Source organism: Chitinophaga sp. YR627 (assembly GCF_900114995.1).
Lineage (GTDB): Bacteria > Bacteroidota > Bacteroidia > Chitinophagales > Chitinophagaceae > Chitinophaga.
In genome coordinates this window covers 288,358-346,028 of the sequence record NZ_FOUX01000005.1, presented here as the reverse complement: position 1 = coordinate 346,028, position 57,671 = coordinate 288,358, and the positions used below count along the sequence as shown (strand labels likewise).

44 protein-coding genes (1 of these 44 running past the window's edge) are annotated in these 57,671 nt (G+C 46.4%); 22 read left to right on the top strand and 22 right to left on the bottom strand.

Annotated elements, in window-relative coordinates; translation table 11 throughout:
• The 3 genes from BMZ72_RS26410 to BMZ72_RS26400 all read left to right on the top strand — a co-directional run.
• A protein-coding gene (locus tag BMZ72_RS26410) for an ABC transporter permease (RefSeq protein WP_089812717.1) crosses the window boundary here: on the top strand, positions 1 to 947 show its 3' portion. It extends 157 nt beyond the left edge of the window; the window shows 947 of its 1,104 coding nt (coding positions 158–1,104); the start codon falls outside the window, past its left edge; its stop codon occupies positions 945 to 947.
• Positions 948 to 1,000: 53 nt separating this feature from the next.
• A complete protein-coding gene (locus BMZ72_RS26405; RefSeq protein ID WP_089812715.1) occupies positions 1,001 to 1,543 on the top strand; it encodes an SRPBCC family protein in 543 nt (180 codons plus the stop codon).
• 105 nt (positions 1,544 to 1,648) lie between these two features.
• Positions 1,649 to 2,149, top strand: coding sequence for a DUF2911 domain-containing protein (locus BMZ72_RS26400; RefSeq protein WP_089812713.1), 501 nt, complete (start codon positions 1,649 to 1,651; stop codon positions 2,147 to 2,149).
• Positions 2,150 to 2,233: 84 nt separating this feature from the next.
• Here BMZ72_RS26400 and BMZ72_RS26395 read toward each other — a convergent pair whose 3' ends face one another.
• The 11 genes from BMZ72_RS26395 to BMZ72_RS26345 form a co-directional block, all read right to left on the bottom strand.
• Positions 2,234 to 3,175, bottom strand: a complete 942-nt coding sequence (locus BMZ72_RS26395) for a hypothetical protein (RefSeq protein ID WP_089812711.1) — start codon at positions 3,173 to 3,175, stop codon at positions 2,234 to 2,236.
• A gap of 9 nt (positions 3,176 to 3,184) precedes the next feature.
• Positions 3,185 to 4,996, bottom strand: a complete 1,812-nt coding sequence (locus tag BMZ72_RS26390; RefSeq protein ID WP_089812709.1) for a RagB/SusD family nutrient uptake outer membrane protein — start codon at positions 4,994 to 4,996, stop codon at positions 3,185 to 3,187.
• Between the two features lie 65 nt (positions 4,997 to 5,061).
• Positions 5,062 to 8,193, bottom strand: coding sequence for a SusC/RagA family TonB-linked outer membrane protein (locus tag BMZ72_RS26385; RefSeq protein WP_255373300.1), 3,132 nt, complete (start codon positions 8,191 to 8,193; stop codon positions 5,062 to 5,064).
• A gap of 86 nt (positions 8,194 to 8,279) precedes the next feature.
• Complete coding sequence (locus BMZ72_RS26380) at positions 8,280 to 8,855, bottom strand: discoidin domain-containing protein (RefSeq protein ID WP_089813813.1); 576 nt, start codon at positions 8,853 to 8,855, stop codon at positions 8,280 to 8,282.
• Positions 8,856 to 9,556: 701 nt separating this feature from the next.
• Positions 9,557 to 10,879, bottom strand: a complete 1,323-nt coding sequence (locus tag BMZ72_RS26375) for an ABC1 kinase family protein (RefSeq protein ID WP_089812705.1) — start codon at positions 10,877 to 10,879, stop codon at positions 9,557 to 9,559.
• A 7-nt stretch (positions 10,880 to 10,886) separates the two neighbouring features.
• On the bottom strand, positions 10,887 to 11,513 hold the full coding sequence (locus BMZ72_RS26370; protein ID WP_089812702.1) for a TetR/AcrR family transcriptional regulator: 627 nt from the start codon (positions 11,511 to 11,513) through the stop codon (positions 10,887 to 10,889).
• 141 nt (positions 11,514 to 11,654) lie between these two features.
• Positions 11,655 to 14,453 carry a hypothetical protein gene (locus BMZ72_RS26365; protein WP_089812701.1) on the bottom strand — a complete coding sequence of 933 codons (2,799 nt, stop codon included), beginning with the start codon at positions 14,451 to 14,453 and terminating at the stop codon, positions 11,655 to 11,657.
• Positions 14,431 to 16,920 carry a hypothetical protein gene (locus tag BMZ72_RS26360; protein WP_089812699.1) on the bottom strand — a complete coding sequence of 830 codons (2,490 nt, stop codon included), beginning with the start codon at positions 16,918 to 16,920 and terminating at the stop codon, positions 14,431 to 14,433. The genes BMZ72_RS26365 and BMZ72_RS26360 overlap by 23 nt, the downstream gene beginning before the upstream one ends.
• The gene (locus BMZ72_RS26355) at positions 16,921 to 17,625 is read right to left on the bottom strand and encodes a hypothetical protein (protein ID WP_089812697.1); all 705 of its coding nucleotides are present in this window, start codon (positions 17,623 to 17,625) and stop codon (positions 16,921 to 16,923) included. It lies immediately after the preceding gene.
• Positions 17,622 to 18,773 carry an AAA family ATPase gene (locus tag BMZ72_RS26350; protein WP_089812694.1) on the bottom strand — a complete coding sequence of 384 codons (1,152 nt, stop codon included), beginning with the start codon at positions 18,771 to 18,773 and terminating at the stop codon, positions 17,622 to 17,624. Before BMZ72_RS26350 ends, BMZ72_RS26355 begins: the two co-directional genes overlap by 4 nt.
• Positions 18,774 to 18,780: 7 nt before the next feature.
• Complete coding sequence (locus BMZ72_RS26345) at positions 18,781 to 19,410, bottom strand: hypothetical protein (protein ID WP_089812692.1); 630 nt, start codon at positions 19,408 to 19,410, stop codon at positions 18,781 to 18,783.
• Positions 19,411 to 19,742: 332 nt separating this feature from the next.
• Here BMZ72_RS26345 and BMZ72_RS26340 point away from each other — a divergent pair, with 332 nt between their 5' ends.
• The 4 genes from BMZ72_RS26340 (at position 19,743) to BMZ72_RS26325 (ending at position 23,583) form a co-directional block, all read left to right on the top strand.
• The gene (locus BMZ72_RS26340) at positions 19,743 to 20,510 is read left to right on the top strand and encodes a 3-keto-disaccharide hydrolase (protein WP_089812690.1); all 768 of its coding nucleotides are present in this window, start codon (positions 19,743 to 19,745) and stop codon (positions 20,508 to 20,510) included.
• Between the two features lie 158 nt (positions 20,511 to 20,668).
• The gene (locus BMZ72_RS26335; protein WP_177222938.1) at positions 20,669 to 21,682 is read left to right on the top strand and encodes a sensor histidine kinase; all 1,014 of its coding nucleotides are present in this window, start codon (positions 20,669 to 20,671) and stop codon (positions 21,680 to 21,682) included.
• 1 nt (position 21,683) lies between these two features.
• A complete protein-coding gene (locus BMZ72_RS26330; RefSeq protein WP_089812686.1) occupies positions 21,684 to 22,460 on the top strand; it encodes a LytR/AlgR family response regulator transcription factor in 777 nt (258 codons plus the stop codon).
• 355 nt (positions 22,461 to 22,815) lie between these two features.
• Positions 22,816 to 23,583, top strand: a complete 768-nt coding sequence (locus BMZ72_RS26325; protein WP_089812684.1) for a hypothetical protein — start codon at positions 22,816 to 22,818, stop codon at positions 23,581 to 23,583.
• Positions 23,584 to 23,666: 83 nt separating this feature from the next.
• Here the strand turns inward: BMZ72_RS26325 and BMZ72_RS26320 are convergent, their stop codons facing one another.
• A complete protein-coding gene (locus BMZ72_RS26320) occupies positions 23,667 to 24,371 on the bottom strand; it encodes a DUF4397 domain-containing protein (RefSeq protein WP_089812682.1) in 705 nt (234 codons plus the stop codon).
• A gap of 238 nt (positions 24,372 to 24,609) precedes the next feature.
• Between BMZ72_RS26320 and BMZ72_RS26315 the strand changes: the two genes are divergently transcribed.
• Both BMZ72_RS26315 and BMZ72_RS26310 read left to right on the top strand, forming a co-directional pair.
• Positions 24,610 to 25,422: an alpha/beta fold hydrolase gene (locus tag BMZ72_RS26315; protein WP_089812680.1), complete on the top strand. Its 813-nt coding sequence runs from the start codon at positions 24,610 to 24,612 to the stop codon at positions 25,420 to 25,422.
• Between the two features lie 22 nt (positions 25,423 to 25,444).
• Entirely contained in the window at positions 25,445 to 26,269 is an 825-nt protein-coding gene (locus tag BMZ72_RS26310; protein WP_089812677.1) for a hypothetical protein, read from the top strand.
• Positions 26,270 to 26,432: 163 nt separating this feature from the next.
• On the opposite strand, the gene BMZ72_RS26305 is transcribed toward BMZ72_RS26310, so the two are convergent.
• A complete protein-coding gene (locus BMZ72_RS26305) occupies positions 26,433 to 28,883 on the bottom strand; it encodes an alpha/beta hydrolase (RefSeq protein WP_089812676.1) in 2,451 nt (816 codons plus the stop codon).
• Between the two features lie 154 nt (positions 28,884 to 29,037).
• Positions 29,038 to 29,964, bottom strand: coding sequence for a diacylglycerol/lipid kinase family protein (locus tag BMZ72_RS26300; protein WP_255373297.1), 927 nt, complete (start codon positions 29,962 to 29,964; stop codon positions 29,038 to 29,040).
• Positions 29,965 to 30,002: 38 nt separating this feature from the next.
• Between BMZ72_RS26300 and BMZ72_RS26295 the strand changes: the two genes are divergently transcribed.
• Both BMZ72_RS26295 and BMZ72_RS26290 read left to right on the top strand, forming a co-directional pair.
• Positions 30,003 to 31,013 carry an App1 family protein gene (locus BMZ72_RS26295; RefSeq protein WP_089812675.1) on the top strand — a complete coding sequence of 337 codons (1,011 nt, stop codon included), beginning with the start codon at positions 30,003 to 30,005 and terminating at the stop codon, positions 31,011 to 31,013.
• 21 nt (positions 31,014 to 31,034) lie between these two features.
• A complete protein-coding gene (locus BMZ72_RS26290; protein ID WP_089812674.1) occupies positions 31,035 to 31,766 on the top strand; it encodes a DUF481 domain-containing protein in 732 nt (243 codons plus the stop codon).
• Positions 31,767 to 31,771: 5 nt separating this feature from the next.
• On the opposite strand, the gene BMZ72_RS26285 is transcribed toward BMZ72_RS26290, so the two are convergent.
• From BMZ72_RS26285 to BMZ72_RS26275, 3 genes are all read right to left on the bottom strand, one after another.
• A complete protein-coding gene (locus tag BMZ72_RS26285) occupies positions 31,772 to 32,335 on the bottom strand; it encodes a cysteine hydrolase family protein (RefSeq protein WP_089812673.1) in 564 nt (187 codons plus the stop codon).
• Positions 32,336 to 32,363: 28 nt separating this feature from the next.
• The gene (locus BMZ72_RS26280) at positions 32,364 to 33,635 is read right to left on the bottom strand and encodes an MFS transporter (protein ID WP_089812672.1); all 1,272 of its coding nucleotides are present in this window, start codon (positions 33,633 to 33,635) and stop codon (positions 32,364 to 32,366) included.
• A gap of 71 nt (positions 33,636 to 33,706) precedes the next feature.
• Entirely contained in the window at positions 33,707 to 34,324 is a 618-nt protein-coding gene (locus BMZ72_RS26275; protein WP_255373296.1) for a TetR/AcrR family transcriptional regulator, read from the bottom strand.
• Between the two features lie 120 nt (positions 34,325 to 34,444).
• Here BMZ72_RS26275 and BMZ72_RS26270 point away from each other — a divergent pair, with 120 nt between their 5' ends.
• Both BMZ72_RS26270 and BMZ72_RS26265 read left to right on the top strand, forming a co-directional pair.
• Positions 34,445 to 35,758 carry an AAA family ATPase gene (locus tag BMZ72_RS26270; RefSeq protein ID WP_089812670.1) on the top strand — a complete coding sequence of 438 codons (1,314 nt, stop codon included), beginning with the start codon at positions 34,445 to 34,447 and terminating at the stop codon, positions 35,756 to 35,758.
• Positions 35,736 to 36,446 (top strand): RloB family protein, encoded by a 711-nt coding sequence (locus BMZ72_RS26265; protein ID WP_089812669.1) that lies wholly within the window; start codon positions 35,736 to 35,738, stop codon positions 36,444 to 36,446. Before BMZ72_RS26270 ends, BMZ72_RS26265 begins: the two co-directional genes overlap by 23 nt.
• Before the next feature lie 169 nt (positions 36,447 to 36,615).
• Here the strand turns inward: BMZ72_RS26265 and BMZ72_RS26260 are convergent, their stop codons facing one another.
• Positions 36,616 to 38,016, bottom strand: coding sequence for a DEAD/DEAH box helicase (locus BMZ72_RS26260; protein WP_255373295.1), 1,401 nt, complete (start codon positions 38,014 to 38,016; stop codon positions 36,616 to 36,618).
• Between the two features lie 223 nt (positions 38,017 to 38,239).
• On the opposite strand from BMZ72_RS26260, the gene BMZ72_RS26255 reads away from it, so the two are divergent.
• From BMZ72_RS26255 to dusB, 3 genes are all read left to right on the top strand, one after another.
• The gene (locus BMZ72_RS26255) at positions 38,240 to 39,349 is read left to right on the top strand and encodes a suppressor of fused domain protein (protein WP_089812667.1); all 1,110 of its coding nucleotides are present in this window, start codon (positions 38,240 to 38,242) and stop codon (positions 39,347 to 39,349) included.
• Positions 39,350 to 39,447: 98 nt separating this feature from the next.
• The gene (locus BMZ72_RS26250; RefSeq protein WP_089812666.1) at positions 39,448 to 40,776 is read left to right on the top strand and encodes a hypothetical protein; all 1,329 of its coding nucleotides are present in this window, start codon (positions 39,448 to 39,450) and stop codon (positions 40,774 to 40,776) included.
• Positions 40,777 to 41,311: 535 nt separating this feature from the next.
• Positions 41,312 to 42,349 (top strand): tRNA dihydrouridine synthase DusB, encoded by a 1,038-nt coding sequence (gene dusB, locus BMZ72_RS26245; RefSeq protein ID WP_089812665.1) that lies wholly within the window; start codon positions 41,312 to 41,314, stop codon positions 42,347 to 42,349.
• Positions 42,350 to 42,424: 75 nt separating this feature from the next.
• Here the strand turns inward: dusB and BMZ72_RS26240 are convergent, their stop codons facing one another.
• Positions 42,425 to 43,018, bottom strand: coding sequence for an RloB family protein (locus BMZ72_RS26240; RefSeq protein WP_089812664.1), 594 nt, complete (start codon positions 43,016 to 43,018; stop codon positions 42,425 to 42,427).
• Positions 43,002 to 44,342, bottom strand: coding sequence for an AAA family ATPase (locus tag BMZ72_RS26235; protein ID WP_089812663.1), 1,341 nt, complete (start codon positions 44,340 to 44,342; stop codon positions 43,002 to 43,004). Before BMZ72_RS26235 ends, BMZ72_RS26240 begins: the two co-directional genes overlap by 17 nt.
• Positions 44,343 to 44,645: 303 nt before the next feature.
• On the opposite strand from BMZ72_RS26235, the gene BMZ72_RS26230 reads away from it, so the two are divergent.
• From BMZ72_RS26230 to BMZ72_RS26215, 4 genes are all read left to right on the top strand, one after another.
• Complete coding sequence (locus BMZ72_RS26230) at positions 44,646 to 45,164, top strand: 3'-5' exoribonuclease domain-containing protein (protein WP_089812662.1); 519 nt, start codon at positions 44,646 to 44,648, stop codon at positions 45,162 to 45,164.
• Positions 45,165 to 45,318: 154 nt separating this feature from the next.
• Positions 45,319 to 46,884 carry a purple acid phosphatase family protein gene (locus BMZ72_RS26225; RefSeq protein ID WP_089812661.1) on the top strand — a complete coding sequence of 522 codons (1,566 nt, stop codon included), beginning with the start codon at positions 45,319 to 45,321 and terminating at the stop codon, positions 46,882 to 46,884.
• Between the two features lie 5 nt (positions 46,885 to 46,889).
• A complete protein-coding gene (locus tag BMZ72_RS26220) occupies positions 46,890 to 48,605 on the top strand; it encodes a cytochrome-c peroxidase (RefSeq protein WP_218155287.1) in 1,716 nt (571 codons plus the stop codon).
• Positions 48,606 to 48,788: 183 nt separating this feature from the next.
• Positions 48,789 to 51,311: a YfhO family protein gene (locus BMZ72_RS26215; RefSeq protein WP_089812660.1), complete on the top strand. Its 2,523-nt coding sequence runs from the start codon at positions 48,789 to 48,791 to the stop codon at positions 51,309 to 51,311.
• 106 nt (positions 51,312 to 51,417) lie between these two features.
• Here BMZ72_RS26215 and BMZ72_RS26210 read toward each other — a convergent pair whose 3' ends face one another.
• Positions 51,418 to 52,089 (bottom strand): hypothetical protein, encoded by a 672-nt coding sequence (locus tag BMZ72_RS26210; RefSeq protein WP_143087792.1) that lies wholly within the window; start codon positions 52,087 to 52,089, stop codon positions 51,418 to 51,420.
• A gap of 107 nt (positions 52,090 to 52,196) precedes the next feature.
• Here BMZ72_RS26210 and BMZ72_RS26205 point away from each other — a divergent pair, with 107 nt between their 5' ends.
• Positions 52,197 to 52,793 (top strand): GNAT family N-acetyltransferase, encoded by a 597-nt coding sequence (locus BMZ72_RS26205; RefSeq protein WP_089812658.1) that lies wholly within the window; start codon positions 52,197 to 52,199, stop codon positions 52,791 to 52,793.
• A 204-nt stretch (positions 52,794 to 52,997) separates the two neighbouring features.
• Here the strand turns inward: BMZ72_RS26205 and BMZ72_RS26200 are convergent, their stop codons facing one another.
• A complete protein-coding gene (locus BMZ72_RS26200) occupies positions 52,998 to 55,544 on the bottom strand; it encodes a GNAT family N-acetyltransferase (protein WP_089812657.1) in 2,547 nt (848 codons plus the stop codon).
• 184 nt (positions 55,545 to 55,728) lie between these two features.
• Here BMZ72_RS26200 and BMZ72_RS26195 point away from each other — a divergent pair, with 184 nt between their 5' ends.
• On the top strand, positions 55,729 to 57,330 hold the full coding sequence (locus BMZ72_RS26195; RefSeq protein WP_089812656.1) for a Na+/H+ antiporter: 1,602 nt from the start codon (positions 55,729 to 55,731) through the stop codon (positions 57,328 to 57,330).
• The last annotated feature ends 341 nt before the right edge of the window (positions 57,331 to 57,671 follow it).

Here is a 57,671-nt window from a genome sequence, read left to right as displayed (position 1 = left end):
TAAAAGTAGGAGTAGACGCAGCGACAGATACGACCAGCTACCTGTATAAGCAACTGGCGAAAGAAAAGAGCCTGAAGCTGCAGACAGGGCAGCCGGCGGAAGAAATGGAAGAAGACCTGAAAAAGGGACATATCACTGCCATTATCCGTATTACGTCTCAGTCGGCCGACAGCACTGCGCCAGCCTGTAATGTAAAGGTGCGTACTTCCAAGGCGGCGGTTGACAAGATCTCCCTGTTCAATTCGATCCTGACCGGCGTCATATATAAAGCGGATGACAACTACTATCCGAGACAGTCCATTGCAAAAGTGGAACCTATGGAAGTACTGCCGGGGCGTCGTTACCGCACCATTGATTTTATCTTGCCAGGTCTGCTGAGTTTCTCATTGTTGAGCGCTGCTGTATTCAGCACGGCATTTTTGTTCTTTAACCTGCGCCAGACCCTGGTGTTAAAACGTTTCTTCGCGACGCCTATCCGTCGTCTTTATATTGTACTGGGTGAGGCATTGGCCCGCCTGGTGTTCCAGGTAGCCGGTGCTATTGTTATCATTGCTATCGGTTATTTTGCTTTCGGATTCACCCTGGTACATGGATGGAGTACCTTTTTCGAAATGTTATTCCTGACAGCCTTTGGGGTGGTCGTATTCATGGGTTTTGGGTTTGTGGTGAGCGGAATAGCCAACAGCGAAAGTACCATTCCGCCGATCGCGAACGTGATCACCCTGCCCCAGTTCCTGCTGGCAGGTACTTTTGTATCGGTAGATTCCTTCCCTTCCTGGTTACAGCCGATCTGCCGTATCATGCCACTGACCTACCTGAATGACGCTTTCCGTAAGGTGGCCTTTGAGGGACTGCATCTCTGGAATGTAGGGCTCGAACTTGGTGTGATCACCGCCTGGGGCGTGGTAGTGTATATTGTAGCAGTAAAAGTATTCCGCTGGGAATAGACCGGTAGAAAGCGATTTTGAAAGCCGGTGCTTTACCGGAGAAACCAATAGATATGCGTTTTATTAAATTATTGCTGTTAAGCGGCATTGTTTTCGGGACATTGATATTCCTGATATCCCTTTTATTTCCTTCAACCGCTATTGTAGAGCGCTCCGGTGTGATCGATGCGCCTATATCAACTGTATACTCCCGGATCAATGATCTTTCCACCTGGCCTTCCTGGAATCCCTGGGCGGCGCCGGATGTGGTACAAAAGATCGAGTTTTCCAGTCCGGCTGCCGGAAAAGGCGCCTATTATACCTGGTCAGGTATGCATAACGAGCATCCTGTTTCCGGTAAGGTGACCATCAGCAAAAGTGACGAAGGAAAGGAGCTGGTATACAAACTTGATTTCAGCAGTATGAAACCAATGACAGGAACTTTTGAGATCAAGCCATCAGCAGATGGAAAAGCGACCGCTATTCAGTGGAGAGTGGAGACGAAACTGGGAATGCTGCCCTGGTGGAAACTGAGAGGATTTCTGGCAGATAAACTGACCGGACCTCAGCTGGAAAGCGGGCTGACCAAACTGAAGAATATCTGCGAGAAAAAATAGAATGGACACTTACTGCCGCGTTCCCTAATTGTTATGGGCGGTAGTGATGTTTGGCCGAAAGGATGTACTTTCATAGAATTCTGAACAGTAAAATAACACATTACTATGAAACACGTTCTCTTATTCTTTGCATTGCTGGCGGGCACCAGCAGCTTTGTATCCGCACAGGAAAAGAAAGCGCCGCAAAGTCCACGCGTGACAGCTGAAGGAAAAAATGTTACAGTTGCCTACGGACAACCAGCTAAAAAAGGCAGAGTTATCTTTGGTGAGCTGGTACCATATGGTAAAGTATGGCGTTTAGGCGCTAACGAAGCGACTGAGATCACTTTTGCAAAAGACGGTAGCTTTGGCGGCAAACCTGTAAAAGCAGGTACTTACACTTTATTCACTATTCCGGAAGCAAACGAATGGACATTCATTCTGAACAGCGAACTGAAACAGTGGGGTGCTTACAAATATGAGGAGATCAAAGGCAAGAATGTACTGGAAGTAAAGGCGAAAGCTACTAAAGCCAGCGCACCTGTTGAGAAACTCACTATCACTGTGCCTGCTAATAAACTGGTAGTAGAATGGGATGAAACTCATGTTGAAGTGCCCGTAAAATAAGGTAGAACAGATTCCATCTTAAAATAGAAAGCGCCTGCCTTACGGCAGACGCTTTTTTTATAAAAAAACGAAACAACAAACTGATTAATAGGTGATGTTCGGGAAGTCTTTGCGTGCCTGTTCAAACTGTACTGTCCAGTCCTGTCCTTTCTCGTCGTTTGTGCCGAAGGCGTCCAGGGCCAGTTGTTTCAGATTCGTGTGAGCGGCTCCGCTCCAGAAGTGTACAAATTCACCCATATTCAGGTCTCTTGTATATTCTTTACCCAGGGAGATCGTCCTGGTTGGAAACTGCTGTGATAACAGGGTAAAGAAGCCATTCAGGACATTTTTACCACCGTGATCGCGGTAGATCGGATAGAACCAGTTTTTGAACCATTGTGTACCCGCTTTCGGATAGTTGTCAACTGCATTCATCTTATCATTGTACCAGCGCGTTGCTTCTTTGTCCCATCCCAGATTCTTGTAAACATCATACTGGTAGATCTCCATCCATTTGCTGTCATGCCAGATGGCCATAGCAGGGGAGTTGTGCGTGTTCTTGGACGCACCTTCCACGATATGACCTACTTCATGCGCTACGATATCGAGGTTCCATCCGGTACTGTCCGTCCATGGATTGTTGGAACCTACATCGATCATATTGCGGTAGTCGTGACTGGCATCAAAGAATGTAGCCGGGTGACCGCCACCATACTTGTTGAAGTGAAGGATTACAGAGAGACGTTTGTCCTTGTCCTGTCCGAAGGCGCCGTAAGTCGCTTTGGTATACGTCCAGATAGCGGTCATGGTGCGTTGTGGCCAGGTAATGTCTTTCGGAACATCGTCATCGTAGTATACGCCTACTTCACTATTGTAGGAGACTAATTTCACCAGCTGGTTATGTTCAAACCAATGCTCCTTCCATGTGGAAGAAGGAGCATTGGGATCAGCCTGATTGCCTGTGAGCTTTATTACTTCCTTTTCGGTTTTGCCGCAGGAGGCAGTAAAAAGTCCCAGGAGAGTTAAACTAAAAAATAGCATTCTCATAGGGTTTGATTATTTCCAGCCTGGGTTCTGTACCAGGTTTGGATTGATCAGGATTTGTGTATTAGGAATAGGGAACAGGTAATCTTTATCGGCGAAGATGCGGTTCTCGATCAGCGTTCTCTGATAGAACTCGTTACCGTTACCAAACATGTTCATACCATACACTGGTCCGTTGTTGGTAGTTTTAGCGATTTTCCAGCGACGTGTATCGAAATAACGTACGCTTTCAAATGCCAGTTCTACTCTTCTTTCTGCACGGATAGCATCGCGCATTGCGTCCTGTGAAGCAGGAGCAGGGAGCATACCTTCACCAGCGCCATATTCTGCAACACCTGCACGTTTACGGATCTGGTTCAGGTATACCAGGATGTCTGCGTTACCCGGATCAGATTCGTTCAGTGCTTCTGCATAGTCCAGGAATACCTGGCCTAATCTCAGCAGCAGTGCACCACGGCCGTTATCATTAGGCATTACGTCTTTTCTTACGATATAACCGGTAGGAGATACGTCGGAAGTACTCTGGCTTCTGCCGGAGTTACCGTTGAATTCCATGTTAGTGATGATCGGAGTAGCACCTTCCTGGTACAGCCAGTAGCTATTATTATAAGTGATACCCACATAGAAACGAGGCTCTCTGTTTGTCCACGGGTTGAAGGTATTTCTTGCCGCGTTGTCAAAAGGCGCTTTAAAGCTGGAGAAACCGCTTGCGGAATAGCCAGAAGCCGGATCAGAGATCGGACGACCGTTCGCCATGAAGTAAGCATCTACCATTGCCTGTGTGGCACCATTTGCGCCTGCACCGTGCTGGTTAGCTGGTAAACCTGCGTGGAAAGGCGTTCTGTCATAGCGCATGTAGCTGCCTGAGTTAGAACGTGCGTAAATCCATTCCTGGTTCCATTCGGTGGTAGTTACCTGACGGCAGGAGTTATAAGCCGCCATGAAGGCATCCGTACCGGTTGCTGTGAACAGGCTATACTGGCTGGGCACATAAGTGTTCAGGAACTCTTTCGCAGCAGTAGCTGCTCTTGTCCATTTAGCTTTATCGAAAGAAGTGTTCACCAGTGCGCCACCGTCTGTATTTTTAAAGTTTGCATAGTCAGTATTACCATTCCACAGCGGGCTTGCAGCCAGCATCAGGGCCTGTACCTTGTATGCTTTCGCTACACCGCTGGTGATCCTTCCGTATTCGTTACCGGCAGGGATATCAGCTCCCAGGTCAGCAGCAGCTTTGTCCAGTTCATTCACGATGTAGTTGATACAGGTATCAACATGAGAACGTTTGAACTGCAGCTGGTCAGCTGGCGTATTGATATCGATCGGCTCTTCACCTAACAGGATCACCGGACCGTAAATTCTTACCATGAAGAAGTAGAACATAGCGCGCAGTGCACGTGCTTCCGCTTTGTATTGCTTTTTCAGGCCATCATTTACCTCTACAGGGTTTGCCTGATCGATGTTCTGTATCAGATAGGATGCGTTACGGATCGCTTTGTAATAGTTAGTCCAGTAGGTACCGATGGTGCCATCTGTACTTGCCCATGCGCCGGTATTCATATTATTGGTATAATTGAATGACCAGGTGTATTTGGATTCATCAGATGCGGCATACCAAGCGCCGGAGTTCTCATTGCCTGTAAAACGCTGTTCCAGTTCGTTAGGTAGAGAGTAGTAGATATTCGCGAGGAAGTAATCTGTATTTGATTTCGACTTAAAGATGTCGTCGATGGTAAGCAAGTCATCAGGAACCTGATCGATATATTTCTTACAGGAGGTGATGCCCAGTGCCAGTACGGCCGATAATATTAAAAAGACTTTTTTCATTTACGAGTTTTTGACGTTGTCACAGATCCCGTTATACATCGATACCGGGTGATTCAAATCCTGTTTTAGAAGTTTGCCTGTACACCGAGGTTCACAGATCTAACGTTCGGATAGTTGGTACCATTACCGGTATTCAGCTCAGGATCCCACAGTTTGAATTTGCTCCAGTAGAACAGGTTCAGACCCTGAACATATACACGGGCATTTTTCATATGCAGTTTCGTCATCAGATTCTTTGGCAGGTTGTATCCGAGATCAGCTGTTTTAAGACGGATGAAGCTGATATCTTTTACCCACCAGCTGGAAGTCTGTGAGTTGTTTTTGTTAGCGGCATTACCGTAAGCGAGTCTTGGATAGAAAGCGTTCTGGTTAGGATTTTCTTCTGTCCATCTGTCTTCTGCAATGGCAAACAGGTTACTTCTTTCAGGACCAGTGCTGTTGTTGAATGGCAGGATACCATCGCCGCCCAGCAGTCTGTCTGCGCCGAGTACACCCTGGAAGAATGCACCGATGTAGAAGCCTTTATAGGTCAGGTTCAGACCGAAACCGTAGATAGTGGTAGGAACGTCGCCGTTACCGATACGCTGTACGTCATTGGCATTGATGATACCATCACCGTTCAGGTCAGCATATTTGATATCGCCTGGGTGAACAGTACCGAAGATGGACTGGTTCGCGTGTTTATCGATATCTGCCTGGTCAACGAACAGACCTTCTGCTTTATAACCGAAAGTTGAGTTGTAGTTAGTACCACGTCTTTCCATGTAAGGGAAAGGCTGTTTTGGCTGGTCGTTCTCTATTACTTTATCTCTGTTGTAAGTGAAGGTTGCACGACCGTCGATAGTCAGGTCTTTAGCGATCTTAACAGGAGACAGTTCGATGGTTGCATCGATACCTTTATTCTGGATGATACCGAGGTTACCCCAAGGAGCGGAGTTCAGACCAACGAAGCTGGACAGGGAAGCTCTCTGCAGGAATACGCCGTTACGTCTTTCTTTAAATACGTCAGCAACGATGGACAGTTTATCATTCAGTGTTCTTACTTCGACACCTAAATCCATTTTGTGGGAAGTAGCCCAGGTTACATTGGAACCGTAGTCAGTGATCACGATACTTCTTTCGCCAACAGCGTTACCACTTTTACCGAAGTCAAGACCAAGGTCCTGTGGGTTGCCGTTTGCATCCAGTGGGTCCATTGCTACCAGTGTCAGGTAACCGAAACGACGGCCACCGTTTCCACCATCACCCACTTTACCATCAGAGTAGCGGATTTTCAGGTATTGTACAGATTTTTTAGCTTCTTCGAAGAACCCTTCATTAGAGATCACCCAACCCACACCAAAGGATGGGAAGAAACCGAATTTCTTGGAAGGAGCGAAGTTCTCAGAACCGTTGTAACCGAAGTTCACCTCAGCGAAGTATCTGTCATCGTAAGAGTAAGTACCTCTACCTGCGAGACCCAGGCTGCGGTAAGGCAGGGATCCTGTTACGTCGCCGGCGAATGATTCAACACGCTCACGCTGGTTGTAGAGGAACATTGCGGTGATGTGACCTTTTTTACCTACGTTTTTGTCGTAGTTCAGGGCGCCTTCCAGGTAGAACTGGCGGTTACCACCATTGTTACGATCGTACTGCAGTTCATCATTACCGTTGGAGATCAGGTTCAGATTGATGCTGCCGTCTGCATTGTAAGGACGGGCTTTATTGATCAGATATCCGCTTCTGCTACGATAACGACGGATCTGGTGACTGTTAAATACGTCAAATGAGAACAAACCGTAAGCAGACAGGCCTGGCGTGATAGCAGACAGGTCCTGGGTGATACGTGCGTTGGAATATACCTGGTTGTTGAAGGTATTTCTGAAACCGGTCTGTGTGATCTGTGCATATGGGTTTGGCTGTGCACCCTGTGAGTTTACACTAGGCACCAGGTTACCCGGATACATGATAGGATACAGGATCGGGTTGGTCTGCATTACGTTTCTGAATGCATCTTCCGGACTTACATCGGGTGTGTTGATGGAACTGATATAACCCTGGAGACCCAGATCAAATTTCGTGGTCTTGGTCCAGTTCATGTTCACATTCGATGTAAAGTTGTAACGTTTGTAACGGGTAGATGCATCATAGTCCTGCGTTTTGTCTGTTTTCAGCAAACTGGTCTCATCATAGTAACCCAGAGAGATATAGTATGCTGCGTTATCAGTACCACCACGTGCGCTGAAGTTAGCACGTCTGTTCTGGCTCACATCTTTGAAGATCGCGTCCATCCAGTCTACGTTTGGATATAAGTTCGGATCTTCTTTCAGGATGGTGGAGTTGATGGTATTATTGGAGTACTCTGGAGTCAGGCCGGTATTACGCTCTGCTTCGTTACGCAACATCATGTACATCACACCGTCAGTCAGTTCAGGAACTTTGGTGAAGGATGTGATACCATGGTTGTAGTTGAACATCAGGTTGGATTTACCTGCTGTACCTTTTTTAGTGGTTACGATGATAACACCGTTCGCACCCGCAACACCATACACTGCTGTCGCAGCAGCGTCTTTCAGGATAGAGAAGGAGGAGATATCTTCCGGATCGAAGGAGTTGATATCACGTCCCTGTACACCATCCACTACGATCAGTGGAGAGGCGCTGTTACCTGATCTGTTAAAGGTAGAGATACCACGGATCCACAGGTCTGCGCTGTTGGAACCTGGCAGACCGGAACGCTGAACACCCACGATACCAGCGATACGGCCGGCGAGTGCAGCACTCAGGTTAGCTACGGGTTGTTTCAGCTCTTCTACTTTTACGGTAGACTGAGCACCTACAACGCTGATCTTTTTCTGTTGACCGAAACCTACTACAACCACCTCATTCAGGGAGCTATTGGTCGCTTTCAGCGTAATATCAAAATCGATCGTTTTGTTGATTACAAAGCTATATGGTTCATATCCCACCAGGCGGGCTACCAGGGTATCACCCCTTTTCGCTGCGATGGAGAAGTGACCTTTATCATCAGTAGGAACACCTGACTTGGAGGTCTGGTTGATGATCATTACACCAGGCATCACGGCTCTCAGTTCATCCTTTACGCTACCGGTGATGGTGATTTTTTCGGCCTGTTGTGCGACAACCGCCGTAGTGACAAATATACCCGACAGGCATAGGCTGCCCATCGCAAGAGACTTTCTTAGATTTCCAAGCATAGTTGCTTTGTTTGGTTGAATTATGGAAATATTATCAGCACAGTACTATCAATGAAGGTTCGCTGACAGCACCGCGTTTCATGTTTTTATTGTTGCGGTCTTCTGATCACACGCCATTCAGCCAGCTGGAAAAGACCACTGGTACCGCCTTTCAGTTCAGAGATAGCGAAACGGTAGTATTTGTACTTTTCGCTGTTGGTGAACTCATAACGTACTGTTTTTCTTCTTGCATCAAACGCCTGGTTGGTCTGACTGTCCAGTTCTGTCCAGCTGCTCAGGTCATTTGAAGCCAGTATTTTCCAGTTCTTAGGGTCCCTGCCATCCGCATCATTTGCGGAAGTCAGTGTGTAAGCGTCCAGTCTTTCTGCTATATCATATTCCAGTTGAATGTAAAAGGTCGGATCAAAAGAGAAGATCAGGAACTTGGAATCAAGGTCATTGTCAACTACTTTCCTGGAACCTTCGTTTGCATTAGGACCACCGGAGTTCTCGATGTTCACTGACAGATTGATCGCCAGCTCAGTGAGATCTTTTTCGGTTTCAGGATCGGGAGGGAGCAATTCATAGACGCGTTCTTTCTTTTTGTCGCATCCCGCGAGAACCGCCATTATCAGCGCAAGGATAGCCAGTGCTTTAATGTTGGTTAGTTTGTAAATCTTCATGTTCATATCGATTTTGGCTTGAAGTGCATTGTTGTATAGCTCGTTCACTATGGTGTATAAAAATCCTGTTCCGTTCCCATCGCTTTGTAAAAACGACAGGGCAGACGATTAGACGATCTCTTTAGTCAGAGATGTTTACAAGAAAAAATAATTAAGCATTACTGCCTGGTTCCCCTTAAAAGTATAAGATGACAACTTACTTCCCCCCATTTAGTGGCTGATTATTATTTTTTATAACGACGAACTAGCTATTCCTTAGGGATAGAATCAGTTACCCGGCATAGGGCTGATAACTGCTATCTGTTTACATACATTGATTTTGGTCTCTCCTTTAACTCCTCTTCACAACTTAGAATTCTCACAGCCATAGTACCCAGGGATCATTTTATGATCTGCATTACTTAGTATCAACGTTTTCGGTAATGTTAATCAGCGTGTTTTTCCCGACCCTATAAAAATAGTAGGATTTGTTTTCCAAACCTGTTAACAGATTTTAACAGAATGTTAACGGAGTTTTAATTGATTCCTAATAACACTGTTTATCAGTTGATTACGTATTAGTCGAGCTCCCTTTTTTGTTAAAAAAAATTTAAAATGGGAATAGAAACACGAATAAATACAATAAAAAAACCGACACTGATATAATCACAATGGTTATATCAGTGTCGGTTTTTTATAATTTTAATCCGGTAGGAGTCCTTTTATACGGGGCGCAACATGCCTTGTATGCGGGCTTCACTGGTAATAATGTTCGCTTTCAGATCACTGAGAATGGAATATAAACCGAAATAGGTCCGGTTGACATATAATGAGTGGCGCGATCCTCTCGCTACTTTGGAATCTCTTACTTCTTTAAGATTATACAGGTAGTCCATGTACGCGTAGATTTCTGCGAAATAGGTTTCGTCCCCGAAATCAAATGTTTCCTGTGTAAAGGGAAGCGTCAGCATATCGATCATCTTCTGGAAGAGCCCAGAGAAGAATACGATCTCTTTCTCTGTGTCATTCGGGTGGATCATCTCCAGGTTCAGGTAGATTTCCCGCCTTCTCGCTTCGTCTTTCAGTATTTCTTTATCAACCAGCAGGAAATAGTTGGTATAGAAGTCTTCCGGAATTTCCTTGATACAACCAAAGTCGAAGACACCTACAGTACCATCTTCCCGCATCAGGAAATTGCCCGGATGAGGATCCGCATGTACTTTCTTAAGCGCATGTACCTGGAACTGGTAGAAGTCCCACAGGGCCTGTCCGATCTGGTTTCTGGATTCCTGTGAAGGATTGCGTTCCAGGAATTCCTTCAGATGGAAGCCTTTCAGCCAGTCCATCGTAATGATCCTGTCGCTGGACAGTTCCGGGTAATATACCGGAAATACCAGGTTGGGAATGTGCGCGCACTGGGCAGATACTTCCACTGATCGACTCAGCTCCAGTTTGTAATCTGTTTCTTCCAGCAGTTTGCCTTCGATCTCTTCAAAGTACTTGTCCATGTCCACTTCATTCATCCCTACAATACGGATAGCGAAGGGCTTCACAAGACGAAGGTCTGACTTTACGCTGTTAGCTACTCCCGGATACTGGATTTTTACGGCCAGGTCTTTTTCCCATTTCACCGCTTTATGTACCTGTCCGATAGAGGCGGCATTGGATGCATGCATCTCGAACTTATCGTATAATTGTCCGGGCGTTTTGCCCAGTGTTTTGACGAATGTGTTGATTACCAGTGGACCGGAAAGGGGCGGCGCACTGTATTGGGACATAGCAAAACGTTCTGTATAGGCTTTGGGAAGCATTCCCTTGTCCATACTGAGCATCTGTGCTACCTTCAACGCACTTCCTTTCAGATTGCTGAGTGTATCGTAAATGTCCTCCGCGTTGTCGGCATGCAGCTCTTCTCTGCTGGTGGAAGGATCTATGAGCTTCTTTGTATAGTGTTTGAGGTAATTGGTACCTACTTTTAATCCAGTTGTAACAAATTTGCTGGCACGTTCAACTTTTCCGGTAGGGATGTTAGTCTGTTCTTTCATCACAATATTATTTCCTTGCAAACATGAATTTTCCGAAGTCCAGGATGCTGTCAAGTGTATTAGAGCTGATCAGCTGGAAGCTGAGATTAACGGCTTTTTCTATGGCGGCATCTGTCATTTCGAAGCGTTCACTGTCATCTTTTGTCCAGTAGCGGAGTACAAACAGCGCCTGTACCCAGAAGCCGTGGACGTACTGATCTGAAATATACTTACGTTCCTTGATCTCACCGGTCTGATAGCCTTCTTTTATCAGTTCGCGGATGTAATCGTAAAACGCGATACGGAAGGATTCCAGTTTTTCCAGGTGCAGACCGGGCACCAGGTATTGTTCTTTTTGCTGGAGAATGTAGCTCCTGTTTTCACGCAGTTGCTGTACCCACAGGAAGTAGAAGGTGAGAAGTTTTTCCCGGGCGGAATAGTTCAGGTAAATTTCATCCTCTTTCAGTTTGTCCCGTGTTTCCTCAAAGAATGACTGCCAGATATCTTTTTCCAGCGAATCGAATGAGGAATAACTGTCGTAAAAGGTAATTTCAGTGATATCCAGCTGTTGGCAGAAGGCATATACAGAAACGGGTCTTTTACCATTTTCCAGCCAGTATGTTTTATAAGCGTCGCGTATGAGTTTTTTATCCATGATCCAGGGTTTGGCGTGTAAGTAAAAACATGACAAAGGGTGACGTGGGTTAAACGTCACCAGCTATAACAAATTTACGCCACAAACGCCGGATTAATATCAATCTCCGGCATCGGACTGTTAATAAAACCCTAAATTGATTTACCCCGGACGATGACCGGTTTCAGCCACAGTGATCCTGCCTCTGTCATCTACCAGTACCACCGTTCCGGCGTTGCCTGTCGGAAGGATAAAACTGACCGGAGAAGCGGTTTTTATTTCTCTGACCACCTGTCCGCCTTTACCGGGGATAAATTCATATACCTGCGCACCGGAACCTGCTGATGCCATAACCAGCAGGTTTTCTGACACCAGTTGCCAGGGGAGCATATGTGATCCGGTAGTAAAATTTTCCGTGATCTTCCTGAATCCCTGGCTGTCCTCCCTGAGGAACAGACATCCCTTTTTCGTTGATACTACGATCGTCGTATTGAGGGAATGCTGGAAAATGGTCATATTGTCAATTTCCGCATCCATTTTCAGTATAGCGGTACCACCCAGACTCTCAACCCTTAATACATATTCGCTGTAATGCAGGTAGAAAGGATCATTACCATAGATCTGATAAGGCATTGCTTTCAGGGGAAGTATAACCGGTAAGTTGGTCTTTTCATTGAAACATTTGGTGAGCACTCTTTCTCCTTCCATATTATCATCCTGGACATGAAGTTCCCGGGTTTGTTTATCTGCAATAAACAGTACCGGCTGGCTATCCAGATCATTTGTCACGCCGACCAGTTGCTCTGTCGCAGAATAATCAGTGGTATCCAGTCTGATATTGCTCTGGAAGGGGGGGATGAGTGGTAATTCAGGCGCCCCGATATCGATAACTCCCCAGTTTGTCTTTAGGAACATGGTCAGCTGACGATGACGCATGTTGCCGGTGATCGGGAAGTAGGGATCAAGGGTGACCTCTCTTTTAAGTCGAATCTGTTCTGCCAGGTGCTGGCTTTCCCAGGAATAGTATTTCTGATGTCCCTGCAGGGTCATGCGTAGTACAAAGACACGGGTAGATAATATCCCTACAAATATGAGCTGTTGCATCGATGCTGTCGCGCCATACCATTCGATATCGTCCCGGAGGCGGAAGCCCTGGTCCGTTTTAACGTTTACTTCCGGATATTTCTGCCGGTTGTTATAGCGGTCAATGTCCTGCGGGATCTGTTTATCATCCGGCAGTACCCTTTTCAGGAGGTTCAGTTTGCTGGTATCGCCGTGTTCTATCTGCGGACTGATCACCTCATAAGTGATCTGTGTGGTCATATTCCTGGCTGGTTCGTCCATATGTTCCCGGAAATCGAGTAAAATGGACAGCAACTGGTTATGTCGCTCCTGTGGTGTTTTCTCGGTATATATACCGGCGATTTTTGTTGCCAGTCCTGCTTTATCCAGCAGGTTATTGATCTCCAGGTACTTTACCAGGCAGTTTTTTGCGCTGGAATCATGTTGCCAGCCTTTCAGGAGTACATCGCTGGCGGCTGTTGTATCGGCAACCTTTTCCTGGAGAATACGTGCGGCACCCAGGTAGTCCGATATATTCAAGGACGCCTGTACTGCCAGTTGATAGTATTCGAGCGCACTGTCCCGTCGGGAAAGCTGCATCAGCAGATCGCCTGTCTTCTCAAATTTTTTCTGTGCTTTGTAGATCTTAATGGCTTCCAGCAAAAGACCGCCCTGTTCATAACACCTTGCTGCTTCCAGGGGCTGGTTAAGATGGCCCTGATAGAGGATGGCTGCTTCATGGAAGAATTTTCCCCTTTCCAGGAGCTTTGCTGCCTGCCAGAGATCGTTCAACAGGTGCGCATAGATATAGGCTGCCTGCCGGAAATCACCCTCCTGAATAGCTTTCTCCGCCTGTTCCCGGTATTTCTTTCGCAGTTGTTCGCTCTGATCCCAGCTGGTCTGCCATCCATCTACTGCACGATTGCTGAACAAGCCTCCCAGGTTGAAATTTGTGTTATTGGCGCTCAAACGGTCAGATGGTGGTGCGGCGCCTCTGCCGGATGCATTGTCCTGCAAAGGAATGGCGTATTTCAGTGCCTCCTGCGGGTTGGTCTCAAATAGTTTCAGGAGGCGTTCCAGCTCCCGATCCCTTTTGGCCTGTATGTCCTGCATCATTTTTTCCAGCCCTTTTTGTACATCAGCACCACCTGCGCCAGCGCCGGTCCTGCTACCGCTGCTTCTGTTGGAGGAACCGGTTCCCCGGCCGAAAGGGAAGAGGCTCAGGAGCCCGGCCAGTATTTTAAACAGCAGGCCTCCACGGAAAAAGGAGGGCTCCTGTGTACGACCTTCCGGATATTCCTCGGGAGGAAGACCAGAAGAGATGGTGCCATCTTCTTCCGGTAACTCATATAATGGTTTAGGGGCTTCTCCGCTTCCCAGTAAGTCACTGATACTAGCCGTTGTGTCCACCTGTGTAATACCGATATTCGTCAGTCTTGCCGTTGGCGGCATGCCAGGATGTGCATGGTTCCAGGAGCGGGTGAGTTGTTTGTCTGTGCTTACCAATACCGACAGACGGATCTCATCCCGCGTTTCAAAACCAACGAAGCCGATGGCAGGGTGTAATATCTGCCTGTGCCAGATCAGCAGGTCTTTCATTTCTCCCGGAGAAATGGCTGGTGTGATCTGTGCATTGACAGGAATAAAGAAGTTTCCGTTAATGACGGTATAAGGATGACGTATTTTTTCGGGTGAGGGAAGCTGGTTGTTGAAAATGACCAGCAGGCCGCCCGCTTCTTCTGTATTTTTATGTTCCGGTAGTAGAAATCCGGAGAGCCCTTTCAGCGGGATCTCCCATTCATTCATTTCACGGAACCATTCCTCCGGCGTATTGCCCCGAAGGAAAGCAGCGCCTGTGTTGTGCAGGGTCTGTGCATCATATTGCAGCTGCAGTACCATATTTCTGGATTGTGTATATAAATGGTCTGAAATATTTCTGATAGAAGGTCATTGTGTCTACCGCGGTAGCGTCTTCCGGTCTTAAATAAGCGTGTCCGCAAACGTCTCCGTTGGAGGCCCAGCAGGTGATACCCATGTTCACCATTACCGGTAAAGCTATTTCAGGGATTGATTTGCTGGAGCTGCGCAGATAGAGCATGTGCCGTACTGCGTCAAACCATACCTCGCTGCCATCTGGCCAGTGATATCGTAACAAAGGTTGCCGCAGGTCTTTTATCTTCAGCTTTTGCATGGTACTAAGGATATTATGCTCCGGTAAAGGAACCTTAAGCGGCACGAACTCTACCTTGTCCCGGGTGAAGATCAGTTCATGTCTGTTGATCACAAGGTTTCCCTTTTCATTGATGGAGATATGTTTCAGCTTACTCAACATGTTATATCTTGCTGCATTGGCATAGGAACTGCCGATTGTCTTCTTTGTTTCCGCATGAATGCTATCGAGCTGTTTTGGCGTCATGGAAGGGGCGTCAGTCAGTATTCCGCTGTATACATCCAATTGATATATACCGGTGTTTGTTTCAAACAGGAATAATTTATCAGTGACGCTGAATTCGGTCCTGATTATTTTATCTACTGTTATATTATTCAGGTTATGCTGAATCAGGGGGATGGATAACTCATGTAATTTTTTATCGAGGTAACGTACAATGAATTCTTTGGAATGTCTGTCTCTGTACTGGATGAAGAAATTATTTTCATCATGCCCATAGTTATAGACCGACATATACGCTTCGGGGAACAGAGACACCATTTCCACCGCTCCCTTGTGTTCATTTTGCCAGTATACCAGCTGCCGCTGATCTGTGATACAGATACCGCAATTTTCCCGGGTGAAAATACCGTAAGAACCATAATTTCTTCTGGCGGGAAGCATCAGCGGATAAGGCTTTTGTTCCAGGAACAGTGGCAGGTCCAGGGTTGTAGGTGTACTTCTGATGCCATGCCGGAATGATTGCTTTTTACCACGTGGCACAGGTTGTTCCAGGTTGATACGGGCAGTGCTCAGTAGCTTCCGGTGGCCGGAGAGATACCGGTACAATTGAACAGTCGCATCCCTGTCCACGGTCACCAGGAATCCATTGTGTGAACGAAGGGAGGCGAATGCGTTTTGAAAGGACGTTTCATGAAACAGTTCATCGCTGGTGATCAGGAAAAACTCCTGTTCACTATTAAGTGTATGCAATTCATTAAAAGACAGTAAGGCATTAGCGCTGCGCAACGCCGGAGAAAGCAGGTGCATCGCTTTCACAATATCGTTTCTGTTGGTCAGATCGATGGCCATGCATTGATCTCCCGCGAGGGCATAACTTGTGATGGTCGCCTGCTGTTTTTTGTCAAGGATGCAGGCCATGGCAGTGGAGATCGCCAGCAGATGCGGTGTTCCCCACATTTTTATACTCTTGTCGATGAGGATAAAACGGTGTGTATGCAGCTGGTCAGGTATTTCTTCCCGGCGAAGGTATAAGGCTTCATTGTTGGCCAGTCTTGCCATCAGCACATCATCTTCATTGGCCAGTTCGCTGAGCAGCAGTTTGTCGATAGACCCTTTATTGGTAATATCTGACACACCACCGATCGTCATATCACCGGCACGATTCGTATGCATCGGCAGATGAATGGCAGCCATCAATCGTTGCGTCAGTAATGCGATATATGCAGTACGGTCGTCTTCTGTCAGTTCCTGTAACAGATCGCTTTTGTCTGCCTGTGAAGGCAAAGGCAGTTCTTCCGGCATCTCTATGGGCGCAGGCGGAGGTGGTGAAACCGGTGGTGTTTTGATAAGCCTTTCCAGTTCCTTTTCCAGTACATCGGTATAAGGGTACTTTTGCAGGATACGGGACATGACATTCAGGTCGGCGTCGGCCTGTTTGTTTGACCAGTTATTGTCGTCTATCCGTGGTGCAGAATAATCTTCCGGCGGCAATTCCCGGAATATAGCCAGCATTTCTTTTCCTCCACCAATTGCACGTGCAAGGGGGATCTCTCCAAAGAGACAGTTGAGGAACAGCGTACGTTTATCCTGCTGCCAGTATTGCCGTGACAGTGGATATAGCAGGTCAACGAATGAATGCAGGGTACTGGTATCACGTGGTAAATCGTCAGGACTGGAACGGTATACCCAGCTCTCCGGATTGATCATGGCGCGCCACAATTCCTGCTTCAGCATCTCAGGTGTAATACCTTCCTTTGACTGTTGCTCCATTTTACCGATCATTAAAATGACCAGCAAAACAGACAGGGGAGGTGTTGTTATATATTCCTGTGACAGGTGCCCGATCAGTTCCTCTTTGAAACAGATCGTATGTCCTTTGGCAAATTCTATAACAGTGCCTTCTTCTGCCCAGTGCCAGAAGTAATCTTTTGGGGCACTGAAGTAAGCGATGGTTTTATCGTGCAGATTTTCCATTTAAAGTACATTGGTGAGGCGGATGGCGCTTCGGGTAGCCTGTACAAAACAATTCATTGGAATGCGTTCCCATTGTCCATCCGGATGAAACAGGATCATGGCACCTTTATCTGCGGCAAACTGCTCCGCAATAAATGCGCCTGCTGCCAGCGGATCGAAATCATAACCGGCCGGCAGCAACAGGTTGTTCCTGAGCACGAATGCTTTGCCCGGCAAGGAAGGCATTGGTGCACCGATGATCAGCACTTCTTCTGAGGCACATACCGCAAAACTGAGTTCCTGTAATCTGATCAGCGGGGCATTGTCTGCGTATGCTTTCCAGTATGCCAGATCGGTGATAATCGCCGCAGGTTCTGTAGTTTGTGGCGCGGGGGCCAGTTTTATGGTGAATGTCCGCCGGTTCTTTCCCGGTAAGGCGGAAACCGGCAATTCTACGGTAAGAAAAGAAGTCAGGGCTTCCCAGGTCATTCTTTTCAGGGTGTCATGCGGGGTTTGTTTACCGGGCAGGAATAAGCGGCCGTCGAAGTCCGCCAGGTAAGTATGGAGTACGGGCAACTTACGCAGCCGGATATCCGTGCTTTCCACCGGAATACCTCTTACCCAGATCTCCTCTCCGGATAGTGCTACCAGCAGGTCTGGCCAGGTACGGATGCTTCCCAGTGTTTCCAGTTGTGCCAGGGGAAGCACGATGATCATTTCTTTCATGCTGATTGCATTATCTTCTTCCAGAGTGCGTCAACAGGTACCAGTACATAGTTACGTTGGGTGGTATTGCTGATCCACTCGCAACGGCTGTTGATGCTGCGCAGTCTGTCTTTGATCTGTGCGCGGATAGCCGCTGTTGTTTCCGGATGATCCCATTGCTGTTGCAGTTGTTCTACTTCACGGTACAGCGCTTCCGCATCCGGTGTGCCACTGTTGTTAGCGCGCGGATGTTCCTGCGGATGGTGTTCGCCTTTTGCAATCACGGCATTCACAATACCGGCAATGATCTCTATCTGTTCTTCTGTATCCCAGATATAACGTAAGATCCAGAGGTCGGAGAGGAGTGCTTTATCTCTTTTGCAGAGCAGGGCACTGGCGGCTATAAGGCGTTGTAGTTTTACGGCGCGTCTGTCAGAGATCTGTACACCTGCATTCCTCAGCTGCTGTATGAGGGAGATATATTCCGGTCTTACGTCGTTGAGATCGATGGTGGTATTCAGTTGCTGTAATGCGCGCAGTTCATCGGCAGCGATTCCCTCCCGGATCTGCTCCGTTTGTTGTTCCAGTCCCCATCCTGCCTGCAACACGCTATCCAGCATTACCGGATCAACGTTACTACAGCGTACTCTGATCAGGAACCTGTCAAAGAGCGCCTGCAGCGCTTCGTCTTCCGGCAGGTGGTTGCTCGCGCCGATAAAGGTCAGCACTGGCAGTATGCGGGTTTCTTTTCCTCTGCGGAATATTTTTTCGTTCAGGGCCATCAGCAAACTGTTTAGAATGGCGCTGTTTGCGTTGAGTAATTCATCCAGGAATACGAGTGAGGCTTCGGGGAGCATACCTTCTGTATTGGTCACCAGGTCGCCATCACGCAGTTTGCGGATGTCGAATGGTCCGAACAGTTCATTCGGTTCGGTAAAACGGGTCAGCAGGTATTCGAATGTCTTCAGGTCCAGCTGGCGTGCCAGTTCGCGTACCAGCGCACTTTTAGCGGTACCCGGAGGGCCGAACAGGAAAAGGTTTTCTCTTCCCGCCAGACAAATCCCCATCAGGTCGATAATATCATCTTTTCCTACAAATGTGCGTTTCATGCGTTGAAGCACATCATTCAGCTTGTCTATCAGTGGTGATTCAAAGGTTAATGGTTCCATGTTGTTGTTATGAAGCGGTAAGATCAATTTTAAATTGTGGCCAGAACTGTGCGGTGTGCATGCCCAGTGCTTCTATCACCAGTGGCAGGCATTCCGGATGGCGGCATTTCTCATCGTCTTTTGCCAGGATAATCCGGTCGGTGTAAGTGCGTTTCAGCGAGGGATGGTCCAGTACAGCCGGCAATCCTTCAGCAGGGATTTCCGGGATTGCGGCAGCAGACAGGCGCCATTGTGCAGCCAGTACGACGAGTGTTTTTACCAGCGGGTCTTCCGGGGAGATACCTTTTGCGAGCAGAAAGATATCCGGGAGGTAGCGCAGACAAAGATCTGCGGAATAGATAGCCGCAGGCGTATGTTCGCCGTCATACGGAGGCAGGTAATGCTCTAATTCAGCCGCTTCCAGGTGTCGCAGTAACAGGAACTGGATGGTCCTGTACAGATACCCGGCTGCCCAGAGGGCCGCTTTTTCCTCATACGGGGGCGCCTGTCCGGGCATGTCGTTGATATCGTCGGTATAGTACTGTTGCAGGTGTATCCGTGCCAGACGGATCTCTTCTTCTTCAAAATCCTGCAGCACATGAGCAACCCTTACTTCTCCCTTGTTGATGAGTGATGATATGAATTCACTTAGTGTCATGGTCTTAATGTGTTGGCGCAGGTCTGCCCGCCCTGGTGTTAGCCATTGCTGAAAACCGGTAATAGTCCTGGGATAATGTAAGTACGGAGGAGGCAGTCCTCCCGCTGCCGACTTGTCCCCGGGGTGGTCAACAAGAACAATAATTCTCTAACATACTATTAACTGCGACCCCAAGATAACGACTTATGGAATTATATACAAATATATTGATATATGGATGGCCGATATACAGGGTAGAAGGGCCAGTCTTCCTGAAAAAAGACTTAAAAATGATGACTGGATTGTTATTTGTGATATCTATTTTTAATTTAGGGAATTAAATTAAAGAGATCATGTACAAGAAAACGTTAACAACGGCAGCAGCTGTTGTGCTCTCAGCCACGTTATTTGCGCAGGCGAAGCCTGAAGACACAGAGAAATGGGAACCGGTTCCAGCAGTTGTTACACCCGGTAAAACAACTACCGATGCGCCATCAGATGCGATCATCCTATTCGATGGCAAAAGCCTGGACCAGTGGGTGTCTGTGGGTAATGCAGATCAGCCGGCGAAGTGGAAAGTAGCAGGTGGCATCTTCACCGTAGATAAAACGACTGGTAATATCCAGACAAAAAGGTCTTTCACTAACTATCAGTTGCATGTTGAATGGCGCGTGCCTAAAAATATAACCGGTACCGGACAGGGCAGGGGTAACAGCGGTCTGTTCCTGGCATCTACAGGTCCTGGTGACGATGGTTATGAATTACAGATCCTCGACAACTTCAACAACAAGACATATGTAAACGGTCAGGCAGGTAGTATCTATAAGCAAACGGCTCCGCTGGTGAATCCTAACCGTAAACCAGGCGAGTGGCAGACTTATGACATCATCTGGACGGCTCCCCGTTTCAACAGCGATGGTTCTTTGCAGTCACCTGCCCGTGTAACCGTCATCTTTAACGGTGTACTCGTACAGAACAATACCGAACTGCTCGGACCAACCAAATACATTGGTAAAGCTTCTTATGACAAAGCACATGGCGCCTGCCCGATCAAATTGCAGTCCCATGGCGATAAGAGTGAGCCGCTGAGCTTCAGAAACATCTGGATCAGAGAATTATAGTCTGTTACAGACGGCCGCAATCACGTATTACAGCAGTAAATCGCTTTCGCCAGCCGGCGGAAGCGATTTTTTATTTCACCCCTCTCTTTTACAGCTTCCCCCTTATTTTTTTATACATTTAGCCCGGTTGCTGTTCATTTGCAGCTATGAATGAGCCAATGGGAAGAATGTTATACATCTATAGTTCCCTGTTTATTGCTATTGCACTGAATATTGCCCGTCTGCTTGCCCTGAAGGAGGACAGTGTCATGGCGAGATACATGCATTTCAATACCGGGGAATGGCTGTTTCAGACAGGCGTCAGTTTCCTGTTTTGTCTGCTGGTATTCCTGCTTGCGGAACATCATTTTCAGGGGCCATTCCGTAAATGGAAATGGGGTCGGGAAGGCCGCACCGTTTTATTGCTGCTGCTGTTATTTTTTTGCTTCACCACCATTTGTATTGGTATACAACGACGTTTCTTCGGACAGGGATTGCTGCCTGGGAATGGTATTGGTATTAAATTTATGCTGATACTCTTATTGGCGGGTATTGAACTGAAGATCGTAAATATCCTTCGTAAGGCGAGGTCCAGTGAACTGGAAAATGTGCGTCTGCGTAATGCGCATCTCAAAACAGAACTCGAACTGCTGAAAGGACAGTTACAACCGCATTTCTTTTTTAATGCGCTGAGCAGTCTTTCGGGCGTGGTCAGGGAAGACCCGGCAAAGGCACAATATTACATCAATCAGCTATCCAAAGTATTCCGTTATTCACTACAGCGCGAAGATGATCACCTGGTGTCGCTGAAAGAGGAACTGGAAGCGGTACGCGCTTATGCGGCCCTGTTGAAAATGCGGCATGAAGCAGGCTTTGAACTGATCATCGATCTCCCTGATGCTTTGCTGACGGATAAGTTACCACATATGTCGCTGCAACCCCTGATGGAAAATGCGCTGAAACACAATGTAGTGACAGTGGCGAGTCCATTGCTGGTCAGTATTACAGCAGAAAAGAACGGGAATAGTACTTATCTGCTTGTCCGGAATAATCTGCAACCACTATCATTTTATCCGCCCGGCACAGGCATCGGGTTATCGAATCTGAATGACCGTTACAGGATATTGCTGGAGAAAGAGATCAACATCAGCAAAACAACCACGGATTTTATTGTAAAACTACCATTGAAATAATATGTCCTTACGTGTCGCGATCATAGAAGACGAACCAGCTACTGCCCGCAACCTGCGTTATATGATACAGGATGTAGCGCCCGACAGTGAGATACTGGCTATACTGAGTGGTGTGGGAGAAGCTGTGGAGTGGTTGCAACAGCACATGCAACAATGTGACCTGTTGCTGATGGATATCCGCCTGGGAGACGGACTTTCTTTTGATATTTTCACAAAACTGGATGTCACTTTACCAGTGATCTTTATTACTGCATATGATGATTATGCCTTGCAGGCGTTTAAAGCCAATGGGATCGATTATATTCTGAAGCCGGTGGATGAAGATGATCTGAAGAATGCGATCGCGAAGTTCAAACGCTTACGTCAGCCACTTACGGATACTACGGGATATGAAGCCCTGCTGAAGATGGCGGCCGGTATGAGAGAAAGGCCAGCAGCCTATAAGCAATCCTTTCTCGTGCATAGCCGTGATAAATTACTGCCATTGGCCGCCAGTAGTATTGCGTGGTTTTACACCGCCAATGAACTGGTATATGCAGGGACGACGGATAAGAAGGAGTTCATTATTGATTTTACGCTTGAGCAGTTGCAACAACAGCTGGATCCGGCGATCTTTTTTCGTGCAAACCGGCAGTTTATTGTACAACGTTCTGCTATACAGGAAGTGGATTTTTACTTTAACGGACGCTTGTTACTGAAGGTGAATCCTCCGGCAAGGGAGCAGATTCTGATCAGTAAAGCAAGGGGAGGGGAGTTTAAGAACTGGATGAATATCTGACGGGAGAATTAAGAGGCATTTCATCAGGAGTGTCAGCAGTTTTTCTGCAAATGCAGAACGCCTGATCTTTTAGTTTGTAATTCTAAATGAATTATGAATTGACTGTTTCAGGGGATAAAAAAAAGGGAATGTTTTTTTATCACGCTTCTTTCTTTTAAGTTGATTATCAGGATAAAGTTTTATCACAATTGTCATGGCAACAATAGAATTGTAAAATCTTCGTTTATATTATGATTTAAGATTATATTATTATAGATTTGTGAGGTAAACGAGACTGTACTAAGCTTAGTTGTGAATGTAGAAAGAAGCATTAATCACTATAACATCAACATTAAATTCCAAAATGTCGCAATCTATGAAAAGACAAAATCTCTCTTTCGCAAAGGGGAAATCTACACTGTTGTTCCTGTTGGTAGCTGCCGGTATTGCTGTTGGCGTAACTTCCTGTTCTAAAAAGGATGATGACAAAAACACTCCGGGCGTAACCAGCGAAAATGCGGCTGTAATGGTAACTCAGTCTGTGACTGCACAGGGTGGTCTGACCGATCAGATCTCTTCTGCAACACTGGCTGTATCTAATCTCGAAGCAAGAAAAGCATCAGGTGGTAAACTGAGCGATTTTTGTGGTAAATCTGAAAAAGATTCTCTTAAACTGGCAGGCGATGGTCAGAACTTCAGTTTTGACTATGCACTGTACTGGACATATGGTCTGACTTGTCAGCAGGATATTCCTTCTCAGTTCAATTTTGACTATTCTGGTCGTGTTGCACTGGCAATGGAAAAATTTGCTACATCCAGCAAATTCTCTTCTGTATATACACTGAGAGGTCTGGGCGCAAACAGTGCAAACTGGGAGATCAGCCAGAAATATGATGCTACAGGCGAACTGACATCTAAAGCTGCTGAAATTCCTTCTTACTCCAGCGAAATTCACTACGAGTCAACTAACATCAAAGTGAGTAAAACAACCAAGGAAATCGTTTCCGGTAGCGCTGCTGTAAAGATCACAGGTAAAGACAGCAAGGGTAATGCATTCAGCTATCAGGGTATTATCACTTTCAAAGGCGGAAGAAAAGGTTCTTACGTTGTAAACGGCGGTGGTACTTTCGAGCTGCAGTGGTAATTATCTTAAAAGATATAAAAAGGGAAAAACCCGGTTGCCATAGCAACCGGTTTTTTTTATGTAGGCGTGTATGATCCGACGTACTAGTTATTGCCCAATACATTCAATGCAAATGGTTGTTCCAGTACCGGTGTCGGGGTTAATAAACCCTGAGCAACCACCGTATAGATCTTACCTGCTTCCAATACAATACCTGTGCGGCTGATGGCAGTTTCTCCGCTGCTTGCATTATTAAGTTTCAGTGTGTAGGTTCCTGCTGCCATTTCTTTGAATTCAGTCGCTGTTTTGTAGCCTGTGCCGGTGAACAGCAGACTGTCATTCACCAGGAAGTTTACCGGAGGGGCATCGCTACCTGCGTGTACGAAACGGATCTTCGCTTTGCCACTGGCAGGTGCGCCCAGATTGTCTTCTGCCAGGATACCAACAGTCGCATTGCCATCGGTTTCACCGGTAGCAAACAAAGAATAACTGCCGCCTTTAAATTTAACAGGCGCAGACAACACCGTGTTGCCGGTAGCGGTAGATTTAAAATCAAAAGTTGCGTCGCCATCCTTTACATTCAGATAACCGGTAGATTCGCCATAGCCGACAGCAGAAGCTGTGATCTTGCTTGATCCGTTGTATACATCTACAGATCCTGCGTCAGGTAAAACGTTTACAATTTTGACAGTTGCGTCCGGGTCAACAGTGGAATCATCATCGTCTTTACTGCATGATGAAAAAGTAAATAATCCTGTGAGGGCTAACATGGTTAACAGACCCTTGCTGGCATGATTCAGCGATGTCATAATTTTGGAGCTTTTAAAAAATGAAAAATGATTTTACTCATATAAAGACATAAACTGTGCCATTGAAAATCCAGCTGTGCTGTTTTACTTGTATAGTCCGCCGTTTAGTGGCAATTTTACACATCTTGTACTGTCGTGCATGCTTTTCTTCCTCAGATCATGTAAGTCTGTTTAACCACATAAATTGCTTATTTTAGCTGAACAGTAACGTATCCCCGTTTCTAATATTCCATATCGTATGAGCATCACAGCAAGTTTAACACAGAAAAATAATATACACGTATGCGGTAAACAGGACGCGGCGCAAACGATCATCTTCGGCCATGGCTTTGGTTCTGATCAGACAGCATTCGGTCCGCTGGTAAAGGCTTTTGAACAGGACTATAAGATCGTGCTGTTTGATAATGTAGGTGGAGGTAAAGCTGATATCGACGCTTTTAATCCTGTTCGTTATAGCAATATGCAGGGGTATGTGACTGATCTTTCGGATATCATTAAATCATTGCAGCTCTCCCATATTATCTACGTAGGACATTCTGCGAATGGGATGATAGGACTCCTGACTGCGATCAAATCCCCTGAATATTTTGACAAACTGATCCTGCTGGGGAGTAGTCCGCGATATTTGAATGATCCTGCAAGTGGCTATACCGGCGGATTTGACATGGAAGCACTCAATGGTTTGTACAATGCAATGAGTACAAATTATTACGCATGGGCAAGCGGGTTCTCTGCACTTGTCATGAGAAATGCCGACCGGCCTCACCTGGCAGAGGCATTTGCCGCATCCTTATCAGAGATCCGCCCGGACATTGCATTGTCAGTAGCAAAGGCTATCTTCGAAATGGATCACCGTGAAGATCTCAGGAAGTGTAAGGTGCCTTCCCTGGTCATACAGACCGCTGACGACGTAGCAGTACCCCTGGTGGTAGGTGATTATCTGGCACAACATATACCCGGCAGTAAGAAAGTAAATGTAGACGCAACAGGACATTTTCCCCATGTGGTGGCGCCACAGGAAGTGATCAGCGCTATCCGTAATTTTATATGACTACAACCAAACATCGCACATAGTGGCAAGCTGGGAACGAAAAGCATTGACTTTCATCAGTCAGACAAGTGAGTGGGACAGACGGAGAGACATCCGTACCTTTTTATCTTTCGGTATCTCGTTATTGCGTGAGCTGGCCGGGGCTTATATGTCCCTGCAGCTGGATTTTGAAGATAGTTATACGGCCAGGGTGAAAGGCGCTACGCCTGCTTATCTTGACGACCTTATTTTCAACCCGGGGCCTATGCATCAGTTGCTGGAAAAAACAGGGCACCGTCCTGTCTACTGGACACAGATACCCGAGAAAAACGCATTTGAAGACCTTTTTCAGGCACTTTCTTCTGCGGTGATCATACCAGTTCGTGCAGGCGAAATAAACGCCTTAATTGTGCTGGGATGGAGCGATATTCAGGCTTGTGACCCTGCCTTCCGGGAATTTATGGATATCATCCGCACCCGGATAGAGGAGATCTGCCGTCAGACACAGATCGAACATACGTCAGACAAGGTTATTACCCGCTATACCTCTATTCTCAACACTTTATCAGAAGCGCTTGTCTTTATTGGCGGAGACGGTAATTCCGGCTGGGTCAATATCGCAGCTGCGCAGTTGCTGCAACTGGAGCATCCGGGAGAGTATGCGCCTGCGGTCCTGTCTGGTGCAATGGCAACGTTGATACAACAGGCGCTGAATAAAAGTGAGATCGCAGGACAGGCCATGCAGGCATTTGCATCGCCGGTCAGCCGGGTAGAGAATATGATCTGGAAGATGGCGGACGGGACGCTGGAGGCGAGTTGTCTGCCAGTGAACGGGAAAGGGAAGTTGTGGAAGATAATTAGGAATTAAGAATTGAAATGCAGCGGAGATTGGTGTAGGATGATATTGATGAGCAAGACAATAATTATTGGCAATAAAAGAAAAGGGATGCTTCTGATATTGAAGCATCCCTTTTCTTTTTATCAGGTTATTGATATGTGCCCTGATTGTGAAAGCAGGGACACATTAATTCCTAATTCTTAATCTGTTCCGCTTCGTCCATCTTCCACGCATTATCATAGAAGCCTGCCGTCTTCACTGCCTGTGTATTACCTTTCAGCAATTCCACATCAAAGATCATATAGTCAGGGAAGCCGCTGCCACCAGCAAAGTACTGGTTGGCATCAGCAGCGCGCATACCGGCTAATCCGGTACCTGCAACTACTGCAACAGAAGCCGTTTTGCTATCTGCTCTCGGCCACATGAAATAAGCCGCGAATCCTTCACCACTGTATTCCTGTTTACCAACGGTTACTTTACCACGGGCTACCTGTACAGGTGCCTGTGACAGGAGTTGTTTCCATGCCTTATTGGTGGTAGCGTTACCGTAGATGATGATACCGCGATCAGGATAATTGGCCGCATTGAAGTCTTTATCTGCTATGATATCAACCGCGCCATTACCCCTGTAGTACCAGGTCTCTGCATCGTAACGGGCTTTGTTGAGCGACCATTCATTTTCAGCTGGCTGACCAGCGGTGCTATATACAAATACCATACGGTGATTGAAGGCTTCTTTGAAGGTACCGTTACGTACAGCGCCTTTATCAGTAGCCAGTGGAGCCTTACCGATTGCCCATTGTGCGTCATGCTGAAGGTACAGCAGACTGTCGCCGTTCTGACGGGTATAGCTGATCGCCGGACTACCATCCAGGGTAATGCTGAGTGCATTGCCCACCGGTACGTCTTTCAGGTCGATCGCCAGTGTATGGATGTTGCTGGTGGTACCAGTTACTGCATTGCGTGCATGGTTTCTGCTGAGCTGTATACGGCTGTATTCCAATGTATGTTGCTGCTGCAGGATGCGTATCCAGTGGTGTACGGCTGATATAGCAGGATTGGCGGTAGTGAAGTCGATCTCATTTACGCTGGTATCAGCCGGGATGGTGTGCCATTTGAAGTACTGGAATAAAGGACCCCAGTCTACGCAGGTATCACCATACCAATGTTCGCCGCCTGGATATTCGTAGTAGCTGAAATCTTTGTGGAAGTCAGCCAGGATCTTTTTCATTTGTCTTGCGTAGTCAACAGAAACTACTTTATCGCTGTCGCCATGCAGGATGTAAACACCACCGGCTTTATAGTTGGTTGCCAGTTTAAAGGTGTTGCTTGGGTTACTGGCTCTCAGCAGGATCTGTTCGGTACTGTTACGCGGAGAGTCTGGTATCAGCCCATCAGCGGAACCATAGCCCATCAGGGTTGGGTAACCGGAGCAGGGAGCGATCGCCGCCCATTTACCGGCGTAGGTAGCGCCCAGGTACCAGGTACCGTGTCCACCCATGGAGTGACCGGTCAGGTAGATCCTTTCAGGATCGGGATGGAAGGTATTCAGACCGATATTCAACACTTCCAGTGCATCCAGACGTCCCCAGTCTTCCCAGTTGAAACCACGCGGACGACGGTTGGTTGGTGCTACCAGCACTCCCCAGTCTTTGTATTTATATGCGCTGGCCTGGTTGATCGCCTGTACTTCTGCACCGTGTACGGACAGGAAGAACGCAGGCGCTTTTCCATTCGGATCAGCCTGTGGCGATACGGCATAATATTGTACGCTGCCATCGATATCGCTGACGAATGTATTGCTGTAGTGATCTTTATTGGTCACTGCTTTCAGTGCAAAGGTCTTCGTATCGGCTACCTGTTTGCCGCTGAGGGTCAATGTACAGTTATAGCTGCCATCAGCTGCTGTTGCAGAAGCGTCAAATCTGAATCCCACCTTACGGGTGCTCAGGGCTGCTACTTCCGGAATGGCAGTGGTCACGGTTTTACCGTTTACGGTCGCGTTAACTGACAGTCCTTTTAATGGTTGTGCAGATGTATTTACTACTACCACAGCACCTAAAAGATCGCTGTTATTATTACCAGCTACCACGAAAGGCATGGTGGAATCAGCGATGCTGATATATACCGGTTTTTCCGGGAAGAGCAGTTTGGCTTTGATGCCTGCACGACCCCAGCTACGGCCTGTACGGATGTAGAATTCGTTGTTTCCCTGACGCAGTTGTACCGGGATGTACATCCAGCCATAACGGTACATATCTCCGGCGTGCGGGGTACCGTTGACGTACACCATCTGGTGACCGGAAATGTTCAGGATAGCCGTTTGCGCTTTGGGCGCGTTGTAAGAAACATAGAGGTATCCATTGTTGATGCTACGACCGGCAAAGGAGCCGTCGGTGCCGGCTGTAATAGTCTCCCATTGCTGGGCCGCGCCTTTTTCGTCCGGAAAGGAAGCAGCACCTTTCGCGGGTGTTTTCAGTTGTCCGTTGCAAAGTTCATAGGCCAGCTGATCTGTGAACAGGGCTGTTCTGCCGTACTGGTGGCAGGGGCCGCTGATCAATCCATCTTTAAACTCGTAAGTCTGTTGAGCAATAACGCCATATCCTGACAGGAGAATTGCCAGGAGCAGTAGTATCTTCCGCATATAAATTATTTGTATACAAAATAGAAAGCAGAATACAATTGCCGGCAATATAGTGACGGATGGATAGTAACTGGGAAGAACGGTATACGTATCCGGAGAGCTGCGTCAATATTGTATTTCAGCTGATAGTTTCCCCTTAATAGCTGATATGATCTTAGCTGTTCTCCGTATCCGGCGGAGCGGGTACGATCACTCTAAGGGCTTTGGGCAGGATGGAGGCGGTCACTTCGTTGATCTTACCTCTGTATTCTCCGTCTATCTGGAAATGCGCTCTTTTACGGGTATGGATGGTCACCTGACTGGCTTTCAGGATCTCTGTCTTTGCGGGATCAAACGGGCGGTGCCGGAACAGCATTTTCAGAAGTTCGGGGATGGATAGTCTTCGCAGGATAACGACTTCGAATAAACCATCCGTCAGATCACCATCCGGATTAATACAGGCACCGGTACCGTACATACGTGCATTGGCCAGTACGATCATATGTGCCTGGCGGGTTAATTGCAGGTCTTTGTTTTCGATACGTACGGCAAGGCGTTTATTCTGCCATAGCGTTTTAAAGGAGGAGAGGGCATATCCGAGTTTCCCGCGGATGCCACGCTGTTCGAAATTCTTCACCAGCAAGGCGTTTAGTCCGACGTCACTCAGGTGTATACACACATCTTTTTTATTGATCCTGATCAGGTCTATATTTCTCTCTACTGCTGGCGTTTCATTACAGATCAGGTGTAGTACCTGTTCCCAGTCGGCCGGCACGCACAGTTCCGTCGCCATTCCATTCGCAGAACCAGTTGGCAGAATGCCCAGTGGAATGTCTTTTCCCAGCAGTTCTTCTGCAACCATTTTTACGGTGCCGTCTCCGCCGACCGCTATCACCCTATCGGGCGTTATTTTTTTTATAATCGCTGTAAGTGACTCCTGTGGCCCGTCCAGCATAAAAAAGTGGACGTCTTCCGTGCGTTCGCGGAAATAATTTTTGATGAATGTTTCAGGATCGGCCTTCTTTTTGCCGCCTGAAACAGGATTGATCACAAAAAGGAGCCTGAGCCGCATAGGTGTTGTTTGCGCCATGTGCTTACTCATAAATTATACTTTCTGTTCATTGCAAAATAAGCGCCTGAATGTCTGTATGGAATAAAATTCTACATTGGCTGGGTTTGGAAGCGCGGACACACATCAAAGTTTATCATGGTGTGGGCGGCGCGGAACAAATGGAAATATTTGGTCATGTACTGGATCGTGGCCCTTTACCACGTACGCATTACAGCCGCTTTTTCCTCGTGAATACCTTCGCATTGATCCGTTTATTTATGGTAAAGCCCAGGAACGGCGCGACAGTGGAGCTTATATGGGATGGAAAGGCCATACGCGCCGTTACGGAGAAGGATGGTTTTTTTCATTTGCAATGGAAACCGGATGTCATGCCTGAAGCGGGTGATCATACAGTGGAGGTTTCGATCACGGATGTGGAGCAAAGTCCGGTAACACGTGCGTTAGGTGTAGTGATAATTCCACATCGTAGTCAGTTCGGATGTATTTCAGATATTGACGATACATTTCTCGTATCGCATTCTGCATCGCTGTTCAAAAGACTGCATGTATTATTTACACGTAATGCGCGTACACGTAAGCCGTTTGAAGGAGTCGTGAATCATTATCGCCTATTAAGTGACGCTGATAATAAAGGCAGATTGCCACGTCCGTTTTTCTATGTGTCCAGTAGTGAGTGGAACCTGTATAATTATATCCGTGAATTCTGCCGGATGCATGGTCTGCCGGAAGGGGTATTTCTGTTAAGTCAGCTGAAACCTTTACTGTTGCTGCTAAAAAGCGGACAGCAGAAGCATGCTACGAAGTTCACAAGGATCAGCCGTATCCTTAAGCATTATCCGCATATGCGTTTTATTCTGCTGGGGGATGATACACAGGAAGATCCGAACATTTACGAGGCGATCACTAAACACTTTCCTTCCCAGATCCTCGCTGTATATCTGCGCCATGTGCGTAACAGCCGTTATGCGGCCACAGAGGAAGTGGCCGATGTGATCATGAGCAGAGGTATTCCCTGTTGTTATTTTAAACATAGCAGTGAAGCTATTGCTCATTCAAAAAAGATAGGACTGATTACGTGATTTAAAAGAATGTATTGATTTATGAAGTATGTTTTCGCTCTTTTGCTGATATTGACCACTTTCACCACAGCTTCTGCACAATTCAGCGATTCCGTACACTATTACGGCAAATTCGCTTCCATGGGCTCTATTAACACTACGCAGGATGGCAGGGCGTATCTGCTCAACAACAATTTCAAAGTGGGTGTCAGTAAAAAGAAAATCTCGCTGAATGGTAGTGGCGGATGGATCTATGGCCAGCAGGATGGTACGCTGACCAATAATGACTTTGCATCCGCGCTTGACTTTAGTTTGTTCCGGTCCGTTCGTCAGATCTATTACTGGGGACTGGCCACCTATGATAAAAGTTATTCTCTGAAGATCAATGACCGTTTCCAGGGAGGCGCCGGTATTGCCTATAATCTCCTGGATTCAAAAAAGGCGTATCTGTCGTTGAGCGACGGACTCCTGTTCGAAACCAGCAACCTCTTTCTGGAAGACACCATCCCCGATGTTTATCACACGTTCCGTAACTCTTTCCGCTTGTTGTACAAGTTTGTGATCCATGATATCGTGGTCATTGACGGCGCTCATTTTCTGCAAAACTCGCTGTCGCTGGGACGGGATTTCAATATCAAGTCCACCTCCAATCTGTCTATTCTACTGAATAAATGGCTGAGCATTACTGCTACGCTGACGTACAATAAGCTCAACCGGACGGGGAGAGAGAACCTGTTATTCAATTACGGTCTGACGGTCGAGAAGTATTTCTGACGCGATCAGGCATTATTCCATTCATCGATCGTGATTACTTCGGCCTGACGCGGGAAGATCCTGGTCAATAAAAACTCATGTACGTCTGCTTCACGATCTGCACAGCCGTCGGATAATACGGTGATGCGATAGTCTTTGTCGGCTGCTTCTCTCAGGGTAGACAGGACAACGCCGCTGGTAACGATACCTGTCAGTACGATATGTTCGATGCGTAAGCCTCTCAGCAATACTTCCAGGTCACTACCGGTGAAAGCGCTGAAACGACGTTTTACGACTACCGGTTCATGCTCCTGTGGTGCGAGATCGGGGTGGATGGCGGTGAAATCGGTAAAGTTGATACCAGCAAACCGTGCTTTGTTTTCCATGAATACTTTGTTATTGGGGCTGATCTCAGGTGCGCCCTGTCTGAAACCCACGACTACAAAGATCACCGGTATTCCCTTGCTGCGGGCGTTGGTGATTGCTTTGGCCACTTTGGCGGTTACAGCAGCACCTTCCGGGAAGGTGGATAACATAGCATTCTGCATGTCCATTACGAGTAAGGCAGTGTTGTTTGTGTTGTTCCTCATTTGATTCGTTTTGTGTTTAGTCTTCGTTTTATACTTTATCGGTTACAATATGTTCAGCTTCCACGATCTCCTTTTTATTCATTCGTTCCCGTTTGAGATAGCGGGAGAATATCAGCATGATGATGATAGAAATAGCTCCCTGCAGGAGCATCGTCCAGGGTGCAGAGATCTGTTGTGAGGCCGCACCGGCTAATAAACTGCCTAAAGGCAGCATGCCGAAGTATGCCATGGCCACATAACTCATGACACGGCCTCTCATATTGGCGGCAGCTTCAATCTGTATAATGGTGATGCTGACGGTGGCAGGTGTAAGTGAGGCGATACCGATGATCACGGCGAAAGGAAGTGCTGTTAAAAAGGACGTACATTGGGAGAATCCCATTAAGCCGGCGCCTAATACACCGATACTGATTAAAAGAATGTTGGTAAGATCAGCGCTCTTTTTCAGAGAGGCAAGAAAGAAGCTGCCGGTTACGGCGCCCAATCCCACAGCACTGGCGATATACCCAAAAGTACGCGCATCACCATTAAAGATTGTTTTTGCAAACACAGGTGTGAGGGTGTCGTAGGGAAATACGAACATTGCCATACACATCATCAGCAGGATGATGGCGCCGATACGCGGTGTTTGCCGCAAATATTGAAATCCTTCAGATAGTTCGGTCGCCACCTTCTTTTGGGTAACCGGTGGTATGAAAGGCGGTAGTTTTAATAATAACAGGGATGCCAGTACTGCCAGGAAACTTACTGCATTCAGCATAAAACAGGTATGTGCGCCGAATGACTGTAATACAATGCCTGAGAGGGCTGGACCGACAAGGCGGGCGATATTTACCATGGCAGAGTTCAGGGCCAGGGCGTTGGTGATATCTTCTTTATTGCTGACCAGGTCGTGTACCATGGGTTGTCTGGCGGGGGTATCAAAAGCATTTACAATGCCCAGGATGACGCTCAGCGCCATGATTTCCCAGATCATATAATGATTGGTGAAGGTGAGTATGGCCAGTAAAACGGACTGTATCAGCGAAGCGGTCTGTGTGAGCAGCAATATTTTACGGCGGTCGTAGCGGTCGGATGCAATTCCTCCCAGTAAGGAAAACAGGAAAGAAGGGAACTGTTGTGCGAACACGGCCAGTCCGAGCATGGATGCGGAGTGTGTGATGGAATAGATCACCCAGCTGACGGCGGTGCGTTGCATCCAGGTGCCGATCTGTGAGGTGGATTGTCCGGCGAAGAACAATGCATAGTTTCTATTACGGAATGCCCTGAAGGCATTGGATCTTTCAGCTTCTGTCGTCATATATACTGTCTGTTCCTTTCTGTACGTTTCGACATAATTTGATAAAATGTCGAAAAGGAGGCAAAAAAATATTAGTCTTTAATAGTCAGCATGGTCATGCTTACGAGCATATCAATAGCGGGTTCCATGCGGGCGTAACTGTTTTCCAGGTACATCTCGCGTTTTAGTCCGCGGAGACTGCTCATAAACACATAAATGATCGTCTCCTGTGTCTTCGGGTCCAGTGTGGCGATTTCACCGTTCTGAACACCCTGATCCAGGATATGATGTAGTAAGATGGCTTCTTCTTTTCTGATCCTCTTTTGAATGACCTGTTTCTTTTGCACGTACTGAGATATCTCGTCAGCGTTCATGCCGGTCTCCAGGGCATCGAAGAAGGCTTTTCGTTTGCGGCTTATTTTCGTTTTGGTAATGCCGAAAGCGCGCAGTTGTTCTTCGACCGTTGTTGCCTGTCCTACCATACGGTTGATCTCTGTGAAGATCTCGTTTATTTCGGCGGTGATCACGGCATCAAAGACCTCATCTTTGTTTTTGTAGTAGTAGTACAACGAACTTCTTCCCTTGCCGATCGCTTTGGCTACGTCGTCCATGCTTACCTTCTGATAACCATGTTTTTGAAATAGCTGTTGAGCGGCCTGCAGGATCTGCTGCTGGATGATATCGTCTTTCTGTGCGGTGTTCGCTGGCATGAGAACAAAGGTAAGGGTATTTTCGACAAAAAAAGAAAAAATGTCGAAAAGTGAGGTTTCGATATCTTTTCCATGGTATAATAATTTGTGAAAAAATCACAAATACGTTATTTTTGGAGCATGTTTATTGAATTTCAGGTCAAAAATTTCCGCTCCTTTAAGGATTTGCAGAAACTGACAATGCGCGCAGCACCTTTACGTCCGAATGACAACGGGATGTTGGAGGGTAACGTATTTACGTCAGATGATTTTAGGCTTTTGAAGTCTAAGGCCATTTATGGCGGTAATGCGAGTGGGAAATCTAATATTTCCCGTGCATTTGCCAGTTTTGTGGAAATGGTAGAAGATTCTGTTGCGTTTGAAGGAATCAGCCATTTTATCTGGAATCAACGCTTTCTATTAAGTGCACAAGCAGATGATCCAGTTTCGTTTCAGTATATCTTCCTGTTGAACGAGAAGATATTTCGATATGGTTTTGAAATAAAAGACGCTATTGTTTCTAACGAATGGCTCTATGGGAGTTCAGATGTAAATAGAGAAGAAAAGTACTTCACACGGGAAGGAGGATTATCTATAGACAAAACCCTTTTTAAAGGTGCAGAGCTATATATAGACCAGGCAATGAGTGCTGAAGGAGAGGTCTTTCGACCTGATGCACTTTTTTTAACGGGTGCTGCGCTTAACAATGTAAAGCTTGCAGTAGACATACGGAATGCTATAAAAAGCATTTTTACGATAGACGGTATTGATGACGAAGGAGTAATGAAGGTGGCAATGCGTTATTTAGAGAAGGCGACAGATGGAGAAAGAGATTCATTTAAGAAATTGCTCAATTCAATCGACCCTGGGATTGTAGATTTTGAATTACGGGATCGGCCCAAATCTTCTGCAACATCTGCGATCAATTCAATAGCAAACGAGAAATCAAAGGAGCTATTTTCGATCCATTCTGTATTTGATGATAACGGCACATTGACAGGTAGAGTGGCAACGCCATTCGCGCTCTGGGCATCACAGGGAACAAGTAGATTTTTTGGTATTGCAGTACTTTTGCTTGAATCTCTGAACAAGGGGTTGACAATAATATTTGATGAATTTGATGCCCGGTTTCATCCAAATCTTACCTTAAAAATTGTAGAGCTTTTTCATTCGCCAACAACGAATCCTCATAATGCACAGTTAATTTTTATTACGCATGATACCGGTTTGCTCCGCAGGGCGGAATTAAGAAGAGATCAGATTGGCTTAGTCACGAAGGACCGTCATGGGATTAGTAAATTGCGTACGCTGATTGAATATAAAGGCGTAAGAAAGGACGCCTCTTACGAAAAGGAATATCTACAGGGAAATTATGGTGCGACTCCTTACCTTGATGATATGGATCTAGCGATTATTCAAAATCTGTCTGCCCATGGATCCAAAGAAGCCGAGTAAAGACAGGGCGAATGCAACTTATCTGGAATCAATGCGTACGACAATATCTATGTTGTCAGGCGATCCATATGATGAAGAGACAGAAGAACCCATAAAATCTTTTCTGATCATCTGCGAAGGGGAGAATACAGAGCCCTCTTACTTTAAATCCTTTCCGGTACCTTCTAAGCTGGTGAAAATAGAAGGTGGACGCCATTCTAAAAATTCTCTCGTGGATTACGCTATAGCGCAAATGAAAAAAGAAGAGAACCAGGGCAGAGAGGTCTGGTGTGTATACGACTTCGATATAAAACCAGATGAGGCAGCAACGCAACCGCAGGATTTTAATAGTTCAATTACAAAAGCGGAAGCAAATGGAATAAATGTCGCCTGGTCTAACGATGCATTTGAGTTGTGGTTTGTACTCCACTATCAGAAGATTGAAGGACAACAAACGAGGGAGCAACTATATCCTATTCTTAAAAAAGAATGGCAATTAAAAAGTTTTACCAAAGAGGCCAAAAAAGCTCAGTTCTGTAAAGAAATGTATGAAAGGCTGGGAGGAACCAAATCGGCTGCTCAAAGTCTGGCAATCCGAAGAGCTAAGGAGTTGCATGATTCATTTAAACCAAGAACTGATTATTCAAACCATAGTTCCTGTACGACGGTGTATCTGCTGGTAGAAGAACTCAACAAATTACTGGATTGATGCTGTTGATAGCTGATTATTTGCGGTGTGCAGAATACTAACTTTTTATAAAGGGTTTTCAGACAGCTGTTTGAAACCCTTTTTTCATTTATAGCAATATAAATAACAAGGGGTACTTCAATCATGAAGCACCCCTTGTTATTTATGTCAGTGAAATTCTGAGTCCTTATTAATAATTCTTCATCCCCTGCGGTCTCTCTCTCCTTGCACCGTTTCCATTACCCTCCTTCGGTTTACCGCCCTGTGGTTTGCCACCATTCGGTTTACCACTGTTAGGCTTCCCGGAACCGGAACCTGGTCTTGCATCTCTTGACTGTACCACACCTTGTCTGTTTCTGGAGAAACCACCTTTCTTATCTCTTGGATGTTGTTGTCTTGGTTTCTGCTGCGGAGCAGGTTTTGGTGCAGGCAATGCCATGCTGTCACCGTTGTGGAACGGATGTTCGGTCACTACAGGGATCTCACGGGCGATCAGTTTCAGGATATCTTTCAGGAAGGCTTTTTCTTCCGGTTCGCAGAAAGAGATCGCGATACCATCAGCACCTGCGCGGCCGGTACGACCGATACGGTGTACGTATGTTTCAGGTACGTTTGGCAGTTCGTAGTTCACTACGTGTGTCAGTTCGTCGATATCGATACCTCTTGCGGCGATGTCGGTCGCCACGAGTACGCGGGTCTGCTGTGATTTGAAGTTACTCAGTGCACGCTGACGGGCGTTCTGTGATTTGTTACCGTGGATCGCTTCTGCGGTGATCTCTGCTTTGTGCAGGTCTTTCACCACTCTGTCTGCACCGTGTTTGGTACGGGTAAATACCAGCAATGTTCTGATGGCTTTATCCTTGAGGATGTGCAGCAGCAGGTTACGTTTATCATTTTTACTGACAAAGTACATGGACTGTGTGATCGTCTCGGCAGTAGAGGATACCGGTGTTACTTCCACTTTTGCCGGATTGTTACGGAGAATCGCTTTCGCGAGTGTCTGTATTTCCGGAGGCATGGTAGCAGAGAAGAAGAGGGACTGACGCTGTTCAGGCAGTTTTACGATCACGCGTTGTACGTCGTGTACGAAACCCATGTCCAGCATTCTGTCGGCTTCATCCAGTACAAAGTATTTAATATCTCTGAGGGTGATATAGTTCTGACTGATCAGATCCAGCAGACGGCCGGGTGTTGCGATCAGGATATCAACGCCTCTTTTCAGCGCTTCTGTCTGCGGATGTTGTGATACACCACCAAAGATCACCAGGCTTTTCAGGTCGAGGAATTTACCGTAGGCGGTAAAGCTTTCCTGGATCTGGATGGCCAGTTCACGGGTGGGGGTGAGGATAAGCGCTTTGATATTTCGAAGGCCTTTGCGTTGCTGGGCCTGTTGATCCTCATACATTAATTGGAGCAGGGGAATGGCAAACGCAGCTGTTTTACCGGTACCGGTCTGGGCACAACCCAGTAAATCCCTCTTATCAAGTACATGGGGGATGGCTTGCTGCTGAATGGGCGTGGGAGCGGTATAACCCTCGTTCTCCAGGGCCTTAAGCAGCGGCTCGATGAGCCCTAACTGTTCAAATGACAAAGTCTTTAATTTTTTATGATCAATAGTGGTAAGGCTGTCAGCTGGAACAAGTCCTTTTTGTGCATGATGCTGACACATTACCCGCCTTACTCGCAAGCCTGCACATTGTTTTGAAGCTAACTGCAAAAGCAGGTGAGGAAGAGAATAAAAGTGATGCAAAGGTATACTAAATAAATGATATGCGGTGGGATGTTTTACTTATAAGTAACTATCTTGCGTTATTATGAGCAACGGACCAACAGTATTGATAGAACAGGCGAACAGCCGCTATACGATGTATGCGGTGGTAGAGCAGGACGAACGGACAGCTTATTTTTACCTGTATCCTGCAGAATTGCAGAGCAAAAAATACCGGATGCGCGCCTGCTGGCTGCGCAATATTCAACCGGGACCTGCTAAACGTGACAGTGCAGCCATGGCCAATGGAGATGCGCCTATGCTGGAAGCACGTTTTAGCAATCATCCGGAAGGGAAAGAACCTTTAAAAGCGGAATTAATATCCATCGTGTGGATGCCGGAAGAAGACGGCGCCGCTGTATTGTACGATGGTAAAACGCTGGGCGTTATTCCCGGATGGAGCCTTTATTCGGATGAACCTGCGGCATACGCGGCAGATTGTATAGATGCGGATGACAATGCCATTGTATTCCCATTAGGAGAACAGGGCAGGAACGAACAGCATGCGCGTGTAGCAGAGGCAGTAAGTTTCCGTGAATCATGGGATGATACAGAAGCGCCGCAATGGCCGGTGATTCAGCAGCAGTTTATTTCTACTTACGAGTCACATTTCGGAGAGATAAAGCAATACTTTGCGATCGATAATAACCAATGGCCGCCAATGGCATTGGGTAAGTTTGAAAAAGATAACATCGTTTACTTCCTGTCTATGGGTATCAGCATTCGTCCTATGCCATGGGTTTCTTACCTGTACAATGAGAATGCCGCTGCTTACAGAAGAATGGAACTGGCGATGGCTGTCAGCAAAGATGATTTTACCGAAGAGGAGATCATGAAGATGGCGGAAGGCCTGTCCAGCATGGCGGATATTCCATGGAGACATATCAGCTGGCTGGGAGAAGGACATACCATTGCTTCCAGCAAACTGCCGGCTCCTTTTGAAAGTATTGTATTGTCCGCAGCACTGTATAATGGTGAAAGCATTGCATTGCCGGAGATGTATGGCGATAAGGTGAACCTGTTCTGGCTAAGCCCTGTCACGCTGTCTGAAAGACAATTTGCACATGAGAAAGCAAATGGCGGATATGAGTTGCTGGAGAAAATGATACAGGACGATGTCACGCATATTGTGACAAAGAGAGAAGCGATCGTTTAAACTTTATATATGACTACCAGCGGGCTTGTGTTCCTTCCGTTTAGCGGAAGGAACGTACTCTATATACACTCGTATCAGATAAACAAGCTCAACGGAAAATGTACATCCAAAAATTGACAAAGCTGGCAGCATGTGTGCTGCTGATGGCGGGAAGCACCATGAGTGCCTATGCTCAGGGATTTAAAGATGGTAAGATCTGGCTCAACGAAGATGGCAGTAATTACTTTAAGTTCACCCTTGTATCCCAGGTATGGCTCAGAAATACCGATCTGAATCCTGGTTCCACGATCAACGGTTTTGAAAAGAACAACTTTACGGATATTGGCGTCAGAAGGGCCAGGATCCAGGCATTCGGACAGGTGGCAGATCGTGTCTTTATCTACTCCCAGTTCGGCATGAATAACTTCAACTATTCCTCCGACAGAAAAGCAGGTTTCTTTATCCATGATATCATGGGAGAATATGAAGTAGTGAGAAAACACCTCTCATTAGGTGCTGGTCTGTCTGCATGGAATGGTCTGACCCGTTTTTCCGCACCTTCTGTAGGTACGATCATGGGCGTGGATGCTCCGCTGTTTGAACAAAGCACAAATGATGTGACGGATCAGTTCCTGCGCAAGCTCAGTATCTATGCGAAAGGTAAACTGGGCAAACTGGACTACCGGCTGGTAATGAGTAGTCCGATGTCTCCGTTGAAAGCAGCCGGTTATTCCCCTTTATTGACCAGCAATGCCTCTTTCTCTGCCAAACCGGCTAAAATGCAGGTACATGGTTATTTCCAGTGGCAGTTCCTTGACCAGGAGGCAAATACGACTGCCTATACTACCGGCACTTACCTGGGTACCAAAAGCGTATTTAATATCGGTGCTGGTTTCCAGTATCAGCCTGACGCGATGTGGCGCGCTGGTAACAATGGCGATACCATTGAATCCAATCTGCAGCACTTTGCCGTAGACGCCTACTATGACGCACCGATCAATCCGGCGACCGGTACTGCTATCAGTGCTTATGCCTCCTATATCAATTTTAACTGGGGGAAAGGATATCTTCGTAATCAGGCAACGATGAACCCTGCCACTGGTACGGCAAAACCAGAGATCCTGAACGGCAGCGGGAATGGTTATCCTTCCTTCGGAACTGGTAACCTGCTTTACGGACAGATAGGCTATAAATTCAAAAATAACCTGATCGGTAAGACTACCCTGATGCCGTATGCTTCCCTGCAATATGCGCATTACGAAAGACTGAACGATAACATGGCTTTCTGGGATGCCGGTGTTAACTGGCTGCTGAAAGGACATACTTCCAAGCTGACCTTTGCTTACCAGAGCCGTCCGGTTTACCAGCTGAACGCTGTAAGCGGAGGTGCTGACAAAATCGACCGCAAAGGGAGTGTGCTGGTTCAGTTCCAGGTGTTCCTGAATTGATTGAATCTTGCAATAGTATTTTGTAGCCCGGTCTTAGTGCCGGGCTATTTTTTTGCCCCTGACCAGCTGTGTTGATACTATATACACGCTTCATACAGGGCGTATATACGACGCATACATGAAGCATCTCATTCCGGGTTTATCACTTTTGTCAGATTTATGGCTATTGTGGGTATATCGTATGTAGTTGCTTAATATCTATTAATAAAGTAAGAATAATTTATATTATTTGTGGGCGGGAGATTTTTAGTACCTGATACGGGTTTGTTTTCCTGGTTGTAATGCCTTGCCGTTCTGAAACGTCATTGTTTGAATATTGTAAGTTCTTTATTAGGCTATAGTTCTTCTGCCTTAGTCTTTCGTTGCCGAATGAAGGATTAGCGTTGAATAACTATGATCAAAAGCTCTTCAAAGCAACTATTTATGTTTCTCCTTATTAACTATATGAAAATGAATTAGTTGAAAGGGTGTAGGTACATGCAGCGCCTGATTCTTAATTGGCGTACCTTTGCGTCTTCAAACAAAAAAAGCCGCTTTGGTAAAGATCGACAATATTGTGCTGCCTGATTTCCCCCTTCTTTTGGCGCCTATGGAAGATGTGAGTGATCCGCCTTTCAGGGTAGTATGCCGTGAGAACGGGGCCGACCTGTTATATACCGAATTTATCTCCAGTGAGGGATTGGTTAAAGATACGGAGAAATGCCGCCGTAAACTGGCGATTTTTGACGAAGAACGTCCTGCCGGTGTACAGATCTTCGGAGGTGACGAGGGAAAACTGGCGATGGCTGCCCGTATTGTCGATATGACCCAGCCTGATCTGCTGGATATCAATTTTGGCTGTCCGATAAAGGGGATCGTCAGCAAAGGTGCTGGTTCAGGGGTACTGAAAGATATTGATCTGATGGTACGGCTGACAGCAGCCTGTGTAAAGTCCACAAAACTGCCCGTTACGGTCAAGACCCGTCTTGGTTGGGATGAGGATACCAAAAACATCGAAGAGGTCGCAGAAAGGCTCCAGGATGTCGGTATTAAGGCACTGGCTATCCACGGTCGTACCCGTACCCAGATGTACAAGGGAGAAGCCAACTGGGAGCTGATCGCTAAAGTAAAGAATAACCCACGTATACATATTCCCATCTTCGGGAACGGAGATATTGATAGTCCGCAGAAAGCCCTGGAATATAAGAACCGCTACGGTGTAGACGGTATTATGATCGGCAGGGCCGCTATCGGTTATCCCTGGATCTTCCGTGAGGTAAGACACTATCTGCAAACAGGGGAGATGCTGCCCGCTCCGACATTGGAAGACCGTATCGCTGTCTGCAAACGTCAGCTGGAAAAATCCGTGCAATGGCGTGGTGAAGGTCATGGTATCTTCGCCATGCGCAAACATTACTTCAATTACCTGAAAGGTTTACCCGATTTCAAGGCATTCAGAAGCAGACTGGTCACTCCGGAAGCATCTGCCGAGATCATGGATGTACTGGATGAGATCGCGCAAGTATATGCCGGTTTTGAATTTGACCGTAAGCCTATTCAGCTGGTCAATTATCATGAGAACTGCGCGTTGTGATAAAGTGGGTTTATTTTTTTAAACAGTTTTCTTTGCCGCGTTTATGGCTGTTTAGCAGATTTGTCCTGCTGCCAGTTATTTCCCAGAAATTGCAGTAACTGATTGGCTAACAAATAAATCTTGGTAGCATTTTTTTTCAGGGAAATAGTGTCCTTTGTGCATGTCAGCGTTTTCCGCATTGACGGCCGCTACCTTGATCTCTTGGGCAAATGTTTCTTTATTATACCCACCTGGTATCAGTTTGGGAAGGTTTGCTTTTAATTGAGCAGCAGTGACAATACTCGCAGGAATTGATTTTAACAGATGATAATGCAACCAGACCTCGAAACAGGGATTGCTGATAGAAATTCCCCAATTAGCGTCTGTGGTACAGTGTTGATAAAGATCATTAATCTCCTTCTTGGGCCATTTATCAACATCTAGTACAAACCATACTAAGTCTTCGGGTTCTATACCAAACTTAGCGTCATGGTGCCCCACTCTTTCCAAAAGAAATTTTGCGGCAGACTTACCACCCTCACGTTCTACGATCTCCACTTTTACTCTAGGTGTTAATTTGTTGAAATATCGGAAGTATTCATCCTCTCTTACTCCTTCTGCAACAATGATAAATTTACGGGAATCTCTATGCGGCGCCCCTTTTTTATATTCCCTATTCTTTCTCGGCATATTTGTCCCAGTTAAGATCTTTTAAATTAGCCAGAAATGGAATTGCACCGAATCTGCCGGAAAGATAACCTTTTCGGATATCCAGATCCTGGCGTACGTTGAAGTCGCTTAAAGGATAAAAATGGCTCTCACCGTTTTTGTTCTTTTCTGCAAACCAGATTTCATCTTGTCGGAACAAATCGAGATCGAGTAGGTTAGATTCGTGCGTAGTGATAATTAATTGCCCTTTTTTATTTGGAATTTTTTGTACAATGGTAATAAAGTCCTTTAGCAATGAAGGATGGAGGCTTTGATCAATTTCGTCAATAAAAATAGTAACTGGTGCGTTCAGCAATAAAAATAAAAACGGAATAAAGTCTATTAGTCTCCTTGTGCCATCAGATTCTTCCGTTAATTCAAATACAATTTCTTCTTCCTTTTCATTTAAATGATATGAAACAATCTTTTTAACAATGGGAACACCATCTTCTATTAATGCGATAGCATTTCCTGAAGAACCAACCCATAGAGATTCTCCACTTTGTATTGATGCCAGAACAGCATCTCTTTCCGGAATATTGTCTTCTCCAAAGTATCTGTTTAAAGGAATAGATTGAACATCAATTTTTGTAATACCAGTTTCGAAACTGGAAATGGTTTCATTAACAAATGTTTGGAAGTTTTCGCTATTAATGAAGTAGTTTACAATATTAAAGTTTCTATTTTTGGGAGATATTGTGAAAATATTTTCAGAAAACCATTTGAACGCAGCTGTAATCTCCTTAAATTTTCTGTCTTTAGCCAAATGAATAAATAGATTATCTGCTTTTAAGAGATCTTCTTCATATAACTCAATGAGTAGTTTATCTTTTACTGATTTGACATACTTAGGAGATAGTTTTAAGGTCTCTCTTCCTTTATTATTTACTTTTCGTTCAAAAATTAGTTCATCTTCCTTTTTGCCATAATGCAAAATATATAGCCATTCTTCTTTTACATGGCCAGCGTGATATGATAATCCATAAGCATATCCCACTTTGTTTTGAATGAACTCAACTTCAAGAGAGGTTGGATGTTTTTCGTTTTTTCCAAGTCTAAAATGTTGGCCGGGAGGGGCTATATTAATGCTGCCTTGTTCTACCATATTGGAGAGAAGGTCTAACGCCTGTAACAGGTTACTTTTACCTGCTGCGTTAGCACCGTAAATAATTGCGCTTTTTAGCAGTTCTATTTTGGGAAATTTAAAAAGATGGTCTGAGTGTCTCCTAATATCTCCGGCGAGCATGTTAAATTCCGTTTCTTTATTAAAAGAAAGAATGTTTTCGGCGGTGAATCTTATTAACATAATAGGTTTTTACGTAAATTATGTTATAAAGTTCGATTATTGGCTAGATAAATCCAAAAAATACAGGCATTGTAACGAAAAATACGTTGTAACTCCTGATTATATATCGTCTTTTGTCATTAGAAAATATCCCCATATCTTTGCCCACGTTTATAAACAATATTTCAGCTCAGCAAGCACCCTAAAGATCCTCAATACCTTACCCCGGCTAAGACAATAGTATCCGCAGGCTCCTTACAGGACTGGAACCCACAGGCGATATCCCTGTTTAAACTGAATTTTATTACTTAAAAACTAACTGACATGGCCTATATAATGGTTGATGTGGAAAGCGATGGCCCTATTCCCGGTGATTATTCAATGATCTCATTCGGAGCAGTGAAAGTAGATGCTACATTGGACAAGACATTCTACGGCAGACTTAAACCCGTTTCTGATAAATTTATTCCCGAAGCACTGGCTGTCTCTGGTCATACCAGAGAAGAAACCCTGACATTTGATGATCCTAAAAAAGTGATGAACGACTTTAAGAACTGGATCAGCAAAATATGTAATGACCGTCCGATTTTTATCAGCGACAACAATGGTTTCGACTGGATGTTTGTGTGCTGGTACTTCCATCATTTCCTCGGTGAAAATCCTTTTGGTTTCAGCTCCCAGAATCTGGGTAGTGTGTACAAGGGAATGGAAAAAGATATGTTCACCAATTTCAAACACCTGCGTAAAACAAAGCATACCCACCATCCGGTGGATGATGCGAAAGGCAACGCAGAAGCCCTGCTGACAATGAAATATAAGCTTGGGCTGAACATGAAACTCTAGGCATTTCTTTACATCAAATACGGTAGATCGCAGTATGTACGGCTCCCCGCTACGTCCCTGCGGTCTTTTTTATTTAAATTTATTTAACAATAATTTCATACACCCGATAGCAAAGGGCAAGTTTAAATTGAGTACCTCGCAGAAAATTATGGAGATGGGTAAATTAAGATCCTGCCTGCTGCTTGGCAGTTTAATGGCATTTAGTCTGATTACGAAGGCACAGTCTGATGATGATTTAAAGGTAAAAGTGATCCGCGGTCCTTATTTACAGGCAGCATCAGATCACAGTATTACCGTACGCTGGCGTACCAACACCGCTACCCGTAGCCGTGTACAGTATGGCGCTACGCCTGATAAGGCGGATGTGACAGTGAATGATTCCTCACTGACAACTGAGCATATCGTAGAACTTGACGGCCTGCAGGCACGTACCCGTTATTTTTATAAAATCGCCGATTTTAAAACCGTTTTACAGGGCGATAGCGCCAACTATTTCTACACTTTACCTGTACCTGGTAAAGAAGGCGTATACCGTATCGGCGCTTTCGGTGATTGCGGTAACAATTCCGTGAATCAGCGTAATGTGAAAAAAGCAGTGCTCAATTATCTTGGTACTAACTATATGGACGCATGGATACTGTTGGGGGATAATGCCTACAACAGCGGTACCGATGCTGAATTCCAGACAAAATTCTTCAATGTTTATAAAGACGATCTGCTGAAGAATTATCCGCTGTTTCCGACGCCGGGTAACCACGATTATAATGATAATGACTTTCCTGGTGCCGTAGAGCAGGCGCAGAAGACACACCAGACTGCCTACTATCAGAATTTCACCATGCCGACCAAAGGAGAATCGGGTGGTGTAGCTTCCAACACACAAGCCTTTTATTCTTTTGATCTTGGTAATATTCACTTCCTGTCGCTTGACTCTTATGGAAAAGAAGCAGAGGAATACCGTTTGTATGATACGCTCGGTCCGCAGGTACAATGGGTAAAACGTGACCTGGAAGCCAATAAGAACAAACAATGGGTGATTGCCTACTGGCACCATCCTCCTTATACTATGGGCTCTCACAATTCAGATAATGAAGATGAACTGGTACATATCCGTGAGAATTTCATCCGTATCCTGGAGCGTTATGGTGTAGACCTGGTGCTTTGCGGTCATAGCCATGATTATGAGCGTACACGTCTCATGAAAGGTCACTATGGTATGGAGGCGACTTATAGCGCCGCTAAGCACAACCTGAGCCAGTCCTCCGGTCTGTATGATGGCAGCGATAATTCCTGTCCTTATGTAAAAGACAGCAGCGGTCAGGGTACTGTATATGTACTGAGTGGTTCTGCCGGTAAACTCGGTGGTACACAACCGGGCTATCCGCATGATGCGATGCAGTACGCGAATGCTACTGATGGTGGTGCGAGTATGCTGGAGATCCAGGGCAATCGTCTTGATCTGAAATGGATCTGTGCAGATGGTGTGATCCGTGATCATTTCACCGTGATGAAAGAAGTGAACAGGCACACGGTGCTGCGTGTAAAAGCAAAGAGCAAAGTAACGCTGACGGCTTCATTCACCGGTAATTATCAGTGGAGTGAAAAGGGACAGACTGCAAAGAGTATTGTTGTGACGCCACGTGCCGGTACAACGGAATATACTGTACAGGACAAGGAAGGTTGTCTGAAAGACACATTTACTATTATCACAACTAAATAATTTATATGCGATTGACGCTGGTGTTCCCCTGTATATGTGTATTACTGCTGCTGGCAGTGATGTTCACTTCGCAAGGGGAGCGCCACGCTTCTGTTACGGATGGTACGATCGCTTATTTCAAAAGGCAGCAGCCTTTGTTTGCTGCCAGTGCAGTTGCATTGAAGCATTGCATTGATAACCTAAAAGAAGGGGATAGTACTACGGTGTCCGCTGCCCGTGCATCATTACACTTGTGCAGGACACGTTATAAGACGATTGCCTTTTTCCTCGAATACTTCTTCACCAGTGAGGCCTACGTCTTTAATGCGCCCGCCAAATACGAAATAGAAGAACCTTATATAGAATACGAAGAACCGGTTGGATTGCAACAGATAGAAGCGTTGCTGTATGACTCCGCCGTTTATCAGCGTAAAGACGAACTGGAAGCACAGGCGACGGTACTTGTACAGACCGCGCAGGACCTGCCTTCGTTGTTGTACCAATTTACTGTTTCAGAACAACAGGTACTGGAGAGTGTACAACAGGAGCTGGTGCGGATCATGGCACTTTATATCACCGGTTATGATGCGCCCCTGCTGAAGAGCGGGATTGCAGAAGCCCGGTCAGCCATGCAGGCAATCGATACGGTGCTCATGCCTCATACCGGTTTTGAAAAGAAAGACAGTATTACTTATTACCTAAAGGAGGGTATTGGGCAACTGGCTGCGCATCCTGATTTTGACAGCTTCGACAGACTATCCTTTCTGGTGAGTTATGCATTGCCATTACAACGGCTGCTATTGAACAGCCAGCATGATCTGTTTAGTCCGGCTGCTATCAGCAAAGATAAATTTCCTCATTCGGATATCCCCGGCGATACAGCGCTGGGCAGGCGCTTATTCTTTGAAAAAGCCTTGTCCGGTAATAATACCCGTAGTTGCGCTACGTGTCATCAGCCGGATCGTTATTTCAGTGACGGACTTACCCGCAACACTACTATCAACAGTAAAGAACCATTACCCAGACATACGCCCGGACTTTTATATGCCTGTTATCAGTATTCTCAGTTCTGGGATGGCCGGGCTGTGAGTCTGGAGGAACAGGTATTGAAAGTGCTGCATAGTCCGCAGGAAATGGATGCCCGTGATGACACCCTTTTACAGCAATTACAGCGACTCCCGGTTTACAGGACGATTACCCTGCCACAGGTTCAGGCATCCCTGGCAGCTTACCTGCGTACTCTGACGCCTTTTAATGCGCCATTTGACAGGTATATGGCCGGCAATAAGCAGGCAATGACAGCAGAGCAACGAACTGGGGCCAATATATTCATGGGCAAGGGGCAATGTGCTACCTGTCATTTTGCACCTTTGTTTAACGGACTGATACCACCACTATACAACAGAACAGAATTTGAGGTATTGGGTACTCCTGCGAATGATGATCTGCTGCATCCCCAGGCAGACAATGACAGCGGAAGACTGGCATTTTTCCCGATCGATTTCTACAAGGGCGCATTTAAAACACCGACGGTACGTAATACGGCCCCGACAGCTCCCTATATGCACAATGGCGCTTTCCGCACCATGGAGCAGGTCATTGATTTCTATGATAAAGGCGGTGGGAATGGCATCGGGCTCTCCGTGCCTGATCAGACCTTATCGACAGTCCCTCTGCATCTTACTCCTGAAGAAAAGAAAGCCCTGGTCGCTTTTATGGAAGCGCTTACTGACGGCAAATAAAGGTAACTCCGCTATAACACTTTGAAAGATTAACATTTAAGCCTAAATTGCTTCCCATTATTATTTTAAATAATAGTAGAAGAATAGCTATAGTTTTAAACAAGCCGGCAGGCGTGGACCATTATCCTGATTGCGAGACGGTTACGTTTGTCTGTCAAACAGTATTGTAAACAACAAAGATCTATGAACAGTTTTTCCTGGAAGAAGATCATCCCTCACGTGATTGCGATTTCCGTCTTTTTGATCGTTGCATTGGTTTATTGCAGCCCTGCCCTGGAAGGGAAGGTGTTACAGCAGACCGACATCGTGCATTGGAAAGGTATGGCGCAGGACGCGTTTAACTACAAAGCGGTCCATGGCCATTTCCCATTGTGGAATACGCACCTGTTCAGTGGTATGCCTAACTACCAGGTAACCATGGATACGAAAACATTCCTGCCTGACTTCGGCAGCCTGCTGCAGTTGTATCTGCCAAAACCTGCCAGTTATTTCTTTCTGGCCTGTTTGTGCTTTTACATCCTGGGTATGGCCTATAATGTGAATGTACTGGCAGCGGTACTGGGTAGTTTAGGTTTTGCCTATGCGACCTATGATCCTATCATCATTTCAGTAGGTCACGAAACTAAAATGCTGGCGATCGCCTATATGCCGGGATTACTGGCAGGGCTGGTACTGATATTCAGGAAAAAATATGTGCTGGGGCTGGCCCTGGCGGCGCTCTTTGCCACGCTGGAAATCGGATCGGGTCACCCGCAGGTTACCTTCTATCTGCTGCTGACCCTGGGTCTCATGACGGTAGCTTATATCGTTACCTGGATCATGGAGCGTGATTTTAAACATATGATCATCGCCCTGTCACTGGCATTACTGGCTGGTCTGATAGGCGTGGGCAATACTTCTCAGAGTCTGCTGACCACCTACGAGTATTCCAAATACACCATGCGTGGTGGTAAAACAGTGGATCTTTCTGAAGATGGTAAACTGACGCAGACAAAAACACAGGGGCTGGATGAAAGTTATGCTTTCCAGTATAGCCTGGGTGTAGGAGAGACTTTTGTACTGGCAATGCCGGGTGCATTTGGTGGAGGTTCTGCTGAACACCTGGATGCGGATTCCAAGGTTGTTTCAGAATTGACAAAACAGGGCGTACCGGAAGCGCAGGCGAGTCAGCTGGCTACCAGTCTGCCGAGATACTGGGGTGGCGTATCGCCATTCACCGCAGGTCCTCCCTACAGTGGTGCGCTGATCTGTTTGCTGGCAGTGATTGGTTTTGTAGCACTCGGACTGGGGGGTGGCACCAATTCAATCAGCAATATCACCCGCTGGTGGATACTGATAGCGATCGCACTGACGCTCTTCATTGCATGGGGTAGTTACTTCTCTGCTTTCAACCAGCTACTGTTCAATCACCTGCCGCTCTTCAATAAATTCAGGGCGCCATCTATGGCACTGATCATTCCACAGTTGTTGCTGCCATTGCTGGCGGTGCTGGCGGTTGACAGACTCCTGTATGCTGAGAATGCAAAGGCCCTCTTACAGCAGAACTTTAAAAAAGTGCTGTACGCCAGTGGTGGCGTGATCATACTGGCAGGTCTGGTGTACCTGTTCAACGATTATAAAGGCAGTTACGATACACAGATCCTCGAAGGACTTACACAACAGGCAGGTGCTGATCTGGCACGTCGTGTATTGGATGGTATGATTGCTGACAGAAAAGCGATGTTTGGCGCTGGTATTTTCCACCTGCTCTGGATATGGGCCGTTATCATCGGTGCTTTCTATCTTTATATGAAAGACAAGATCAAACCGGTGGCCATCCTGGGTGTGTTCATCGTACTGAATACCGCGGATCTGCTGTTTGTAGCAAAGAAATACCTGAACAAAGACAATTACCAGGATCAGTCCAGCTATCAGGCGGGCAACTTTGCACCGACAGCTGCTGATCAGCAGATATTACAGGATAAGGATCCTCACTACAGGGTGCTGAACCTGTCAACCGGTGATCCGTTCAACGATGCGATCACTTCATACTATCACCGTTCCGTAGGCGGTTATCACGCTGCGAAACTCCGTATGTACCAGGATATCATCGAAAACCAGTTCGCTAAACCAGGCGCTGGTATGAACATGGGACTCCTCAACATGCTGGATACCCGTTATGTGATCACACGTTCTCAGGACCAGCAGCAGCCAACGCCGGTGGTACAGCGTAATCCGGATGCACTGGGCGCTGCATGGTTTGTAAAACATATCAGCTATGTAAACGGTCCGATCGAAGCGATCAAAGCGCTGGATCACCTGAATGCAAAAGATACCGCGATCATGGACAATGGTTACAAGGTAGCAGGTGCAGAGCAGCCGGCATTTGATTCAGCAGCCAGCATCAAGCTGGTGAGCTATGAGAATGATGCGATCAAATATGCGACGAGCGCGAAGAGCAATCAGTTTGCTGTATTGAGTGAAGTATACTATCCGGAAGGCTGGAATGCTTATATTGATGGCAAAGAAACTGCTTATACAAATGTGAACTATATCCTGCGTGGTATTGCGGTACCAGCAGGTGATCATAACATCGAGTTCAAGTTTGAACCGGCGTCTTACTATACCGGTCAGAAACTGGTGTATGTGGCTAACCTGCTGTTGTGGTTAACGATCGCGGGCAGCATCTTTATGCTTTGGAAACAAAGCAGACAAGCGAAAGCGTAATGTTGTAACAGACTATCATAATGAAAAAGACCGTCTTTTAATAAGACGGTCTTTTTTTATGTAATGCTATATGATGGTTTGTTGAGCTGCTATTGGTGTGTTACCCTTAATTCAGTTTGCTATACTTGCCACTGAGCGCTTTTTTACAGATATCCGTCAGCGTTTTATTCTCCATTTTATTTCCCTGCAGATCAATATCAAAAGCGGTGAAGATGCAATGATGCAGAAAGCCGGCTGTGAGTTGTTTATCCCATCCTGCACAGGCATTTGCGAGATAATTACGTGGATCAGCAAGACCATATTCCTGACCCGCTCTGTCAGGATGTTTATTGGCATCCCAGCAGGCCCTGATAATGTCTTTACAGTCTTCTCTGCCGGGTGTCATACGGTCAGCACTCAGCGCCATTAATAATCCTGTGAGTACAGACAGGCGGGCCGTTGGGAGGAGCGCGATTATGGGCTGACCGTCATTGAGTGAGCCGCGTTTTAACTGTACGTACGTTCTGGCTGCGAATATGGTGAGCGTATCATAAGGCGCGTTCTGCACAACCAGCATTTCGACTTCTGACAGGGCGGGTTTGTATCCGAGACGACCGATGGCTTTGATCATTTCCACCTGTGTTTCCCAGGTACGTTTGTCATTTCTTTCTTTGATATAAGCGGTGAACAGTGGGGCTGAAAGCATCGTGAGCTGTTCCTGGCCAATGTGTCGGGCCGCACTTCTTCTGTCGGCTGACTTTCGGGACAGCAGCCGCTCTCGTAGTTCTTCGGGTATCATAGTAGGGTTACGGTTTAAACAATGATACCATGCTTCCTGCTGAATTCCAAAAGTATGAGTAGGGGGAATGAGTATATTTGCGGACAGGCATCTGAAAACCACGTAAAATGACACCATTTAATTTTTCCGGCAATGTCGTTCTGGAAGACGAAAGAGTGATACTCCGTCCGCTCGTATTAGCTGATGATGAATACCTTATTCCCTTTGCCGTCCAGGAACCGGAGATCTGGCAGTTTTCAACGGTACCTCCGGTTGGACCCGGTGGCATGCGTGAATATATCCGCACCGCCGCAGAGGCACGCAATGAAGGAAAAGAATATCCTTTTATCGTGTTTGACAAGCAGTTGCAACGATATGCGGGCAGTACCCGTTTTTATGATATACAGTTGCGCAACAGTGCTTTACAACTGGGGTATACCTGGTATGGTAAAGACTTTCAGGGCACCGGTTTAAATAAACACTGTAAGTTTCTGTTGCTGCAATATGCATTTGAAAGAATGGGGATGGAACGGGTGGAGTTCAGGGCGGCGCATACTAATGAAAGAAGCATTGCTGCTATGAAAAGTATTGGTTGTACAGTGGAAGGCATTTTACGCAGTGTTGCGCCGAATGTGGATGGTACCAGAAGGAGCAGTATTATACTGAGTATCCTGAAGGAGGAATGGTTAGGGGCCCTGAAGGAAAACTTACGGAAACGCCTGTAGTAAGCGATGTTGAACGTACCTTTTATAAATGACTGGCAGCTGGCAGGTGCTTATCTGTGGATGATCACATACATAGATGCCAGGCAACAAGCCCGGAAACAAGCGGGTGGTATAACGATAGTAAGATAATGATTATAAAAGCGCAAGCCGGTGAACGCATTGGTTCACCGGCTTGCTGTAAGCTGCTTTAGTCTTAGTAATTAATTAGTGTGTGCTTGTTTCAAGTCCTCTGTGCTGCAACAGGTACTTCACATCCGGTTCTCTCTTACGGAAAGCAACATACAAGTCCATAGGCTCTTCTGTTCCTCCTTTCTCCAGGATGTTTTTCCTGAATGCGTTTGCGGTAGCCGGATCGAAGATGTTACCAGTTTCCCGGAAAGCGGCGAAGGCATCACTATCCAGTACTTCAGACCATATGTAGCTGTAATATCCGGCAGAGTAGCCTCCTGCAAATATGTGCTGGAAGTAGGTGCTGCGGTATCTTGGTGCGATCTGTGGGATCAGTCCGATGCTATCCATCTGTTCTTTTTCAAGGGCAAGTGGTACGATATTGTTACCGGCGGGCAATGTATGATAGGCCATGTCCAGCAGGGAGGCTGCGAGGTATTCTACGGTGGCAAATCCCTGGTTGAATTTAGAGGCAGCTTTCATTTTTTCTACGAGTGCCGCAGGGATCAGTTCTCCGGTTTCATAATGTCTGGCATATTGCGCCAGTACTTCCGGTTCGAATGCCCAGTGTTCCATGACCTGAGAAGGCAGTTCTACGAAGTCGCGCGGTACGGAAGTGCCTGACAGTGTTTCATACGTCACATCTGACAACAGACCATGCAGGGCGTGTCCGGCTTCATGGAAGAAGGTTTCTGCTTCATCTGGTGTCAGTAAAGCAGGTTGTGTGGCGGTTGGCCGGGAGAAGTTGCACACGATAGAGATAACCGGAGCAACACGTCCGCTGGCATTGGTGGATTGTTTGCGGTAGGAGGTCATCCATGCGCCGCCCCGTTTGGAGTTGCGGGGATGGAAGTCCAGATAAAGCAATCCGACCAGCGTACCGTCCTCACTTTTTACTTCGTAGGCAGATACTTCTTCATGATAAACGGGAACGTCTTTCAGCAGCTGGAAGTGCAGGCCATAGAGTTTTTGTGCGGTAAAGAAGAGACCATCCCGTACGTTCTCCAGTTTGAAGTATGGACGTAACGCTTCAGCATCGTACGCGTATTTCTCTTTTCTTACTTTATCTGCATAATAGAACCAGTCCCAGGCTTCCAGTTGTTCACCTTTCCCTTCGCGGTTCATAAGGGCCTGCATTTCAGTAGCTTCCTGCTGGGCGACCGGCAGGGCTGCGTGCCATAATTGCTGTAGCAGTTCGTTTGCTTTGGCAGGCGTTTTCGCCATGTTCTCTTCCAGGATGAAGTCCGCGTGAGACGCGTATCCCAGCAATGCCGCTTTTTCTGCTCTCAGGGCTGCGAGTTGTGTAACGATCTCTTTATTATCTCTTTCGTCGTTGTGGTTGCAACGGTTGATATATGCTTCGTAGATCTCCTGACGCAGGTTGCGCTGATCTGCATATTGCAGGAAAGGCATTACGCTGGAATTGTGTAAGGTGAAGCGCCAGCCGTTTTCTTTGCCGGCGGCTTTGGCTGACAGGGCAGCTGCTTCTATGAGAGAACCGGGGAGACCGGCGAGGTCTTTTTCATCTGTGATCATCATTTCGTAGTGATTCGTTTCTGCCAGCAGGTGCTGTCCGAAGCGTACGGTGAGTAATGACAGTTGTTTATTGATCTCGCGGAGTCTTGTTTGTTTGTCTGCGTCCAGGTTGGCGCCGCTGCGTACAAAGTCTTTGTAGGCTTTTTCCAGCAGTTTGGCCTGTTCACCGGTGAGCGTCAGCGCATCCCTTCTTTCATACAGGGCTTTCAGCCTGTTGAACAATGCCGCATCCAGGTAGATATCATCGCTGTGTCTGGCCAGCATAGGGGCCAGTTGACGGGAGATATTTTCCAGTTCGGGAGAGGTATTGGCAGAGGTGAGGTTATGGAATACGGCGCTTACGTTGCGTAACAACCTGGCGCTTTTTTCAAAAGCCTCCAGGGTATCTGCGAAGGAGGGCGGCGTTTGCAGACTGGTGATCTGTGCGATATTCTTCCGGTGTTCCGCCATGGCAGCTTCAAAGGCCGGCAGGTAACGGGCCGGTGTGATGCGGTCAAAAGGAGGGAGGCCGTAAGGTGTGTCATAAGGTTCCAGCAACGGATTCGGGGTTCTGAACAGGTCATACCTTTTTTCCGTCAGCGGCTTATCGAAGGCGTTGCTATCCTTTTCTTCGGTGAGCATAAAACCATGACGGAGATACAGCGAAACAGCGGTATCCTGCTGGTTGGTGGTCCAGAGATAGGCATGTTCGAACTGCTGTTCATCCATGAATGCCATGAAGCTATCCATCAGCCTTTTTCCGAGGCCTGCACCTCGGAATTCAGGCTCGATGATAAAATACCTTAGCTGGAGTGTTTTCCCCCGGCTAAGGGCCATCAGAAAGCCAACAATGCGGTCTTTATATTCACAGATCCATACACGGTCTTTCTGCGGATCGTACTGACGGGAGAATTCCAGCAATCCTTCCAGCACATAGCGCTCGAAGCTGAAGCCGTAACCCAGTTCCGTGTTATAGATCTTTCCATGCATGTAAGCTACATAACCGAGATCTCCGGTTTTGAGCTCTGTTCTTATCGTGAGGTCATTTGTATTAATAAGCTGCGCCATATCTTCTGTTTTTCAATCAGACAAAATTAGGTGGAATTAATAATTAAAAATTAAGAATTAAGAATTGAAATGCAGCGGAGCGCGCAGCTATTGATAATTAAGAGCGGGGGCAATGTAATAGGGGAGACGCTAATTACTCAAATTCTTAATTTTTAATTCCTAATTCTTAATTAAATTTAGTCCTATGCACTCTACATTCGTTCTGTACATTGGCCTCCTCCTTGTCCTCCTTGTACTGGTAATGCTGGCTCAGCGTTTAAAGATCTCTTATCCTATCGTGCTGGTGCTTGGCGGATTGGCGCTTAGTCTTATTCCGGGCTTACCGGATGTCTCCATCGATCCGGAACTGATCTTCCTCCTGTTCCTGCCACCGCTGCTCTATGATGCGGCCTGGAATACCTCCTGGAAGGAGTTCTGGAAATGGCGGCGTGTAATCAGTTCTTTTGCATTTGGGATCATTCTGCTAACGTCCTGTGTGATAGCTGTTGTCTCCAGTAGTCTGATTCCTGGTTTCACACTGGCGCTGGGCTTTCTGCTGGGAGGTATTATTTCTCCCCCGGATGCAGTTTCGGCGACCACGGTCATGCGCGGTCTGGATGTGCCCAGAAGACTGCTTTCCATTATTGAAGGAGAAAGCCTGATGAACGATGCTGCGAGTTTGATCGTGTACCGGTTTGCGCTGGCTGCCGTACTTACAGGTAGTTTTACTTTTCATGAAGCAGCACTCAGCTTTGTGGTGGTGATCGTAATGGGTATCGTAACGGGATTGGTCATTGCGCTGATCTTCTATGCGATTCACCGCTGGACGCCTACGACGGCCAGTATGGATACCGTATTGACATTTGTAGCACCTTATGTGATGTATATAGTAGCAGAAACGTTTCACTTCTCCGGTGTACTGGCGGTGGTGAGCGGTGGTTTGTTTATGTCCAGCAGACAACAGACGATCCTCAGTCATCTCAGTCGCCTGCAGGGGGTGAATGTATGGGCAACTGTCGGCTTTGTGCTGAATGGTATTGTTTTTATGCTGATAGGGCTGGAGTTGCCGGTGATTGTCAGCGGACTGGGAGAAAGTTCGCTGAAGCAGGCTATCTGGTATGGACTGATCATCTCTGCGGTGGTGATTGTTACGCGGATCCTCTGTACACAGGGAGCGTCCATATTTACAGTATTCATCAGCCGGTTTATTAAAACGGCAGATAACAAACCGGGATGGAAACTGCCCCTTGTTTTTGGATGGGCAGGTATGCGTGGGGTGGTGTCCCTGGCTGCTGCGTTGTCTATTCCGATCATGGCTGGCGGACAACCATTCCCGCAGCGTAATATGATATTATTTATCACGTTTGTGGTGATCCTGGTCACGCTTGTATTGCAGGGGCTCACGCTTCCCTGGCTGATCAGGAAACTGGGACTGGAAGAAGTGGATTATATGTCGGAAGTGGAACAGGATACACTGATCCGTAAGAAACTGACCTTTATTGCCGTGCAGTTACTGGACTCACAATACAAGGTTGATGTGGAAGAAAATGAGCTTATCCGTCAGTTACGCGCAACGATGGAGAATGAATATACTTTCCTGGAGAGTTATGCGGCATCGCATGCGACTGATATCAACAGGCAACAGGCGATCAGCCGCTACCGGATCGTATTTAATGAGCTGATCCATGAACAGCGGGAGATGCTGAGAAAGATCAATAAGAAAGCAGAGTTCGATGAGGAGATCGTACGTAAGCATATGTCGCTGCTGGACCTGGCGGAGGAGAAGATCACACAACAGTATAAGTAAATTAAGAATTAACAATTAAGAATCAGGAGTTACCTCCATGGTCATCAATGGAAAGTAAACGGGCTTATTCTCATTTGCGGCTCAGGTTAAATGAATTAGGCTTACTACATCAGAATAACCTTATAATAGATTTTCCATAAAAGAGAAAGGCGTCCACCATAAGTGGGCGCCTTTCTCTTTACGTTTGTATATAGCGATCTCCGCTGCATTCTAATTCTTAACTTTTCCTTCTCCCGCCTGTTAAGCAGTTTTAACTACTGTTAAATACTGTTAAGCCTTTTACACACCTGTTTTTGAGTATATCCTGCCGGAATCCTTTTCTGTATTGGGTTCTGTAAGCT

Bases quoted from the DNA above. Each gene is read 5' to 3' on its own strand.
- BMZ72_RS26405 (WP_089812715.1), top strand. From the start codon at position 1,001: ATGCGTTTTATTAAATTATTGCTGTTAAGCGGCATTGTTTTCGGGACA.
- BMZ72_RS26400 (WP_089812713.1), top strand. From the start codon at position 1,649: ATGAAACACGTTCTCTTATTCTTTGCATTGCTGGCGGGCACCAGCAGC.
- BMZ72_RS26395 (WP_089812711.1), bottom strand. From the start codon at position 3,175: ATGAGAATGCTATTTTTTAGTTTAACTCTCCTGGGACTTTTTACTGCC.
- BMZ72_RS26390 (WP_089812709.1), bottom strand. From the start codon at position 4,996: ATGAAAAAAGTCTTTTTAATATTATCGGCCGTACTGGCACTGGGCATC.
- BMZ72_RS26385 (WP_255373300.1), bottom strand. From the start codon at position 8,193: ATGCTTGGAAATCTAAGAAAGTCTCTTGCGATGGGCAGCCTATGCCTG.
- BMZ72_RS26380 (WP_089813813.1), bottom strand. From the start codon at position 8,855: ATGAAGATTTACAAACTAACCAACATTAAAGCACTGGCTATCCTTGCG.
- BMZ72_RS26375 (WP_089812705.1), bottom strand. From the start codon at position 10,879: ATGAAAGAACAGACTAACATCCCTACCGGAAAAGTTGAACGTGCCAGC.
- BMZ72_RS26370 (WP_089812702.1), bottom strand. From the start codon at position 11,513: ATGGATAAAAAACTCATACGCGACGCTTATAAAACATACTGGCTGGAA.
- BMZ72_RS26365 (WP_089812701.1), bottom strand. From the start codon at position 14,453: ATGGTACTGCAGCTGCAATATGATGCACAGACCCTGCACAACACAGGC.
- BMZ72_RS26360 (WP_089812699.1), bottom strand. From the start codon at position 16,920: ATGGAAAATCTGCACGATAAAACCATCGCTTACTTCAGTGCCCCAAAA.
- BMZ72_RS26355 (WP_089812697.1), bottom strand. From the start codon at position 17,625: ATGAAAGAAATGATCATCGTGCTTCCCCTGGCACAACTGGAAACACTG.
- BMZ72_RS26350 (WP_089812694.1), bottom strand. From the start codon at position 18,773: ATGGAACCATTAACCTTTGAATCACCACTGATAGACAAGCTGAATGAT.
- BMZ72_RS26345 (WP_089812692.1), bottom strand. From the start codon at position 19,410: ATGACACTAAGTGAATTCATATCATCACTCATCAACAAGGGAGAAGTA.
- BMZ72_RS26340 (WP_089812690.1), top strand. From the start codon at position 19,743: ATGTACAAGAAAACGTTAACAACGGCAGCAGCTGTTGTGCTCTCAGCC.
- BMZ72_RS26335 (WP_177222938.1), top strand. From the start codon at position 20,669: ATGGGAAGAATGTTATACATCTATAGTTCCCTGTTTATTGCTATTGCA.
- BMZ72_RS26330 (WP_089812686.1), top strand. From the start codon at position 21,684: ATGTCCTTACGTGTCGCGATCATAGAAGACGAACCAGCTACTGCCCGC.
- BMZ72_RS26325 (WP_089812684.1), top strand. From the start codon at position 22,816: ATGAAAAGACAAAATCTCTCTTTCGCAAAGGGGAAATCTACACTGTTG.
- BMZ72_RS26320 (WP_089812682.1), bottom strand. From the start codon at position 24,371: ATGACATCGCTGAATCATGCCAGCAAGGGTCTGTTAACCATGTTAGCC.
- BMZ72_RS26315 (WP_089812680.1), top strand. From the start codon at position 24,610: ATGAGCATCACAGCAAGTTTAACACAGAAAAATAATATACACGTATGC.
- BMZ72_RS26305 (WP_089812676.1), bottom strand. From the start codon at position 28,883: ATGCGGAAGATACTACTGCTCCTGGCAATTCTCCTGTCAGGATATGGC.
- BMZ72_RS26300 (WP_255373297.1), bottom strand. From the start codon at position 29,964: ATGAGTAAGCACATGGCGCAAACAACACCTATGCGGCTCAGGCTCCTT.
- BMZ72_RS26295 (WP_089812675.1), top strand. From the start codon at position 30,003: ATGTCTGTATGGAATAAAATTCTACATTGGCTGGGTTTGGAAGCGCGG.
- BMZ72_RS26290 (WP_089812674.1), top strand. From the start codon at position 31,035: ATGAAGTATGTTTTCGCTCTTTTGCTGATATTGACCACTTTCACCACA.
- BMZ72_RS26285 (WP_089812673.1), bottom strand. From the start codon at position 32,335: ATGAGGAACAACACAAACAACACTGCCTTACTCGTAATGGACATGCAG.
- BMZ72_RS26280 (WP_089812672.1), bottom strand. From the start codon at position 33,635: ATGACGACAGAAGCTGAAAGATCCAATGCCTTCAGGGCATTCCGTAAT.
- BMZ72_RS26275 (WP_255373296.1), bottom strand. From the start codon at position 34,324: ATGCCAGCGAACACCGCACAGAAAGACGATATCATCCAGCAGCAGATC.
- BMZ72_RS26270 (WP_089812670.1), top strand. From the start codon at position 34,445: ATGTTTATTGAATTTCAGGTCAAAAATTTCCGCTCCTTTAAGGATTTG.
- BMZ72_RS26265 (WP_089812669.1), top strand. From the start codon at position 35,736: ATGGATCCAAAGAAGCCGAGTAAAGACAGGGCGAATGCAACTTATCTG.
- BMZ72_RS26255 (WP_089812667.1), top strand. From the start codon at position 38,240: ATGAGCAACGGACCAACAGTATTGATAGAACAGGCGAACAGCCGCTAT.
- BMZ72_RS26250 (WP_089812666.1), top strand. From the start codon at position 39,448: ATGTACATCCAAAAATTGACAAAGCTGGCAGCATGTGTGCTGCTGATG.
- BMZ72_RS26240 (WP_089812664.1), bottom strand. From the start codon at position 43,018: ATGCCGAGAAAGAATAGGGAATATAAAAAAGGGGCGCCGCATAGAGAT.
- BMZ72_RS26235 (WP_089812663.1), bottom strand. From the start codon at position 44,342: ATGTTAATAAGATTCACCGCCGAAAACATTCTTTCTTTTAATAAAGAA.
- BMZ72_RS26230 (WP_089812662.1), top strand. From the start codon at position 44,646: ATGGCCTATATAATGGTTGATGTGGAAAGCGATGGCCCTATTCCCGGT.
- BMZ72_RS26225 (WP_089812661.1), top strand. From the start codon at position 45,319: ATGGGTAAATTAAGATCCTGCCTGCTGCTTGGCAGTTTAATGGCATTT.
- BMZ72_RS26220 (WP_218155287.1), top strand. From the start codon at position 46,890: ATGCGATTGACGCTGGTGTTCCCCTGTATATGTGTATTACTGCTGCTG.
- BMZ72_RS26215 (WP_089812660.1), top strand. From the start codon at position 48,789: ATGAACAGTTTTTCCTGGAAGAAGATCATCCCTCACGTGATTGCGATT.
- BMZ72_RS26210 (WP_143087792.1), bottom strand. From the start codon at position 52,089: ATGATACCCGAAGAACTACGAGAGCGGCTGCTGTCCCGAAAGTCAGCC.
- BMZ72_RS26205 (WP_089812658.1), top strand. From the start codon at position 52,197: ATGACACCATTTAATTTTTCCGGCAATGTCGTTCTGGAAGACGAAAGA.
- BMZ72_RS26200 (WP_089812657.1), bottom strand. From the start codon at position 55,544: ATGGCGCAGCTTATTAATACAAATGACCTCACGATAAGAACAGAGCTC.
- BMZ72_RS26195 (WP_089812656.1), top strand. From the start codon at position 55,729: ATGCACTCTACATTCGTTCTGTACATTGGCCTCCTCCTTGTCCTCCTT.